Genomic DNA, 57,671 nt, shown 5'->3' with positions numbered 1-57,671 from the left:
CATCACCGTGCGCCAGGCCTTGGGCGACCTGCAGAAGGAAGGGCTGATCTTCAGGATCCACGGCAAGGGCACCTTCGTCGCCAAGCCGAAAACCTTCCAGAACGTCAGCACCCTGCAAGGCCTGGCCGAGTCCATGACCGATCGCGGCTACGAGGTCATCAACCGCCTGCGCAGCTTCAAGTTCATCGCCGCCGACAAGCTCGTCGCCGAGCGTTTGCAGGTCGCCGAAGGCGAAGTCGTGGCGCAGATCAAACGGGTGCGCCTGATCAATCGCGAGCCGATTTCCCTGGACGTCACCTACCTGCCCAAGGCCATTGGCGAGCGTCTGGAAAAAGCCGACCTGGTCACCCGCGACATTTTCCTGATCCTGGAAAACGACTGCGGCCTGACCCTGGGGCACGCCGACCTGGCCATCGATGCGGTACTGGCCGACAGCGACCTGACCCTGGCACTGAACGTCGAACCGGGTTCGCCGATCATGCGCATCGAACGCCTGACCCACGATGCCGAGGGTCGGCCGCTGGACTTCGAACACCTTTACTACCGTGGCGATGCCTTCCAGTACCGCCTGCGGATCGATCGTCAAAAAGGGGATCAGGCATGACGCGCAGCACGTTGGAGCAGGAATACGACATCGTCGTGATCGGCGGCGGCACTGCCGGCCCGATGGCGGCGATCAAGGCCAAGGAACGCAACCGCGACCTGCGGGTGTTGTTGATCGACAAGGCCAACGTCAAGCGCAGCGGCGCGATCAGCATGGGCATGGACGGCCTGAACAACGCGATCATTCCCGGCCACTCGACACCGGAGCAGTACACCAAGGAAATCACCATCGCCAACGACGGCATCGTCAATCAGGCGGCGGTGTATGCCTACGCCACCCACAGCTTCGAAACCATCGAGCAACTGGACCGCTGGGGCGTGAAATTCGAGAAGGACGAAACCGGCGACTACGCGGTGAAGAAGGTCCACCACATGGGTGCTTATGTGTTGCCGATGCCGGAAGGACACGACATCAAGAAAGTCCTGTACCGCCAGCTCAAGCGCGCGCGAGTGACCATTACCAACCGGCTGGTCTGCACCCGATTGCTGACGGATCAAGAGGGGGCGGTCAACGGCGTGATGGGCTTTGATTGCCGCACCGCTGACTTCCATGTGATCAAGGCCAAGGCGGTGATCCTCGCCTGCGGTGCCGCCGGACGCCTGGGCTTGCCGTCCTCGGGCTACCTGATGGGCACCTACGAAAATCCGACCAATGCCGGCGACGGCTACTCGATGGCCTACCACGCCGGGGCCGAGCTGGCGAACCTGGAGTGTTTCCAGATCAACCCGCTGATCAAGGATTACAACGGCCCGGCCTGCGCCTACGTCACCGGTCCCTTGGGCGGCTACACCGCCAACAACAAGGGCGAGCGCTTCATCGAGTGCGACTACTGGAGCGGACAGATGATGTGGGAGTTCCACCAGGAACTGGAAAGCGGCAACGGTCCGGTGTTCCTCAAGCTCGATCACCTGGCCGAGGAAACCATCCAGAATATCGAACAGATCCTGCACAGCAACGAGCGTCCGAGTCGCGGCCAGTTCCATGCCAATCGCGGCACGGACTACCGCACGCAGATGGTCGAGATGCACATCTCGGAAATCGGCTTTTGCAGCGGGCATTCGGCGTCGGGGGTGTGGGTCAACGAGAAGGCCGAGACCTCGGTCAAGGGCTTGTACTCGGCCGGCGACATGGCCGCGGTGCCGCACAACTACATGCTCGGCGCGTTCACCTACGGCTGGTTCGCCGGCCACAACGCGGCGGATTTTGTCGCCGGGCGTGAGTTTTCAGCGCTGGATGCCCGGCAGATCGAAACGGAAAAACAACGGGTCTATGCACCGCTGGATCGCGAACACGGCCTGCCGCCAGCCCAGGTCGAGTACAAGCTGCGGCGCTTCGTCAACGACTACCTGCAACCGCCGAAAGTGACGAAGAAGATGCAGATCGGCCTGCAACGCTTCAGCGACATCCAGCGTGACCTCGACCAGATCAAGGCCCACAACGCCCACGAGCTGATGCGTGCCATGGAAGTCAGCATGATCCGTGACTGCGCCGAAATGGCCGCCCGCGCTTCACTGTTCCGCGCCGAGAGCCGCTGGGGGCTGTACCACTATCGCGTCGATCACCCGCAGCGCAACGACAACGACTGGTTCTGCCATTGCCACCTGAAGAAGGACGAAAACGGTTTGATGAGCAGTTTCAGGAAAGCCGTCGAGCCTTACATCATCCCGCTGGATGCCGACGAAATGCAGGCCTACGACCGGCTGCGGGTCGGTGCCGATGCGGCTTGATGCCGACAACAAAAGAGAGAGCGAACATGGCTTACCAACCCCAGGAAATTTTCTTCCGCTCCAACGCACCGGTCACGGTCGACGAGGACCTTTGCATCGCCCACAAGGGCTGTACCGTGTGCGTCGACGTTTGCCCGATGGACCTGCTGGCGATCAATCCGGCCACGCAAAAGGCCTACATGGCGTTCGACGAATGCTGGTACTGCATGCCCTGTGAAAAAGACTGCCCGACCGGGGCGGTGAAAGTGGAGATTCCTTATTTATTGCGTTGATTGACAGGGCGCCTTCGCGGGCAAGCCCGCTCCCACAGTGATTTGTGCTGTACCTCAGATTGTGAAAACAACCACGAAACCTGTGGGAGCTGGCTTGCCAGCGATGAGGCCAGTAAAGACGAGACAAACGCCATCCGGCCACCACCGGACGCCTGCTTCAAAACACCCCTCGTTTCCCACCACGCCCTGATCGTGGCGGAGACGAACAGCCAATAAATGATTCGAGGGGAAACACTCATGATGTTGCGTGCAGCTTTGGCCGGTCTGGTACTGGCTTCATTCACCCTGTCGGCGTCAGCCGAAACCATCCGCATTGCCATTGGCACCCAGGACACCACCATCAACTGCGCCGCCGGCGGCCTGTTGATTCGTGAGTTGGGCCTGCTGGACAAATACCTGCCCCACGAGGGCCGGTACAAAGACGCCCAATACGACGTGCAGTGGAAAAACTTCACCAGCGGCGCGCCCCTGACCAACGAGATGGTGGCCGGCAAACTCGATTTCGGTGCCATGGCCGATTTCCCCGGTGCGTTCAACGGCGTGGCGTTCGAAACGGCGGGCAAGCACAGCCTGTTTATCAGCGTGCTGTCGGGCAGCACCAAGGGCAGCGGCAACGGCATCGTGGTGCCGAGTGCATCGAGCGTGCAGTCGCTGGCCGAGCTCAAGGGCAAGAGCATTTCCGTGCCGTTCGCCTCCACGGCCCACGGCATGTTGCTGCGCGCTGTCGCGGCCCAGGGCTGGGATCCGCTCAAGGACGTGAACATCATCGCCCAGCCGCCGGAAGTCGCCGGCTCTGCATTGCAGGCCGGCAAGATCGATGCTCACGCGGACTTCGTACCCTTTGCCGAACTGTTCCCGAGCCGTGGTTTCGCCCGCAAGATTTATGACGGCTCCCAGGCCAACGCGCCAACCTTCCACGGTGCGCTGGTCGATCAGACCTATGCCAGGCAGTACCCGGAAATCGTCGTCGCTTACCTGCGGGCGAGTATCGAAGCCAACCAGTTGCTGGCGGCTGAACCGGAGAAATACAGCGAGCTGATCGCCAAGGTCACCGGGGTCGATGCTGAGGTCAATTACCTGTTCCATGGCCCCCTCGGCGTGCAGACCCGCGACCTGAGCTGGAAGCCGGAATACCGTCAGGCCGTGGGCACCGCCATCGATACCCTGAGTTTGTTGAAGAAGGCCGATCGCGGTCTCGACCTGAATACCTTCATCGACGACCAATACATCCGCGCCGCGTTCAAGGCGTCGAACCTGGACTACACGGCGCAGTTGGCCAACTACGCGCAGACGCCGCTCAAGGCGGTGGATGCATCGAGCGGCAAAGCCATCACCGACTTCAGCCACGTGGCCGAGATCTGGGTACGCGGCGAGCCGAAAGTCCGCCAGTACGCCTCGGCGGAACTGGCGTTCACGGCGTTGGCCGCCCTGAAGCAGGAAGGCAAGAACATCCGCGCGGTGTACACCCAGGCCAGCGACAGCGGAATCAAGTTGCTGGCGGATCAGGCGTGGTTTGCCAGTGATGCGAAAGGCCGGCTCAGCGCGTTCCTGCTCAAGGGCCAGGCCCAGCAATTTGCCACGGCCCAGGGCGGCAAGGTGCTCGACTTCACCGATGCCACGACCCAGGCCGTGGCCGTTCGCTAACCCCAACACACCAAGGCCCACCCTGTAGGAGCGAGCACGCTCGCGAAGAACCGGAGAGCGACTCGGGGCATCAGGTTGCCAGCGTTATCGTTGACGACCATCGCGAGCAAGCTCGCTCCTACAGGGATACCGGTTGAGAGGACGAATCGTGTACCGATCATATTCACGCTGGCTCTCCCGAGCCGCTTCATTGCTGCTCTGCCTGCTGTTCTGGCAACTCGCCGCCAGCCACCACTGGAACCTCGGCCTGGTGACTTTCGCCAATGTACCGACCCCGCTTGCCGTGATCGAAGCGGCGCTGGGCCTCGGCGACTCGGGCAAACTCGCACAACACTTGGGCAGCAGCCTTGGCCGGGTATTCGCCGGTTACCTCGCGGCGTTGATCATTGGCGTGGCCCTGGGCCTGGCCATCGGTCGCTCGAAATGGGCCGAAGACCTGTTGCTGCCGCCCCTGGAAGTCCTGCGCCCGATCCCGGCGGTGGCGTGGATTCCCCTGGCGATCCTGATGTTTCCTTCGTCGGAACTGTCGATGGTGTTCATCACCTTCACTGGCGCGCTGTTCCCGATCCTGCTCAACACCGTGCACGGCGTCGAAGGCGTCGACCCACGGCTGATCGCCTCGGCGAAAAGCCTCGGGGCAGGGCGCCGGGCGATCCTGCTGGAGGTCGTTCTTCCGGGGGCCGGGCCAAGCATCATTACCGGTCTGGCCATCGGTATGGGCACCTCGTGGTTCTGCCTGGTGACAGCGGAAATGATCTCCGGCCAATTCGGCATCGGCTATTACACCTGGGAGTCCTACACCCTCCAGAACTACGCCGACATCGTCGTCGGCATGTTGCTGATCGGTGTACTCGGCATGGGCAGCAGCCTGCTGATCAAGCGTCTGGGCGGGCTGTTCACACCTTGGCATCGACCACGAGGAAAAGCCTGATGAGCGTTTTTCAACACCTGGAAGGGCGTATCGATATTCGCGGGCTGTCGATCAGCCTGGGCGAGGGAGACGCGGCTTTCGAAGCGGTGCAGGGGCTCGATTGCCAGATCGAACCGGGACAGTTCGTGTGCATTCTCGGGCCGTCCGGATGCGGCAAGTCGACTTTGCTCGGGGCACTGGCGGGGCACCTGCAACCGCGCACCGGCACTTTGAACGTGGATGGCGCGCCAGTGTCGGGGCCATCGCCACAACGCGGCATGGTGTTCCAGCAGCACACCTTGTTCCCGTGGCGCACGGTGCGTGAAAACGTGGCGTTCGGCTTGAAAATGCGTGGCGTCGGCAAGGTCGAACGGCACAAGGCGGCGGATGAAATCCTCGCCCTGGTGGGGCTCGAAGGGTTTGCCGGGCGCTGGCCCGACCAGCTCTCCGGCGGCATGCAGCAACGGGTGGAAATTGCCCGGGTGCTGGTCAACCGTCCGCGCCTGTTGCTGATGGATGAACCCTTCGGTGCCCTCGATGCCCTGACCCGGTTGAACATGCAGGAACTGCTGCTGGACATCTGGACGCGCATCCGCACCACCGTGGTGTTTGTCACCCATGACATCGACGAAGCACTGTTCCTCGCCGACCGCTTGCTGGTCATGAGTTCGCGCCCCGGGCGGATCATCGAAGACCTGCGCCTGGACTTCCCGAGGCCGCGCAGCACGGAGCTGGTGACCCGTCCTGAATTCTCGCACCTGAAGCGTCATTGCCTCGAACTCCTGCGCCACGAAGACGGCCGGCAACTGCCGCGCCTGAATCCGCTCGGCCTTCCCCCTGAAAACAAACTGCCGCGATTTGCCCTATGACCTCACTCTTCGATGTAACCGATAACGACGACATTCTTGCCCTGCAACCACGCCTGACCGATGACGACCCCGGTGTACGCCGGATCGCGCTGATCGAGTTGGCCGATCTTGAGGAACCGGACGGCCTGCTGTGGTTGATCGATCGACTGGCCGAAGACCCGATTGCCGACGTGCGTGCCGAAGCCGCGCGGTTGCTGGAAGCCTGGGAGGACGAGCCCGTGGTCGAAGCGTTGTGCCGGGCGCTGACGGACCCATCCCCGGCGGTGCAGGCGGCCGCTGCGCAAAGCCTCAGCCTGCTCAAGAGCGAGGCGGCCGGTCGGGTCATTCTGCCGTGGACCGGGCACGCCGACATCGGTGTACGCATTGCCGCGTTCAGGGCCTTGCGCGAGTTGCGTTGCCCCGAAGCCGCCGACGCGGCTGCACGGGCATTGCACGATGAAAGTGCCGGGGTGCGCCGCGAGGCAGTGGGCGTGCTCGGCTGGCTCAAGCAACTCGAGGCCTTGCCAGCGCTTGCGCGGTTGGCCAGCGATGACCCGGACACCGATGTACGGCGTGCCGCCACCGGGGCATTGGGCCTGGCGTCTGACGCGCAGGTGCTGCCAGCCCTGCGCCAGGCCTTGCGGGACGCTGCCTGGCAAGTCCGCGAAGAAGCCGCCACCACCCTGGGCAAGGTCGGCCACCTCGACGCCGGCCCGGCCCTGATCGACGCCTTGGGCGACGATTACTGGCAAGTGCGCCTGCGCGCCACCCGCAGCCTCGGTCGCTTGCGTTTTGTACCTGCGCTCGACGCGCTGATCGACACCCTCGGCCACCGCATCAGCAACCTGCGCAAGGAAGTCGCGTTGGCCCTGGGTGAACTGAACGACCCGCGGGCCGTTGCGGCATTACAGGCCGCACAGGACGACGGCGACCCGGAAGTGCGCAAGGCCGTGCGCATAGCCTTGAGTCAATTGCAATGAATCCGCTGGCGGTGGGTAATTCACGGAGCAGACAACAACTGCGCCTGAACTGGCCCGATGGCCGCGAACAATGGCTGGACCACGCCGAACTGCGCCGGCAGTGCCCGTGTTCGCAGTGCCGGGCGTTTCGGTTGAGGGGGATGGCGCCGATGGTGGATGCGCGGGTGCAGGTGATCGAATTGCACTCGCAGGGGTATGGCCTGCAGCTGGTGTTCAGTGATGGGCATGAGCGAGGGATTTATCCGTGGGCTTATCTCTCCAGCCTGACCGGCCCCCTGTAGGAGCGAGCTCGCTCCGGGCGGCGATCCGACGATGGACGTGAACGATAAAACGATGCAATTGGCGGAACCGGTGCGCCTGGACGTTTTTCGCGAGCAAGCTCGCTCCTACACGGTCCTTGCCAGGAAAACGCCAAAAGAGTACAAATGTACTCCATGACGACTCTGACTCCCCGCCGTACCGCCATCCTGACCTTCATCCGCGATCGCATCGCCGAGCACGGTCAGCCTCCGAGCCTTGCTGAAATCAGCGAGGCGTTCGGTTTTGCCTCCCGTAGCGTGGCGCGCAAGCATGTGCTGGCGTTGACCGAAGCCGGTTTCATCGAGGTCAATCCGCACCAGGCCCGGGGCATTCGCCTGCTCGGGCAGCCGCCGCGTCCCGAGTTGCTGGACATCCCGGTGCTGGGCCGGGTGGCGGCCGGTGCGCCGATCGGGGCCGATGCGGAGGTCCATAGCCGCTTGCTGCTCGATCCGTCGCTCTTCTCGCGGGTGCCGGACTACATGTTGCGGGTCCGGGGTGACTCGATGATCGAGGACGGCATTCTCGACGGCGACCTGGTGGGCGTGCACCGCAACCCCGAGGCGCTCAACGGCCAGATCGTCGTGGCGCGGCTCGACGGCGAAGTCACCATCAAGCGCTTCGAGCGGGTTGGCGATGTGGTTCGCCTGCTGCCACGCAACCCGGCCTACCAGCCGATCATTGTCGAAGCCGACCGGGACCTGGCCATCGAAGGCGTGTTCTGTGGCCTGGTGAGGCAAGGCTGATGGGTGCCGTCGTTGCGCTGGATACGCTGTTCAATGCTGGCCAGGTCTGGAAGGGCCGGCCTGCGCCAGCGGCTGCCAGCCCGCAACCCACCGGGCATGCCGCGCTGGATGCCGCATTGCCCAGCGGAGGCTGGCCGGAGGCGGCGCTGACGGAAATCCTCCTGGCCGGGCAGGGCGTGGGCGAGTTGCAGCTGGTGTGGCCGACGCTGGCGCGGCTGTCGGCGGCGGGCGAGCGCATCGTGCTGGTGGCGCCGCCTTATGTGCCGTATCCCCAGGCGTGGCAGAGCGCCGGGGTCGATCTGCGTCAGTTGTCGATCATCCAGGCCGGCGAGCGCGATGCGCTGTGGGCTGCGGAACAGTGCCTGCGTTCGGGCAGTTGCGGTGCGGTGCTGTGCTGGCCGCACAAGGCCGATGACCGCGCCTTGCGTCGCTTGCAGGTGGCGGCGGAAACCGGCCAGACCCTGGCCTTCGCCTATCGTCCCCTCAGTGAAGCGATCAACCCATCGCCGGCGGCCTTGCGCATCGCCATCGATGCCCGACCGGCACAACTGCGTGTGCTCAAGTGCCGCGGCGGCCTGGCCCGTTCGGCACTGATTGCCTTCGCCGTGGGGCATTGAGGTTGCCATGCGCTGGGTCTGCATTGTTTTCCCGCAATTGGCGCTGGATGCGGTACTGCGTCAGCGTGCCGATCCCGATGAACCCCTGGCGTTGCTGACCGGCCCGGCCCAGCGCCGGGTGCTGCAGGCGGTCAACGAGGCGGCGCGGGCGCTGGGTTTGCGTCCCGGCCAGTCCATGAGCGCGGCACAGGCCTTGAGCAAAGGCTTTGTCACGGCCGAATACGACGCCGCTGAGATCGAACACTGGCAGCAGTTTCTTGCCGCCTGGGCCTATCGCTTCAGTTCCCAGGTCAGCGTGCATTACCCCCGGGCCGTGGTGTTCGAGATCGAATCCAGCCTCGGCCTGTTCGGCGCGTGGCCGCAATTCGAAGCGCTTTTGCGCCGTGAACTCGGTGAGCTGGGGTTTCGGCACCGCATCGTGGCCGCGCCCAACCCGGTGGCGGCGCGGGTGCTGGCCAACGTCCATGACGGCCTGGTGGTGCCGGACGATCAAGCCTTGCCGCATCATCTGGGGCAAATGCCCGTCGACCGCATCGGCCTCGAGGCATCGGTCGCCACGGCCTTGTCGCGCATGGGCCTGCGCACCTTGAGCCAGGTGCAGGCGTTGCCCAGGCACAGCCTGGCCCGGCGTTTCGAGGTCCAGGTGCTCAAGCATCTGGATGCCCTGTCGGGTTTGCGGCGGCTGGCGCTGGCGTTTTACCTGCCGCCGGACCGCTTCGATGTGCGTATCGAGCTCAATTTCGATGTGCAGTCCCATCAAGCCTTGCTGTTTCCGTTGCGCCGGCTGACTGGCGACCTGTCGGCGCTCCTCTGCGGTCGCGACAGCGGTGTACAGCGTTTCGACCTGCATCTGGAACATGCCGGGTTGCCGGACACGGTCATCAAGGTCGGCCTGCTCAGCGCCGAGCGCGATCCGGCGATGCTCTTCGAGCTGGCCCGGGGGCGGCTGGAGCAAGTCCAGGTCGAGGCGCCGGTGCGCGGCTTTCGCTTGCGCGCCGAGGATTTGCCGGCCTTCGTGCCCCAGCATCGGGAACTGTTCGACGATCGCCCGCAGCAGTCCTTGCCTTGGGAGCAACTGCGCGAACGCCTGCGTGCACGGTTGGGGGATGACGCGGTACATGGCTTGGGTTTCCAGGCCGATCACCGCCCCGAGTGCGCATGGCGGGCCAGTGCCGACAGCCAGCCTTGCACGGTGCCGGCCGCCGTGAAACGGCCGGGCTGGCTGCTGACTGAACCCTTGGCCGTGCATCAGGGCTCGGCGCGCATCCTCATGGGGCCGGAGCGTATCGAGTCCGGCTGGTGGGACGGCGACGACGTGCGCCGTGACTATTACCTGATCGAAACCCGTGCCGGCCAGCAGGGCTGGGCCTACCGGGTGGTCGGTGAGGATGGCCCGTTGTGGCTGCAGGGCTGGTTCGCATGAGCATCGAATATGCCGAATTGCACTGCCTGTCTAACTTCAGCTTCCAGCGCGGGGCGTCCAGTGCCCTCGAGCTGTTCCAGCGCGCGAAAAAGCAGGGTTATCAAGCCCTGGCGATCACCGACGAATGCACCCTGGCGGGCATCGTTCGCGCCTGGCAAGCGGCGAAGTCCGTGGAGTTGCCGCTGATCATCGGCAGTGAAATACGCATCGAGAACGGTCCGAAACTGGTGCTGCTGGTGGAGAACCTCGAGGGCTACCAGGCGCTGTGCCGATTGATCACCCGCGCCCGGCGGCGCACGCAGAAAGGCCAGTATCAGCTGCTGCGCGAAGACTTCAGCGAAACGTTGCCGGGGCTGCTGGCATTGTGGGTGCCGGACGCGGTGGATGACTTCGAGCAGGGGCGCTGGCTCAAGCAGGTTTTCGCCGAACGCCTGTGGCTGGCGGTGCAACTGCATCGCGGTCAGGACGATACCCGGCGCCTGGGCGATCTGCTGAGCCTGTCCAGGGAGCTGCGGATTCCCCCCGTGGCCAGTGGCGATGTGCACATGCACGCTCGCGGCCGACGCGCCTTGCAGGACACCATGATGGCGATCCGTCATCACCTGCCGGTGGCCGATGCCGGGTTGCGCCTGCATCCCAACGGCGAACGCCATCTGCGCAGTCTCGACGTGTTGCAGGCGCTTTATCCGCCAGACCTGCTGGCAGAAACGCTGGCCATTGCCCGGCGCTGCACCTTCGACCTCGGCCAATTGCGTTATCAATATCCCCGCGAGCTGGTGCCGCAAGGGCACAGCGCGCAGTCCTGGCTGCGGGAGTTGACCGAGCGCGGCATTCGCGAACGATGGCCCGACGGTGCAAGCGACAAGGTTCGCGGGCTGATCGACAAGGAACTCGGGCTGATCGCCGAGCTGGGTTACGAAAGCTATTTCCTGACCGTTCAGGACATCGTCGCCTTCGCCCGGCGCGAGAAGATTCTCTGCCAGGGCCGGGGCTCGGCGGCCAACTCGGCGGTGTGTTTCGCCCTGGGCATCACCGAGATCGACCCCGAGCGCATGAACATGCTGTTTGAGCGTTTTCTCTCCAGGGAGCGCAACGAACCGCCGGATATCGATGTGGACTTCGAGCACGAACGCCGCGAAGAAGTCTTGCAGTACGTGTTCCAGCGCTATGGTCGAACCCGCGCGGCACTGACGGCCGTGGTCAGCACTTACCATGCAGCCGGTGCGGTGCGCGATGTGGCCAAGGCGTTGGGGCTGCCGCCAGACCAGATCAATGCCCTGGCCGATTGCTGTGGTCACTGGAGTGACGAAACACCGCCCGTGGAGCGCCTGCGTGAGGGCGGTTTCGACCCCGAAAGCCCGGTGCTGCGTCGGGTATTGAGTTTGACGCAGCAACTGATCGGGTTTCCCCGGCACCTGTCCCAGCACCCCGGAGGCTTCGTCATTTCCGAGCAGCCGCTGGACCACCTCGTGCCAGTGGAAAACGCCGCGATGGCCGAGCGCACGATCATTCAGTGGGACAAGGACGATCTGGACGCGGTCGGTCTGTTGAAGGTCGATATCCTCGCGCTGGGCATGCTCAGTGCGATACGCCGTTGCTTTGATCTGTTGCGCCGTCATCGCAATCTGGATTTGAGCCTGGCGACGGTCCCCTCTGAAGACTCGCAAACCTACGACATGATCGGTCGTGCCGACACCATCGGCGTGTTCCAGATCGAATCCCGGGCGCAAATGTCGATGCTGCCCAGGCTCAAGCCCCGCAAGTTCTATGACCTGGTGATCGAGGTGGCCATCGTGCGTCCGGGGCCTATTCAGGGCGGCATGGTGCATCCCTATCTGCGGCGACGAAACAAGGAAGAGCTCGAGAGCTATCCCTCCGAAGAGTTGCGCGAGGTGTTGAAACGCACACTGGGCGTACCGCTGTTTCAGGAGCAAGTGATGCAGATCGCCATCGTCGCCGCCGACTACAGCCCCGGCGAGGCCGATCAGCTGCGCCGCTCCATGGCCGCCTGGAAGCGCCATGGCGGGCTGGAACCGCACAAGGACCGGCTGGCCGCCGGCATGAAGAAAAAGGGCTACACGGCGGAATTCGCCGCGCAGATCTTCGAGCAGATCAAGGGCTTTGGCAGCTACGGTTTTCCCGAGTCCCACGCCGCCAGTTTCGCCTTGCTGACTTACGCCAGTTGCTGGCTGAAATGCCATGAGCCGGCAGCCTTCGCCTGCGCGCTGATCAACAGTTGGCCGATGGGCTTCTACAGCCCGGACCAGATTCTGCAGGACGTTCGCCGTCATCATTTGCAGGTTCGCCCGGTGGACGTGCGCGCCAGTGACTGGGATTGCAGCCTGGAACCGGTCAGCGGTGCGCAACCGGCGATTCGCCTGGGCATGCGCATGATCAAGGGCTTTCGTGAGGACGATGCGCGGCGCATCGAGGCGGCCCGCTCGAAAGGTGCGTTTGCCGACATCGCCGACCTCGGTGAACGGGCGCGACTCGATGCCCGAGCCCAGGAGCAACTGGCCGATGCCGGTGCGTTGCGTGGCCTGGCCGGCGACCGGCACCGGGCACGCTGGGAAGTGGCCGGGGTAGAAAAGCAGCTGGGTTTGTTTGCCGGCCTGCCGAGCCGGGAGGAGGACGCGGTGTCGCTGCCAAAACCCACGGTGGGCGAGGACCTGCAAGCCGATTACGCCAGTGTCGGCACCACCCTCGGGCCGCATCCGCTGGCCCTGTTGCGCAGTGAGTTGAAGGCGCGGCGCTGCCGCAGTTCGCAGGAGTTGCTGGACGTCGAGCACGGTCGGCCGGTCAGCGTCGCCGGGCTGGTCACCGGCCGACAACGCCCGGCCACTGCCAGCGGCGTGACGTTCGTCACCCTTGAGGACGAGTTCGGCAACGTCAACGTGGTGGTCTGGCGTGACCTGGCCGAGCGACAGCGCCGGGTGCTGGTCGGCTCGCAACTGCTCAAGGTCGATGGCCGCTGGGAGAAGGAGGGCGAGGTGCGGCACCTGATTGCCGGGCGCTTGAGTGACCTGAGCCCGCTACTGGATGGCATCACTGTGCGTAGCCGGGATTTTCACTGACAACCCCCCCTGTAGGAGCGAGCTTGCTCGCGATGAACCTGAGAGCGCCGCGGGGTGTCAGGTTACCAGCGGTATCGTTGACGACCATCGCGAGCAGGCTCGCTCCTACAGGTTTATGTGTAAATTGCTACTTGCCCAGCGGCCAAAACCGCTCCCCACCGCCCGGCGCTTCCGTCCATGCCTGCAATGAACGTGTCGGCAAATCGAAATAATCCCGCGTGCGCGCATAGCCATGCCCGCCCATGCGTCCGATCGCATCCAGACCCAGTTGATCGATGTACAGGGTTTCCGGGTCGATCAGTTCGTCGCGCACATGGGCCATCAGCACTTCACCGAAAATGATTTCCCGGGATTGGCCGATGGACAGCGCCATCATCCGCCGGCACTCCAGCGCCACCGGGGCCTCACCGATGCGCGGGCATTTGACCGTGGTGCCGGGGATGGCGGTGAGGCCGGCGGCGGTCAGTTCATCGAAGCCGGGGGCGAAGGGCACGGCGCAGACGTTCATGGCTTCCACCAGTGCATCGCTGACGATGTTCACGGTGAATTCCTGGTTGAGCTGAATATTGCGGGTGGTGTCCTTGGGGCTCTGATCGCCGTAGTTTTCCACGCCCAGGGCCAGGATCGGCGGATCGGCCGACAGCGCATTGAAGAAGCTGAACGGTGCCGCGTTGACCCGGCCTTCGCCGTCGACGGTGGTGACCAGGGCAATCGGCCGTGGCACGACGCTGCCGATCAGGATCTTGTATTTGTCCCGTGGGCTCAGTTGGCTGAAGTCGAAGCTTTGCATGGGCAGAATTCTCTAAAGAAGGGGATCGATCGCGCTCAGTGGCGCCTGTGCGCTGTAGTCGTCGGCGAACGGGATGGCTGGCTGGAACAGGCTTTTCCAGTCCGGTTGGCCAAAGGCCCGGTCGCTGTGGCTGCGCATCAGTGTTTCGAATTGCCGTTGGGCCTGACGTTGCAGGGCGGGGTAATCGACGCCCTTGACCTGGCCGTCCTGCATCACGCAGCGGCCATCGATGTAGCTGGCGATGCAGTCGTCACCACGACCGGCCAGCAGAAGATTTTTCAGCGGATCGAATAGCGGTCCCAGGTGCATTCCACGCAGGTTGAACACGGTGATATCGGCCTTGCACCCCGGCGCCAGGCGCCCGAGATCGTCGCGCCCCAAAGCCGTGGCGCCGCCGAGTGTCGCGGCGTTGTACAGGTCCAGCGCGCGGGTCAGGTCGTTACCGCCTTCCATCAGGCGGGCGATGTTCAAGCCCTGGCGCATGTTGTCGAGCAAGTCCGCCGGCCAGGTGTCAGTGCCCAGGGCGAAGTTGATGCCCTTGGCCCGATAGCGTCCGAACGAGTTCAGCGCCTCGCCATCGCGGGCGAACACCACCGGGCAATGCACCAGACTGGCGCCGCCGTCCACCACTCGCTGCAAGTCGTCGTCACCGCGGGTGTAGATGCCGTGGGGCAGCAGGCTGCGTGGGTTCAGAAGCCCAAGCTGCTGCAACCAGCCCAGTGGCGAAGCGCCGCGCAGTTGTTCGACCATCGCCACTTCGCCCAGGCCCTGGCAGCAATGCAAACGCATCGGTGCCTTCAACTCGCGGCTCAACGCAGCGGTGCGTTGCAACAGCGCCGGGGTGCAAGTCTGGATGCGGTCCGGCAGCAGCGCGCCGCGAATCAGGCCGCCATTCGCGCCGTCGAAATCGCGGAAAAACCGTTCGGCGGCATCGAGGCCGGCCATGCCCCAGGCTTCGTCCCAGCGGTGGGCCAGCGTACCGTCGGCCTGCCAGTAACTCATGCCGCTCATGTAGCAAGGACCGAGGTAAGTGCGCAGCCCCAGCTCGGCCGCCACATCGGCTACTGCCGCAAACTCGTCGTAGGTCTCGGCCCACTCGCGGTAATACATCGAGGTGATCGGCATGGCCGTGGTGATGCCGTTGCGGATCAGTTGCGTGAAGGCGTAGCGGTATTTGAAGACTTCTTCTTCGGGACTGTAGCTTTCCCGCGATCCACGCGCCAGATACTGCGCCGACCACATCCGGCCCATGTCGCGCTCGTCGCCGTTGTCCAGGGTCAGTACCGTGGAATCGAGATCGCCGAGGGCATCCAGATCGATGAAGCCGGGGCCGATCAGCGCGTTGCCATAATCAATCCACTGATCGACCGGGCCCGGATAACCGCGCCCGACAAACTCGATGCGCGAGCCGGCGAACACCACTTCGCCGTCGCGCCACAGCACATGCCGGGTGCCGTCGAAGCCGACCACGCAACTGGCGCGCAAGCCGATGCGCTTCACAGACGGCTTTCCAGCAAGCGGCCACCCGCCGCAATCAACTGACCCGCGCGATAGACCTGACGCAGCGGCCGTGAAACCACCGCTTCACCCAGTGTTTGCACCGGCATCAGCAGGAAGTCTGCCGGCTGGCCGATCGCCAGGCGATTGGCTTCGCGACCCAGTGCCTGGGCGCCATTGGCGGTTGCCGCCGCGAAGACCGCCGCCAGCTCTTCGTCCTTGCCCAGGTCGAAGCGGAACGCCAGCAGCATCGCCCGTTCCAGCATGTCGCCGTTGCCCATGGGCGACCAGGCATCGCGAATGCCGTCGGAGCCCAGGCACAAGTTCACGCCGGTTTCGCGCAGGGCCAGGAACGGCGGCACCGCGCAATCGGCCGGGGCCGAACTCATCAGCGAAATGCCCAGTGCCGCCAGACGCTCGGCCACCGGTTTGACCTGGCTCCATGGCAACATCCCCAGGCAGTACGCATGGCTGATCATCACCCGGCCCTGGCGAGCGAAGCGCTCGGTGTAGTCGGCGATCAGCGCGATCTGCCACAGGCCCAGTTCACCCTTGTCGTGCAGGTGAATATCGATACCACGGTCGAATTCGCTGGCCAGGCTGAACACGAAATCCAGTTGTGCAACCGGATCGTTATCGATGCCGCACGGGTCCAGCCCGCCGACGTTCTCCACGCCCAGGGCCATGGCTTCGCGCATCAGTTCGGCGGTGCCGGGGCGACTGATCAGGCCGGTTTGCGGGAACACCACCAGTTGCAGGTCGATCAGGTCACGGTAGGTTTCACGCAGCTGTTGCATGGCCTCGACATGCCGCAGGCCAAACTCCGGGTCGATGTCGACGTGGCAACGCATGGTCAGCGAGCCACGGGCGATGCAGTTTTCCAGCAGGGCGCCGGCCCGTTGCGCAATCGGTGTGGTGACTTCGCGCAGGATGCGCCGTTCGTTGGCAATGTAGTCCTTGAGGGTCGGGCCGGCGCTGTTGGGACGCCATGGCTGGCCCCAGAGGGTTTTGTCCAGGTGCACGTGGCTTTCCACCAGTGCGGGTGTGAGCAACTGGTTCTGGCCGTCAATGTCGGTGGCCAGCAGTTCGGTGGTCGATGCAGGGCGACGCTGGGTGAACCGCCCGTTCTCGATCAGCAGGTCTTCGGCGGTTGAGCCGTAGGGGCGCACGTTGCGTAGCCAGCGGGGTTGGGTCATTGCATACCTCATGTTTTGTGTTGTCAGGGCGGGCCTCTTCGCGAGCAAGCCCGCTCCCACAGGGGAATGCATTTCAAATGTGGGAGCGGGCTTGCTCGCGAAGGCCGCGACTCGGTTTGGGATCAGCCCTTGAGCTTGGCCCAGATGCGGTCCTGCAGCTCACGTGCCTTGTTGCTGCATTCCTTTTCCGGGCGCAGGCGCGAGGCGAATTCGTCGGGCATGTTGATGGCGTCCATGACGCGCCATTTGGCGTCGATCAGCTTGTCGCTCTGGATGCCGTTGTCGTAGGCGATGGCGTTGGACACGGCGGCGGCGTTTTCCGGTTTCATCATCCAGTCGATGAAGATCTTCGCGTTGCCAGGGTGCGGCGCGCTTTTCGGTACGGCGAAGTTGTCCTGGAACATGGCCAGGCCTTCTTTCGGATACACGTACTTGATGGTGCTCTTCTGCAGGGTGGCCCGCGCTGTAGAACCGTTCCAGTTCTGCATCATGATCACTTCACCGCTGGCCATGCGGTCGACGGTGTTGTCCGAGCTGTACATCTTCAGGAACGGCTTCTGTTTTTGCAGCAGTTCGAGGATGCGCTTGGCGTCCTGCGGGTTTTCGCTGCATTCATCGACATTCAGGTAGTGGCTGGCGGCGTTGATCACGCTGCTGGAGGTGTCGAGGGCGGCGAGTTGGCCTTGCAGCTCCTTGCGTGGCTCGAAGAACTCTTTCCACGAGTCGTCGAGTTTGCCGCCGGGCACCCGTGCGCTGTCATAGGAGAACCCGGTGGTGCCCCACAGGTACGGCGCCGAGAACTTGCGACCGGGGTCGAAGCTCGGGTCGCGGAACGCCGGTTTGACGTACTGGAAGTTCGGCAGGGTCGAGGCGTCGATTTCCAGCAGCAGGTTCTGGTTGATCAGGGTGCGCATGATCGATTGCGACGGCACGATCACGTCATAGGCCGCGCCGCCGGCCTGCAGCTTGGCCAGCAGGGTCTCGTTGCTGTCGTAGCCGTCCATGGTGACCTTGATGCCGGTCTCCTTTTCGAACTTGGCCAGCAGGTCGACCGGGTAGTAGTCGGTCCAGTTGTAGAAGAACAGTTCCTTGGGCTCGGCGGCCTGGGCGCTGAGCGCCGTGAACGCGGTGAAGCAACTCAAGGCCAGACCGGCAACGGCGAAACTCATGCTTTTCACTTTCTTGCTCATAAAAGAAGTCTCCAGGCTTATTGTTGTTTACCGCGCTGTCCCAGCCAGAAGGCCAGCACCACCAGCACGATGGATATCACCAGCATCAGGGTCGAGATCGCGTTGATCTCCGGCGTCACGCCGGCCTTGATGGCTGAGAAGATGTACACCGGCAAGGTTGTCGACCCCGGCCCGGCGACGAAGAAGGTCATGATGAAATCGTCGAGGCTGACCACGAATGCCAGCACCGAACCTGAGAGCACCGCCGGCCACAGCAGCGGCAAGGTCACCCGGCGAAACACCTGCCAGGGGTTGGCGTACAGGTCGTTCGCCGCTTCCAGCAGGCTCTTGTCCAGGTCATTGAGCCGCGCGCGGATCGGCAGGTAGGCAAAGGGAATGCAGAAGCCGATGTGGGCGATGATCACCGTCAGCAAACCGAGCTTGATCCCCAGTGCCATGAACAGCAGCAGGGTGGCCACGGCGGTGACTATCTCCGGCAGGATCAGCGGCAGGTTGATCCCGCCTTCGACCATTTTCTGTCCGTAGAACGGCCGGTAAGTCGCCAGCGCCGCGAGCAAGGCAATTGCCGTGGCGCACACCGTGGCGATGCCGGCGACGATGATCGAGTTCAGCGCGGCAGTCTGGATCGACGGGTTGGCCAGGATGCGCCCGTACCAGTCCAGCGAGAACTCGGTCCACACTGTCGCCGAGCGGTTGGCGTTGAAGCTGTAGGCGATCAACACGAAAATCGGCAGGTACAGATAGGCCAACATCAACAAGCTGACTTCACGGGTCAGCGGCAGCTTCTTCAGGTGCAGGGCGATCATGCTTGGGCTCCCGGGCGGTGGGCCTTGGCGGCATTGCGGCTATAGAGGGCGTAGAGCACCAGGGACAGCAACATGATCCCCAGCAACAGGAACGACAGCGAGCTGCCCAGCGGCCAGTTGCGCGCGGTGCCGAACTGCTGCTGGATCAGGTTGCCGATCATCAGCGTCTTGCCGCCGCCGAGGATCGCCGGGGTAATGAAGGCGCCCAGGCTTGGCACGAACACCAGCAACGCACCGGCAATCACCCCCGGCATCGACAGCGGCAGAATGATCCGGCGCAATGCGTGCCAGCGATTGGCACCCAGGTCATAGGCGGCCTCCACCAGACGCCAGTCGAGTTTTTCCAGGGTCGAATAGATCGGCAGGATCATGAACGGCAGGAAGCTGTAGACCAGCCCGACGCTGACCGCGAAGTCGTTGTAGAGCAGGGTGATGCCGCCGGCCTGGGGCAACAGCGCGTTGAGGCTCTGGGCGACCCAGCCCTGTTCGCGCAGGATGATCAGCCACGCGTAGTTGCGGATCAGCAGGTTGGTCCAGAACGGGATGGTGATCAGCAACACCATCAGGTTGCGTCGCCGCGGCGTGAGGCTCGACATCCACAGCGCCACCGGGAAGCCGAACAGGAAACACAGGACCGTGGTGCCACCGGCCTGGAATACCGAACGGATCAGTGCCTGGGCGTAGACCCAATTGAGCTCAAGCTCACCGTCGAAACCTTCCTGGAAAAACAGCTGCACATAACTTTGCAATTGCCAGTTGGCCTGCCAGTCGACGCCGCCATAGACGTTGCGTGGCAACAGGCTGATGTAGCCCATGATGCCCAGTGGAATGGCGATCAGGGCCAGCAGGGTCAGGACTACCGGGCTGAGCAACAGCGCGCGGTTGAGGGCCGGGGAAGTGCTGCTGACGCTCATCTCAGGCCTCCATCAACAGGCAGGCGTGGGGCGGCAGGTTGACCGCGACGCGATCGCCCACCACCCGCCCGTGGCTCAGGCCTTCGTTGTTCTCGCGCAGCATGACCTTGATGTCGTTGTTCAGGCGGCATTGGTAGAGCGTGGCCGTGCCGACATACAGCACGGCTTCGATCACGCCGCGCAGGTGGTGGGGCTGGGTCGGCTCGACCAGTTGCGAACGCTCGGGGCGGAATGCCAGTTGCACCTTGCTGCCATCGAAGCCCTGGGCCGGGCAGGGAATCTCCACCGGCATGCCGTTGGGTACGAAGAGCTTTTCGTTCTGCTGGCCGCGCTTGAGGTGGCCGGGGAGAAAGTTGATATCACCGATGAATTGCGCGACGAACTGGTGCTGCGGACGCTCGTAGATGTCATTGGGCGTGCCGATTTGCAGGATCTTGCCGGCGGACATCACGGCGATGCGATCGGACAGGGTCAGGGCTTCTTCCTGATCGTGGGTGACGAAAATGAAGGTGATCCCGGCTTCCTTCTGCACGCGCTTGAGTTCGACCTGCATTTCCTTGCGCAGCTTGAGGTCCAGGGCCGACAGCGGTTCATCCAGCAACAGCACCTTCGGTTTCGGCGCCAGGGCCCGGGCCAGAGCCACCCGTTGCTGCTGGCCGCCGGACAGTTCGGCGGGTTTGCGCCTGGCCAGGTGCTGCATTTGCACCAGCGCGAGCATCTCGTCGACCCGTTGCGGGATCAGTTTGCGATCAAGACCCTGCATCTCGAGGCCGAAGGCGATATTCTGCGCAACACTCATGTGCGGAAACAGTGCGTAGCTCTGGAACACCGTGTTGACCCGACGCTTGAACGGCGGCAAATCGTTGACCGGCTCACCCGCGAGACGAATCTCGCCGTCGCTGACGTGTTCGAAGCCGGCAATGGTGCGCAACAGGGTGGTCTTGCCACAGCCGGAAGGGCCGAGCAGGGTGAAGAATTCGTTGTCGGCAATGTCCACGGATACATTGTCGAGGGCGGGTGCAAGCCCCGGATCGTCGGAATAGCGTTTGGAGACGTTTCGCACTTCAATTGCAACTGGATGACCCATAATGGTGCATTCCTCTAATTATTGTATGCAAAATCTGGATGCAATTTAGAAATACCCGGATTAACCTGCCCGTGCAAGCCCCTTTTTCAATGGCTGTTCATCCGCCAGGGTTGTTTGCACAGGGCTGAAGGAGTTGATGAATGGCGGAAAAGAAACTGGAAACCACGGTCGACCGCGTCTACCAAGGGGTTTACGAGGCGATCAGCAAGCGCTCGCTGCGTCCGGGAATGAAACTGGGCGAAGCCTCGTTGGCCGAGTTGTTCAATGTCAGCCGCACGTCTGTCCGGGCTGCGCTCAAGCAATTGGAAGCCGATGGACTGGTCACCACCGAGCCCAATAAAGGTGCATCGGTGTCGTTGCCCAGTGACGAGGAGATCCGTTCGCTGTTCGAAACCCGGCGTCTGGTCGAGATCGGTATCGTCATTGAACTGTGCCGCCGCCGCGATACGGCGGTGACCCGGGATCTGCGCGATCACTTGCTGCTGGAGGATGAAGCGCATCAAAGCGGTGATCACGAGCGCCTGATTCACCTGCTCGGCGAGTTCCACATCAAGCTGGCCCGCAGCCTCAATAACCCGGTGCTGCTCGACTGGTTCCAGAAGCTGATTTCCCGGGCGTCGCTGTATGCCGCCGCACTGGACGACGACAGCCATGAAGCCTGCCGCGACGATGAACACCTGCGACTGATCGAGTACATCGAAGCGGGCAACCAGAGCGCGGCCATCGAGCTGACCTGCATGCATCTGAATGGCATCGAGAAGGCCATTCTCGACGTCGCGGCTACGTTGAAAACCAGCTACAACCCGCTCAAGCATTTGATTGAGGTCTAGACCCCACTGAAGATCAAAACTGTGGGAGCGGGCTTGCTCGCGAAAGCGGTGTGTCATTCAACCTGTTCGTCTGCTGATACACCGCCTTCGCGAGCAGGCTCGCTCCCACAGTGGACCTCCAGTGGCCCGTGAGAATCAGCTATACCTCTATGAAACGAATAGCGTCCAGAATGCTCGAAACAAACGGGTGAAATTTACCGGGATTGAGCCAGCCGATGCAGTTTCTAGCGGATAGCCACGGGTGTGCCGGATGGAACGGCGAGATGGCCGGGCGCATTCGTGCGTTCGACTGGAGCCCGACTGAACTTGGCCCACTCGATTCATGGTCGAAAAGCCTGAGCGGTGCAGTGCAGTTGATGCTTGCCTCGCCGTTGCCGATGGTGATGCTCTGGGGACAGTCGGGGTACATGATCTACAACGACGCCTATTCCAAGTTTGCCGGTGGACGTCATCCTTACCTGCTGGGCTCTACGGTCGAACTGGGCTGGCCCGAAGTCGCTGAATTCAATCGCCATGTGGTGGATACCTGCCTGGCGGGCGGCACCTTGTCCTATCGCAATAAAGTCCTGGTACTGCTGCGCGACGGTATTCCCGAGGATGTCTGGCTCGACCTCTATTACAGCCCGGTGGCCGACGATGACGGTCGTCCGGCCGGGGTCATGGCCATGGTGGTGGAAACCACCGAATGGGTGATATCCGAACGTCGGCGACAGGCGGCTGAAGACGCCTATCGCGCCGACAATGAACGGGTACGGCTGGCGCTGAATGCCGGTGCCTTGCTCGGCTCCTTTGTCTGGGACATCAAGACCAACGTGTTGTCGGGTGATGAGCGCTTCGCCCGCGCGTTTTCCTATCCACCGGGGCAAGACTTGCAAAACCTGCCCCAGGACATCGCTGAAAGCCGGATCCACCCGGACGATCGCAGCTGGGTTCAGGAGCGCATCACACTGTCGGTCGAGACCGGTGAACCCTACAACGTCGAGTACCGGATCCAGCGCCCCGACGGCAGTTACCTCTGGGTACTCGCCAGCGGCTGTTGCGAGTTCGACGAGCAAGGCGAGGCGTTTCGCTTCCCCGGTGTGCTGATCGATATTCACGAACGCAAGACCGCCGAAGAATCCCTGCTCAAGTTCACCCGCAACCTGGAGCAACGGGTGGCCGATGAGGTCGAGGCGCGTCTGGCGGCGGAAGAGCAATTGCGCCAGTCACAGAAACTCGAGGCCATCGGCGGCCTCACCGGTGGCGTGGCTCATGACTTCAACAACCTGTTGCAAGTGATCGCCGGCAACCTGCACCTGCTGGCGCGCCATGAGCCGGGTAACGCCAATGTACAGCGCCGGGTCGCGGCGTCGATTGCCGCTGTCGAGCGCGGTGCCAAGCTGTCGTCGCAATTGCTCGCATTCGCCCGCCGCCAGCCGTTGTCGCCTGCGGTCTTCACGCTGCGGCAGATTTTCGATGGCCTGGCGGAGCTGTTGCTGCGTGCCTTGGGTGAATCCCTGCAGGTGCACATGACGGCACCGGAAGACTCCTGGAATGTGTTTGTCGATCGCAATCAACTGGAAAACGCCATTCTCAATCTGGCGATCAATGCCCGTGACGCCCTGCAAGGCGAGGGCCGGATTGACCTTTGCGCGGAAAACATCAGCCTCGATCGCAAGTTTTGCGCCGCAAAGGGCATTGCCGCCGGTGACTATGTGCGGGTGTCCGTGGCGGATACCGGCGTCGGCATGCCGCCGCAGGTGCTGGCCCAGGCGTTCGAACCGTTTTTCACCACCAAGGCCGACGGTCAGGGCACCGGGCTGGGATTGAGCATGGTGTTCGGTTTCGTCAAGCAGAGTGGCGGTCATATCGAGATCGCCAGCGACGTCGGGCAGGGTACCCGGGTGCAGTTGTACTTCCCGCGCACCTTGCGCGCGGCACCCAGCGAAGCGTTGAGCCCCGATGTACCGCAGCGCGGCGGGCACGAGCGGATCCTGGTGGTCGAAGACAATGAGGCGGTGCGGGTGTCGGTGGTGGAGTTGTTGCGCGAAGAGGGCTACCAGATCCTCACGGCCACCAATGGTGACGTCGCCATGCAAATGTTGCTGGAAGGGCTGGCGGTGGACCTGATATTCACCGACGTGGTCATGCCCGGCCTGATCAAGAGTTCGGACCTGGCCGCCTGGGCGAAAGTGCAGGAGCCTCCGGTGGCCGTGCTGTTCACCTCGGGGCATACCCGCGACATCATCTCGCGCAATCACCAGCTCAGCCCTGACACCCACCTGCTGAGCAAACCCTACAATCCTGAGGCGCTCAGGAAAATGGTGCGCACGGTGCTTAACGGCTGACCAGAACAGGTGACTCTCCATACGGGTTTTCAAAAGACGACCGAGTGATCGTCTACCGCTGGAGGCGTCGGCGCAGGCGAATGTTTATCGACTTTGCGTCAGGACGACGAACGGACACCGCTGGTCTGACAGGTGGTCGACAGAACGGGCTAACCGAGGCCATTCTGATAGTTGGTGAACGCAATCAATCGCGCTTGCTACCGATTAACAAACGGAGGTGTTCCATGCCGGTGCCCCATGACCTTTATCAGGATCTGAAACGCTCAAAGGAAGAGATCCAGCAGAAACGCACCAAGGATCCGTTACTGGATTCACTGCTTAACAAGTATTCCCTGGCGGATGCCGATGTGGTGAAGGCGGAGGAGGCCAAATCCAGCGATGACATGGTGACGAAGCTCAAGGCGAAGCGCCTGGAGGTCAAGGACAAGATCGTCAGGCAACTTGACTCATCGTCCTGATCCAGCCTGGAACGGCAACCAGAAACCCCGCCCGAATACCCTGGTCAACGGAACACCGTCCCCTGTAGGAGCGAGCTCGCTCGCGATGGTCGTCAACGATAACGCTGGTTGGCAGGTGCCCCGCGGCGTTCTCGGGTTTATCGCGAGCGAGCTCGCTCCTGCAAGTGGGAGGGTGAATCAGAGGCGGCGCTTGCTCATTGCAATGCCTTGTTCAACGGCAACCGCGCCATGTTCTGCGCTTTCAGCGAACCGAAATACAGCCAGTCCCCATACTCGCGCACCGTGGTGATGGGGGAGTAGTTGTCGCTGCTGCCGTCCTGCAGGTTGGCGATCACTTTGCCCTCCAGGTCCAGGCCCAGGGCAAACCCGCGTTTTTCCACGGGTTTGGGCAGGACGGTCATGGCCCGCACGATCATCTTGCGCACGAACGGATGCGCTGCCGTGCCGTCGAGCAAGGCATTTCGCGGGGCATACAGCGCCACCCAGAACCGGTCGTGACCATTGAACGACAGGTTGTCCGGCAGCCCCGGCAGGTTGTCGATGAACAGGTCATGGGTGCCGGCCTTGGGGCCGCTGAGCCAGTAACGGCTGATGCGGTAGGCGCCGGTTTCATTGACCAGTACGTAGGCATCGTCCGGCCCCAGGGTCACGCCGTTGGCAAACTCCAGCTTGTCCAGCACAACCGATGTCTTGCCGGTCTGGAAGTCATAACGCAGCAGGCGGCCGTCGCCACCGTGTTCGAGCACGGCTTCACCATCGTGGCCATAGCCGAATCGGCTCGAAGCATCGCTGAAATAGGCGTAGTGACCCGGTTTGTCGATCGCCACATCATCGGTAAAACCGAAGGGAACGCCACCGGCCTCAGTGGTCAGGGCTACCAGGCGACCCTGGGCATCGAGTGACAACAAGCCTTTGACGGCGTCGGCGATCACCAGCAGGCCATTGGGATGCCGGGCCAGGCCCAACGGCCGGCCACCGGTGTCGGTCAGGACTTTGGTGGTCTTGCCGTCCAGGCTGGTGCGGATCAGGCGACCGTCGTGCAGGCCGGTAATGAGCATGTCATTTTCCAGCAACAGGGCTTCCGGGCCATCGATGTCGGCGGCACCGACGCGCTCCATGCCCTTGAGTCGCTGGTTGTCGGCGTAGATGCCACTGGAGAGGGACGGCGCGGGTTGTGGCCTCCAGGCCACCGGTCGCACCTTGGTTGGCATCAGCAGCAGGAAAGCGCCGATGACGACAATGACCAGCAACAGGCATTTGAAGAATCTGCTCACGCGCTGACCCCTGTCGCCGCCAGGTATTTCTGCGCCATGTCGCGCAATGCCAGCATCGATGCGGCCGACTCCCGATCGATGCGGCGCTTGAGCAACAAGCGGTTGGCAATCCGCATCGCCAGACCGCTGAATTGATATTCCAGGGTCCGGACGAAACGCGTGTCCTGGCCTGTGGCATCGCATTCATAGGTCACCACCAGCGACAGGCCATGATCACCTTGGGCCCGGGCGCTCCAGCGCCGTCCAGGCAGATACTCCGCCACCTCCCAGCTCAAGTGCCCGTCGCGGCCGCCGGCGCGAATGTCCTCTTCGAAACGTGTGCCGGCATGCAACGGGCCTTTTGGTCCATCGATATGCAGCGACGAGGGATGCCATTGCGGCCAAAGGGTCACGGTGCTCGCGTAGGCCAGTACGTCTGCCGGGTGTCCGGCAATGACAATCTGATGCTGCATGCGGGTCATGGGCGTTCTCGTCGGGTTGTGCGGCGCAGGTTCCGGCTCCCAATAGAGGGTGCCGAACAGGTAGTCCATCAGCGGGAAAACGATGTTGAAATTGCGCTCCTGCATCAGTTCGCGGCGGTGATGCAGTTCGTGCAGCCGGCGCATCTGGCGGATCCACGGCAGCCGGGTGAGCGGGTTGTGCGGCGGCAGGTGCTCACAGGCATGAAACACTTCATAAGCCAGGTAACCGAGGACAAGAAAACCGCCGACCAATCCGGCGACGTTGGTGTCGATGTGCTTGAGCAGCCACCACAGAGGCAGGGCAACGGCGAGGGTGTGCAGCACGATCAGCCATGCCGGAAACAGAATCACCCGCCAGTCGCGGGCGCTGTCATAGGTCATGTGGCCGGGGGTGAAAAAACTGTGGTGGTCGCCAGCGTGGCGGGCATAAAACAGCCGGGCCAAGCTCTTTTTATGATGCCCCAGGTGGCGATGCACCATGTACACGCCGAAGTTGAAAAACAGCAGTGTGAGGGGCACCGCCAGCCATTGTGCCGATGTGACCTGATGGACGTTGCTCCAGAAAATGCTGATCGCCAGTACCCCGAACGCCAGGACAAAAGCGCCGTGCAACCAGGGGTTGTAGAGCGGATGAATGTCGGCGCGGTAGCGGCTGCGGAATCCGTCGGTGGTCTGCCTCACTGCAATCACCTGTCGTTATTGTTATCTCCTGAAGATTAGTCGATTCCGACGGTCTGGCGGGCCGAACCTTGAGGACACAACGGCCATGATCCGGTGCAAACCGTTGTCAGGTCAGCGGGTCCCAGCGCTGTGACCAGTCTTCGTCGGAATCGATGACCCCGCGCAGCAGGTCGAAGGCGTGTTGCAGGGTTGGCGAGTCACGGTCGCGGGAATAGACCAGGTAGGTCGGATAACTGAATTCCGGGGCCTTGGGCACCAGTTCCAGCACACCGCTTTCCAGGTAGCGCTGTACCACGCGGGTGCGGAAATAGCCGCTACCGCCGTTTTCGAGAATGTACTGCAAACCCAGCGGACCAAGGTTGAAGGTCAGCGCGGCCTTGGCTTTTTCCGGCAGGGCAGCGTCATGCTGGCGGCGAAAGCCCGGGCCCCAATCGATGTACACGTAAGGCTCGGGCCGTTCGACCGAGCGCACGAGGATGAGTTTTTCTTCAAGGATCTGCTCGACCTGCAATCGCGGCCAATACTCGGGCTGATATACCAGTGCGGCATCCAGTACGCCCAATTCCAGTTGGCGCAGCAGGTTTTCGCCATCACGGATTTCCATGCGCAAGGCGTGGCTGGGGATCTTTTCGCGTATTTCACCGGCCCAACCCAGCATCAGCGGATTGCACAGGCTGACCTCGCCACCGATGTGCAGCACATCGCGATAACCCTCGGGCAACGGCAAATCACGCCGCGCGGCTTCCCAGGTTTGCACCAGTTGATTGGCGTACACCACGAAGGCTTCACCGTTGGGCGTCAGGCGGGCTCCGGCGCGGTTGCGCACGAACAGGGTGCTGCCCAGTTGGCTTTCGAGTTTTTGCACCCGTGCAGTGATCGCGGTCTGGGTGACATGGAGCTTTTCGGCAGCCGCGGCCAGGCTGCCATGGCGGACGATTTCGAGGAAGGTGCGGGCGAGGTCGATGTCCATGGGTTGGCCGGTGCTGTCAGTGTGGACATTGTAAGAGCACCACCGAACCTGTGGCGAGGGGGCTTGCCCCCGTTCGGCTGCGAAGCAGTCGTCAATCCGAAGCCCGCTATGTTTGAGCGGGTCTAAAGGGCCGCTTCGCGCCCCAACGGGGGCAAGCCCCCTCGCCACAGGGCAGGTAAAAATGACAAATCCCGCCACGAGGGGCGGGATTCATCTGCGGCCTTGCACGTTCCCGAAGATCGGGAACCGGGTGCTTAGGACGGGAACAGCTCGGACAGTTTCATGGCCAGCATCATGTCGCCTTCAGCGCGCAGTTTGCCGCCCATGAACGCTTGCATGCCGTCAGTCGAACCGTCGACGATGCCTGCCAGGGTTTCGCCGTCCATCACCAGGGTCACCTGGGCGTCCGGGTTCTCGCCTTCCTGCAGCTCGCAGGTCTGGTCCTTGACGATCAGCGAGAAGTTCTTGGAGTCGTCGATGCGGAAACCGAAGACCAGGTCCAGGCCGGCAGCGGCGGCTGGGTTGAACTTGGCTTTCATTGCTTGTACGGCATCAGCTACGGAGGTCATGGTTCGATCCTTTCTTGGGTATGGAGCTGGTTGATTACAGCCAGGGTCACAATAGTCCGGACTCAGCGAAACGTGATGAGTTCCGGGGCCTTCAACAGTTGCAGGTGCGCATGATTGTTGAAGGAAGCCAGGGCCACCTCGCGACCACGAAACTTGAGTTGGTTGAGCGAGGTGTTGACGATTTGCCAGTTCAATTCAAAGGCCTGCCGGGCAGGCATTTGCGTTATCAGGTGGAGCAGGGCGGTGATGGTGCCGCCGGACGTGAACACGGCGATTTTCTGGGTGTTGTCGGCCTGGTCGAGGATGCGATGCAAACCGGCCTGTACCCGCTCGACAAACCCCAGCCAGCTTTCCAGGCCAGGTGTGTCGTAGGTGCCGGCGAGCCAGCGTTCGATGATCAGGGCGAAGATACGCTGGAACTCACCACGGTTTTGCGCGGCGTTGCGCAAGATGTGCAGCGCTTCGGGTTCGTCCGGCAGCATGGCCGGCAACAGCGCGCGGATCACCGCATCGGCGTCGAATTCGTTGAAGGCGGCGTCGGTTTCCAGGAGCGGCACCGGCAGGCCCACCGCGGCGAACTGTTCCAGCGCGCTGTTGGCCGTGTGCTGCTGGCGGCGCAAGTCCCCCGCCAGGCAGCGGTCGAAGCTGATCCCGAGTTCGGCCAGGTGCCGACCAAGGATTTCAGCCTGACGAATGCCGGTCGGCGACAGGACGTCGTAGTCGTCTGCACCAAAGGAGGCCTGGCCATGTCGAATCAGATAGATGCTGCCCACGTCCGCGTCATCCCGGTACGTTGAAGGTTTGGCGAGGTTATGAGGATGGCGGTGAGCTGTCAATGAAAAAACATACGCTTGTTTGAAATGCCCGTTACAGGCCTGTTGCCAGAAATTGCGCGACTGGTCGCAAGGCCGGCGCATGGGTATGCTGGAAGTATCCCGCGCGCGTTCGAGCCGCGCATCGCTTGAGGAGTCCCTGTGGAGTTTTTTTCCGAGTACGCCATTTTCCTGGCCAAGACCGTGACCCTGGTGATCGCCATTCTGGTGGTCCTGGCCAGTTTTGCGGCCTTGCGCAGCAAAGGGCGGCGCAAGTCGTCCGGCCAATTGCAGGTCAGCAAGCTCAATGATTTCTACAAAGGGCTGCGCGAGCGCCTGGAGCAAACCTTGCTCGACAAGGACCAGCTCAAGGCCCTGCGCAAGACCCAGGCTAAAACCGACAAGAAACAGAAGAAAAAAACCGAGGTCAAACCCCGGGTGTTCGTGCTGGATTTCAACGGCGATATCAAGGCTTCGGCCACCGAAAGCCTGCGCCACGAAATCACCGCCTTGCTGACCCTCGCCACACCGAAGGACGAAGTGGTGCTGCGCCTGGAAAGCGGCGGCGGCATGGTTCACAGCTACGGCCTGGCGTCCTCGCAACTGGCGCGTATCCGCGAAGCCGGCGTGCCCTTGACCGTGTGCATCGACAAGGTCGCGGCCAGCGGCGGCTACATGATGGCGTGCATTGGCCAGAAGATCATCAGTGCACCGTTCGCGATCCTCGGCTCGATTGGCGTGGTGGCGCAGTTGCCCAACGTCAATCGCTTGCTGAAAAAGCACGACATCGATTTCGAAGTGCTGACCGCCGGTGAGTACAAGCGCACCCTGACCGTGTTTGGCGAAAACACCGAGAAGGGGCGGGAGAAGTTCCAGCAGGACCTGGACATCACCCATCAACTGTTCAAGAACTTCGTGTCGCGCTATCGCCCGCAACTGGCGATCGATGAAGTGGCCACCGGCGAAATCTGGCTCGGCGTTGCAGCACTGGAAAAACACCTGGTCGACGAACTCAAGACCAGTGATGAATACCTCGCCGAACGCGCCAGGCAGTCCGAGCTTTATCACCTGCACTATGCCGAGCGTAAAAGCCTGCAAGAGCGCATTGGCATGGCCGCCAGTGGTTCGGTCGACCGCCTGTTGCTGAACTGGTGGAGCCGTTTGACCCAGCAACGCTTCTGGTAACTCTGCGTTCAATCGGCTAATCGCTAATGACCGCTTTTGTATTTTGAACGGTCAAAAGGCCTTGAACGATGCCATGCAGGCAATGTTCAAGGCCACGTTTAATCGAGACTAATACCACACGGGGGCAAGTGTTGATTCGTTGCTCAGCGCTGCCATGTTATTTTCGGAGTTCGGGCACGGCTGTTGTTGATGCTCCAATCCAGGATCCTTCCCTCAGCGCCATAAGTGGCCGACGCCTTGATTAGCGAATCGATGTCGGTGAAACGAATTTCATCCATTGCACCGATCAGTCCTTTTTTCAGGTAAACACTATCGCCATCAACCGATATTGGAAATGCCGATGGTCCTGGCGCATGACCCCTGAAATGAAACTGGAATCTATAGTCGCGGTCGAGCATGAACATCCCGGGTTCATTGAGTTGCTCTTGTAATGTAGTCGGGAGGTCAGAATGTGAAGACCATGGCAGCTCTATGCTGTCCATTTCACCTGGAATCTGTTTAAAGCCATTTGACTCCAGGGCTTCAAGCAGGTTATCGAGGCTCTTGAAGCGAACATTGTCAATTGTTGGCCATTCCTCATGTTGAATATGGATAAGGGGGTTGTCAGTCTTGATGGGGATGTAGCCAATATCGCCATTGGCATCGCAGTATAAAATGGCAAGATAACTAAAGTTTTTTTCTTTCCAAAGTGTTTTGGATGCGGAGTAACGGGCTTCGTCTGAAATATACATCGTGCAAAATCCTTTTGCGGTTAGTTGGGGTCTTCAAACTCTATCGCGTAAAATAAAAAACATTGTGCGGAATGTATTTCCGCGATTTTCAAGTTATAAAGTTATTACTGTGATACTGGTTGTCCGGTCGGTCTATTAGCTTGAGTTGTGTCGCGCTTTTTTGCCGGCGAATGCTTGTCCTGTGTCCTCTACGGCACGGCGAAATCTCTGTAGGCAACAGGCGACAGTTCCTGCTTTCGGCAACGCGGCGGCTGGTTATGTTGGTGTTCCAAAAAATAACTGCCATGGAATGCACATGAATGACCCTCTGCGCGACCACGAAGCACCGCCGCATCCAGCCCTGCACTTGCGTGATGAATTGAAAACGGCGGTAGCGACCGCACTGCCGCAGACGCCGGAGCAATTCGGTGCACAATTGATCCGGGAAAAGTGGGGACAGGATATCGATCCAGACTCGGCCCTGCTGGTAACGCTTGACTACGACACCGACGCAAGTGCCGGGCGGGGCGCGATCCATCAGGGGCGGGTAAACAACTCACGCACCCTGGTGCAGGCAATGCTGTCGAATTATCAAACCGTGGCTGACGGCCGTTTCGGCGAAACGGCGTTTGGTTTGTATACGCCTCCGGACATCGGGCCCGAGATTCATGTCGTTGGTCCGGTCGATGACGCGGCGGCCAAAGCCGTGGATTACTATCACGACTATGAGGGGATCTATCGGAGCACAACACCCCAGACTTACGGTCCCTCGACACAAATCGCCCTCAGGCCGGCCGACTTCAAGAAGTGGGTTTGGGAACTGGACCTGCAGTCCCGCTATCAGGCCTGTCTTGAGCAAGCCTGGCCGTCAGCCGAGCGGATCGTGCGGGCCGAGCCTTACGCGTTGAGGACATCGGTCAAGGCGGCTTTTGTCATGAGCGCTTGCCTGCAACATCAGGAAGGCAGCCTGAGCCAGGCCGGCCTCGCATTGGCGATGCAGGCGGCAGGACTGCCGGCGGAGCAGACCTGGGAAGCACTGGTAATCACCCAACTGCAAGCGCCGACCCGCGTTGGTACGCAGATCGAAGCGGGACGCCTGACGATCTACCGCTACACCTCGTCCGACATCTGGTTTTTTCGCCAGCGCAGCAGCGCCCGGGCACTGCTGTATATCCCGGCCAACTCCTCGCCCTTGCATGAGTTCGCCGACATCCGCCACATGCGCGACTGGGTCGTGGCCCAAGGCAGGATTGGCGACACGCAACAGGCCCTGGCCAGCCATTTTGCCGAAGAAGACCGTGACGACGGCACTTTCCATGCGGGTGTACTGACTGCGCTGGAGGGCCTGGCGGCTTATCCGAATGAGTACAGACTGAAAAAGACCGCCGGGTTCTTCAATGACGACGGCTTTTGGGATCCGCAGGACTATATCGATTTCGAGCGCTCTTCTGCGGCCACGGACCCTTTTGCGCAACTGGTATTGACCATGAGGCAAGCGTCGATGGCCAGCGTCAAAACCATCCGCGACGATGCCCAGGTCAATCGTGACAACCTCAGTGCGGTGGTTGAGCCGCTTGTGCGCTGGATCAACCGGTTCGGCCCGTTGGCCTTGTTTGTTCCCGGTGGCGAGGGTTTGCTGGTGTTGGCCGCAATCATCGATGCCGGCTACGGCCTCGATCAGGCCGTCAACGGTAAAACCCCGGAGCAGCGTTCCGAAGGCATCACCCGTACGGTATTCGGTTTGCTCAACGCGTTGCCGCTTGCCGGAGCGGGAGCTGCACTCAAGGGCGAAGGCTCAAGTGCCAAGGCACTGGGTGAAACGCTGGACGAATCCGGCGAACCGATCCGTGAACCGGGCGCTCATCCTTTGCCAGAGGTGACGATCAAGCCTGAACCCGCTCCAGCGACCCCGGTCACCCGTCTGGAGTTGATGCGCAGTGTCTGTACGCCATTGGCTGCATTCAGCGATGAGGTGTTGGGCCAGATTGCCCGGATCAGCAGCGTCGACGACGATCTGTTGCGTTCGATGCAAGCCGGACACCCCCTGACGCCTTTGCTGGCCGATACCATCAGCCGCTTTCAACTCGAGCAGACCCTTGAGACGGTTGCCGACCCGGTCATTCGGGCGCAAATGTTCGACAGCCGCTATCAGGCGCTCCAGCAATCGGATAGCGAGTGGGTCCGGTTGTTTCTGCGGGAGTATCCGGGACTGCCAAAAAGCGTTGTGGAACAGATTCTCGATCGCTCGGGAGTCGAGATCGCCCGGCCTGTGGAAGCAGCCGAGGCACTGCGGATGATCAAGCGCCTGGACGGCAAGGCCCGCGAATATCAGAGCCATGCAAGACTCAATCGCGCTTTTGAAGGCCTTTACCTGAAGACGGTTCACCAGCCTGATTCCGACATCCTGGCCTTGCACTCCATCAGGCAATTGCCCGGTTGGCCCGAGCACCTGCGTATCGAAGTGCTCAAAGGGACGATCAGTGGCCGTGTGCTGGATCGCTGTGGCCCGCTCGATTCGCCGGACTGTCGCCGGTTGGTCAGGGTGGAGGGTCGCTATCGGCATTCGGCGATGACAGATTCAGTTGAAGGCGAGGACATGTTTGCAGCGTTGTTTGGCGTGCTGTCTGCCGACGAACGTGCTGCGATGTCGTTGCATTCATCCAGCGAGCTGAGGCGGCGCATCGGTGAATGGGCATTGCCCCGTTCCGAACTCATGCTTGGACTCAACCGAATGGACTCGGGCCTGCCCTTCGAGGCGTCGGGTTTGCGCGGCGGTGGCTATCCGCACACACCGCAGGGGGCGGATTTGACTCACGAGGTAAAGCGGCTATTGGTCAAGGATCTCTACCCCGACTTCACTGATGCCCAGGCCGATGAACTGCTCGATCGCGCGGGGGGTGGTGCCGAGGCGTTGCTGGAAAGTCTGAGGCTGCAGCTGCAACAGTTACGTAGCGACCTGAGCTCCTGGATCGATCAGGCCGTGCTCGATGTCGATGATATGGATCTGGATTTTCTGGCTGTGGGCGACGAGGATGCTGCCGGCATGAATCCGCAGCAAGTGGAGGCGCACAACGTTGGCTTGTTGCAGCGCGTGATCGAGTATGAGCGCGAATCCCGCGACGAGCTTGCCGACAAACTGATCGCCATCTGGCAAAAGTGTCCGCCTCACGTCAATAACGTGTATTCCAACGAGGTTTTTGCTGGCTACAGGCTCGATCTGGGTTTCGAGGATTTCCATCGGTTGCCGGTGATGAACATTCATTTCGATGAGGTCATCGAACTGTCGCTGCAGGGCTTTCATCTGGTCGAGCGCGAGAGCCTGAATGCGTTTCTCGAGAGCTTCCCGAACCTGCGGTCCCTGGACCTTGAACGTGTCGATTTGCGTCACCTCAATGCAGAGGAGGTGCTGGAGGGTGTATTGCCTCCAGCCATTCGGCGAATGACTCGGCTCACTTCGCTCAACCTGAGGTCCACGTTCCTCGAACTCAAGGAAAATACGGCCTCGCAGTTTCTCGACCTGGTCAACCTGCAAATGCTGGATCTGAGTGACAACCCGCTGGTCACTCCACCATTGGTACTGGGGCTGAACGAGTTGCGGGTGTTGAACCTGAGAAACACCCGGATCAGCCATTGCCCTATCGGCATTGCCGACGAGCCGTACCTGACCTCACTGGATTTACGCGACAACCAGATCAGCCGTGTCCCAGAGGCCGTCCTGAATCAGGCGATCTCTCGGGGCCAGGTCAAGTTGTGGGGTAATCCATTGACGGATGAAGACACGCTGGTGCGTTTGGTCGAGCATCGGGAACGCACCGGCATCAATCTCTGGCTCGGCGAGCCCGGTGCTCAATACGGCAGTGCGATACCGTGGCTGAAGGAGGGTGATGAGCTGTTGCGTGCAGCCCGGAACCAGATCTGGCAACGACTGGCGCTCAAATCTTCGGGAGCCGTGTTCCTGCGAGTCATGGACGGGTTGAGTCTGACGGCGCAGTTCCGGGTCGGATACTGGCTGTTGCAAGCGCGGGTGTGGCGGTTACTGTGCGAGGCGGACGCATCTGAGGAGTTATGGGGCTGGCTGCGTCAGACGGTAGAAACAACGCTGGCGGATGCGCAAGATCCATTCAGGCTGTTTGGCGCTCTGGAGGATAAAGTTCAACTTTATCGCGACTGGGTAGGCTTGGGGCGGCCGATTCGGATGGGGGACCATCCGGTACCGTAACGGGAAAGGAAACACCCTGAACCCCGGCGCGGGGTTCAGGGTATGACGATCAGCGGCGACGGAACAGCGGCAGCGGTTCGTCAGTGGCGGCCTGATAGGTCACCGAGAAGTCCTTGAGACCTTCCAGCGCTTCATACGGGTCTTTATCGGGGCGTACGGCAAACGCGTCGAATCCACAGCGATGCATGTAGAACAACTGGTCGCGCAGCACGTCGCCAATGGCCCGCAATTCGCCCTTGAAACCATAACGGTCACGCAGCAGGCGGGCATTGGAGTAGTTGCGGCCATCGGTGAAGGCCGGGAAGTTCAAGGCGATGACCTGGAACTGCGCCACGTCTTCGCCGATTTCCTCGGCTTCTTCATCGGCGTCCAGCCAGATGCCCAGGCCACCGTCGCGGGCCAGGAGCATACGGCTGTGTTCGCGCCACAGCTGCAACGGGACGATGTAGTCGTCGCAGTTGGTGATCTCGTCGATACTGAAATCCTTGGGCAGCAGGTGCCAGGTTTCGTCGACGACCTCGTTGTTCTTAATGATTCGCTGCATAGACGCGTTCCTTGAAGAGGTCGATGCCAATACGCTGGTAGGTGTCGATGAAACGCTCGTCTTCGGTACGTTGTTCGATGTACACGTCGATCAGCTTCTCGATCACGTCAGGCATGGCTTCCTGGGCGAAGGACGGGCCGAGGATCTTGCCCAGGCTGGCGTCGCGACTGGCGCTGCCGCCGAGGGAAACCTGGTAGAACTCTTCGCCTTTCTTGTCCACCCCGAGAATGCCGATGTGGCCGACGTGGTGGTGACCGCAGGCGTTCATGCAACCGGAGATGTTCAGGTCAAGTTCGCCGATGTCGAACAGGTAGTCCAGGTCGTCGAAACGGCGCTGGATCGATTCGGCGATCGGGATCGACTTGGCGTTGGCCAGGGAGCAGAAGTCACCGCCCGGGCAGCAGATGATGTCGGTCAGCAAGCCGATGTTCGGCGTGGCGAAACCTTGCTCGCGCAGCTCGCTCCACATGGCGAACAGCTTTTCCTGTTCGACGTCGGCCAGAATGATGTTCTGTTCGTGGGAGGTGCGCAGTTGGCCGAAGCTGTAGCGGTCGGCCAGGTCGGCCACGGCGTCGAGCTGCTTGTCGGTGATGTCGCCCGGGGCAACGCCGGTTGGCTTCAGGGACAAGGTCACGGCTACATAGCCCGGCTTCTTGTGGGCCAGGGTGTTGCGCACGCGCCAACGGGCGAAGCCCGGGTGCTGCTGGTCGAGCTCGGCCAGGGCGGCGGTCTGGTTGTCCAGCGCCTTGTAGTCCGGGTCGACGAAGTGTTTGGCGACGCGCTGCACTTCGGCTTCGGTCAGCGTGGTCTGGCCACCGCGAAGGTGCTCCATTTCCGCATCGACTTTCTGCGCGAAGACTTCAGGCGTCAGCGCTTTGACCAGGATCTTGATCCGTGCCTTGTACTTGTTGTCGCGACGGCCGTAGCGGTTGTAGACCCGCAGGATGGCGTCGAGGTAGCTCAACAGGTCTTGCCATGGCAGGAATTCATTGATGAATGCACCCACCACCGGCGTACGGCCCAGGCCGCCGCCGACCAGCACACGGAAGCCCAGTTCGCCAGCGGCGTTGTGCACCGGCTCAAGGCCGATGTCATGGACTTCGATGGCGGCGCGGTCGGAGGTCGAACCGTTGACGGCGATCTTGAATTTGCGCGGCAGGTAGGCAAATTCCGGGTGGAACGTGGTCCACTGGCGAACGATCTCGCACCATGGGCGCGGGTCGATCAGTTCGTCGGCGGCGACGCCGGCAAACTGGTCGGTGGTGACGTTGCGCAGGCAGTTGCCGCTGGTCTGGATCGCGTGCATCTGCACGGTGGCCAGTTCCGCGAGAATGTCCGGAATGTCTTCCACGGCCGGCCAGTTGAACTGCACGTTCTGCCGGGTACTGATGTGGGCGTAGCCCTTGTCGTAGTCGCGGGCAATCCTGGCCATCATTCGCACTTGCCGCGAAGTCAGTTGGCCGTAAGGCACGGCGACTCGCAACATCGGTGCGAAACGCTGGATATAAAGGCCATTTTGCAGGCGCAGGGGGCGGAATTCTTCTTCGCTCAGCTCGCCTGCCAGATAGCGTCGGGTCTGATCACGGAACTGCTTGACGCGGTCCTCGATGATCCGCTGATCGTATTCGTCGTATACGTACATATAAGTCCTGTTCTCAGGCTTGGGTCGCTCGGATACAGCTGCGTTTTTGTGCTTGCCGGAGTCCGATGGAGCCTCTGCAATTCTGCGCGCACGGCCGCGCACTCCCTTCGGAGCCGGGGCAAGATAACAGTTTGCAGTTATGCGTAAAAGTGATGTTTGAGCATATGTAAAGAACCAAATCGCCTAATGAGAATCGTTGTTGCAAAGACCCTGTTTGTGGTGCGGGCAATCGTCGTCTTTACTCTGCTCGAGTCTTTGTGCAATCACCGATAAAACCGACAAGAGGCGATGCAATGAGCAACCCAACCAAAGCACGGAAAAGCGATAGCACCGTTGATGCCTGGGCAATTTTGTTCCTGATCATCCTGGTCGTGGGGACGGCGGTTTTCTGGGTCAGCCATCAGTAAACGACCCCGTCCGGGCCCGATTCCGACGATTGTCCTACAAAAAACGGATTAATCGCCGTTTTACGGACGTTCGCTGGCTATAATGCGCGGCGAATTTCCGGGGGCTCGGACGACCAATGTTGAAGTTTCTGTGTGGCGTATTACTGGCGCTGGGCATGGGCGTGGGAGCTTGTGCCCAGGCCGCGTCAGTGTTGTTCCTGAACCCGGGAACCCCCACGGAAGCTTTTTGGGCGAGTTACTCGCAGTTCATGCAGGCCGCGGCGACCGACCTGGGGATGGATTTACGCATCCAGTATTCCGACCGGGTCTCCGAAAACACCATCCACCAGGCGCGTGAAGCCCTTCAGGGCTACCATCGTCCCGATTACCTGGTCTTCGTCAACGAGCAGTACATCGCCCCCGAAATCCTGCGGCTGGCCAAAGGCAGTGGTGTGAAGCTGTTCATGGTCAACAACGCCCTGACCCCGGATCAGATGAAGCTTGTCGGCGCACGACCTGACAAGTATCCCGATTTGCTCGGCAGCCTGGTGCCCAATGACGAGGAGGGCGGCTACCTGATGCTCAAGGAACTGATCCGGCAGCACGGCCCGGTAGCTCCCGGCCAGACCATCGATCTGCTGGCTTTTTCCGGCTTGAAGATCACCCCGTCCGCGCAGTTCCGCGAAAAAGGCATGCGGCGCGCCCTGGCCGAGCACCCCGAGGTGCGTTTGCGGCAGTTGGTATACGGCGGCTGGACCCGGCAACGCGCCTATGAGCAGGCCAGGTTGTTGTTCAAACGCTACCCGCAGACGTCGCTGGTCTGGGCTGCGAACGACGAAATGGTGTTCGGTGTGATGCAGGCCTATGTCGAAGCGGGAGGTGTGCCAGGCAAAGGCGTGTTGTTCGGCGCGATCAACAATTCACCCGCTGCGCTGCAGGCGCTGCTGGACGGTCGCCTGAGTGTGTTGCTGGGCGGGCACTTCACCCTCGGTGGCTGGGCGCTGGTGCAATTGCATGATTACGATGACGGCGTGGACATCAGCCAGTACGGCGGTCGCGACCGACAGATTCCGTTGCTGCAACTGATCGATCGGACACAGGCCCGGCGACTGCTGGCGATGGGCACCGCGCAGGGCTTCGGCGTGGACTTCCACAAACTGTCGGCCAAGGGACGTCCCGCGTCCTGGCGTTACCCGTTCACCCTGCAAACCCTGATGCACTGAATCGCCTCAAACCCCGGCCAGAAACAGCACCAGCTTGACGATACCGAACAGCGTCAAGGCAAACACCACCGTGAAGCCAATCCCCAGGATCACGAAATGACTCGGCTTGCCGTGAGTGAAATCACGGGCCCGGTTTTTCCCGCTCTGCACCCCGAACGCCGCTGCCATGACGCTGTGCAGCATTTGCCAGAAGGTTGGCGGTTTGTTGTCGGCCGGATCGTCCATAAATCCCTCACGTGAACGTAGCTCCTCAGAGCATAGACAATCCGGCGTTTGGTGCAGGGTTTGAGCAGCCTGCTGTCGAAGCATCGGGTAACCAATCCACGCGATTGCAATAACTATCTACCGCAGCAGGGGCTACCCGCAATGCTGTCATGTCGCTCCATTTGTCAGGAGAGACACCATGTCCAGCCATTCCCCGACTTCGCCCACCGAGGCGAATACTCACACCCGGACCTTGAACAGTAAGCATCCTGTTCCAGGAAAAAGCAGTGTTCATCACCGACTTCTTGAGCTGATGGCTCCGGACTGGTTGGTTGACGCCACGCCGCAAAGGCGAGCTTCGATGAAAAAGACTGATGCGCGCCTGCCGGACTGGTATCAACAGGCCTCCGCGTATCAACAGCAGGTCCTGGCAGAGAGCTTCACTGCGAGCTTCACCGCGCAGACCCGATTGGACAAGGCGATGTCATTGCTGCAGGACATCGATACCTTCGCCGCACCGATACTCGCCAAAGCCCTGAAGGATCAGTTCGGTGTTGAAGTAGACGTCAGCAAAACAATGGTGTGTCTGCGGCGCCCCCTGGAAATCGGCGCCCTCGAAATCGAAGCCTCGACGTTCGAGGTCATGAAGCTGACATTGCTGCAGGCTGCGCTGCATAACTTCGAAGAGTCCGAGTGCGAGGAGGGTGCATTCCATCGCAGCTCCGGATTTGTCGTGGAAACATCGACGCCCGCTACGTTCGAGGTTGTCAGCGTCAACATGACGATCAGGCAGTTTTTGTCTCTTTGTCGCACGCTGGATATCGGCGCGCAGTATCAAGCCCATATGAACGGCTTTTTCCACCCTGCGCAGGTGCGCAAGGAAACGACACTTCGTGAGCGATTCATTGCCAGCCAAAAAACGGCGATGCGAGCGGCCGCTGAACTGGCCTTGTTGAAACGGGATATCGAACCGCAGGACTACGCGATGATCCTGGCGGTGATTGACGGCGAGGTTCATCCGTGGCTTGGCGGCAGGCAGGTCTGGTTTTGTGACCTGAGTTTGATGAAACGGCGGATGACTGGCTGCGTCGTGTTCGGCATCTGTGAAAAATATCGTTATACCAATGATTTCATTGTCTACGTTCCCCACGATCCGGAGCATCCGCTCAAGCGTTACACGTCTTCGCAGATGAGAGAAGAATTCAAGCGGCAGTTCACGGCCCGGGGGGCATCATCGGCAGATGGCGCCACACCGACGGCGCACCAGCTTTTTTTCAGCCAGTTCGTGGCCTACGCCGACCGGCCTTATTACTTCAGTCAGTTCACCCGAAAATCGGCGGATTCGCCGTCTGACCCGTTTCGCTCCATCTGGGTGACAGTCACCCAGTACATTCCGCCTCTTTCGACGTTTACCCGTATCAAAGAGCTGCCTCCAGAGCGCCAGGGCAAGCGGGAACCGGTGGAAGATCCCTATCTCGACCCTCACAGCGTCGTTCGCCAAGGGGCTGCCGGCATCTGGGCCCCCAACACCGACCTCTGGACATATCTCTATGAGCAAAACCGCGCGAAGGTCATCGCCGATGCGCGCAGCCATGCGGTTCCCACAGCGGATGTCGATGCAAAAGTACGCGCCGAGAAGCTCAATCACCTGCTGGAAATCGGCATGTTGGGGTTGAACCTGGTGTCGATGTTCGTACTGGTTCTCGGCGAGGTCATGCTCACAGTGATGGCCGGGCAACTGCTGTACGAGTCCTTCGAAGGGGTCATCGAGTGGAGTGAGGGCGATCGCAACGCGGCGAAGGCGCATCTGATCGATGTGGCGGAAAACCTGGCGCTGATCGGCGTGATGGCGGGTGTGGGCAAAGGTGTCGGCAAACTGACAGCAGTGAAGCCCGAACCCATGATCGAGGGCATGGAGCAGATCGAGCGGGCCAATGGCGATACACGATTGTGGAAACCAGACCTTCGTGGTTATGAGAGTGATGTCGCGCTGGGGCGTGACGCTGTGCCTGACGCGTTGGGACAGTACCGGGCCGATGGCAAGACTTACGTGCGGCAGAACGGCAAGCACTACGAGACAACCTACGATGAGTCGCTGAAAAAATGGCGCATCAACCATCCGACGGATGAGCAGGCCTGGCAACCGATTCTTGAACACAACGGACATGGCGCCTGGCGCCATACGCTTGAGCGTCCGCTTGGGTGGGACCGACTGACCCTGTTGCGTCGCATGGGCCATGTCACCGATGGGGTCAGCGACGAGCAACTGCTCAAGGTTGCCGACGTCAGCGGCGTCAACGACAACGCCTTGCGCAAAATGCACATGGATCATCTGCCTCCGCCCCCTGAGTTGCTTGATGCCTTGCGGCTGTTCAAAACTGATCCTGGGGTTCCTGCGGGTATCGAGCAGGCAGGTCACCGACCATCGATCAGTCGGTTACAGCGCGCTTGTCCTGGCCTCAGTGAGACTGCTGCCAATAGAGTTCTGCTCGATGCCAGCGCAGAGGAACTCGCGCGCCTGAACGCCACCCGACGAATTCCGTTGAGAATGCTGGAGGAGGGGCGTTGGTATGCACGGCAAGGGCGTACAAACCAGGCTTTCGCCGGTTTGCATATGGAAAGTATGGCGTCGGCTGACAGCAGGTGGCTCGCACTGCGGGCACTGGAAAAACTGCCGGGCTGGTCCGGCGAGGTGCGCCTGGAAATTCGCGACGGCCACGTCAAAGGTCCGCTGATCGATGGTATTGGCAGCGAGACTGCCGCGACACGCAGGTCTGTGGTCAAGCGGGGGCCGGCCTTTCAAGCATTTGATGAACGGGGAACAGCGCTCAATAGTGTGCCTGGACCCGGCGTGCGCTTTTTCGACGCGCTCATGCACGCCTTGCCGAAGGAGTCCCGCCAGGCATTGGGCGTTCCACATGCATGGCAGAGCGTCGAACTGCAGAAGGCGATAATCGATTCTGCCGGCAAGCATCGAGCGGATCTGGTGCAAATGCTGCAAAAGCGTTTCGGCAGCCAAAGAAGGTTAAAACCACCCGTACGTGTGACAGAACGCACCGTGGGGTACTACGCCAGCGGGCGCGGGCAAGGTGTCAATCCTTCGCTGCTGACTCGCGTACAGGATCTTTATCCGGGACTGACCGATCAGCAAGCCAACGGTTTTATCCTGAGGCAGTTGCGGGCGGGAAAAACCGATGCACAGATTTATGACCTGTTGCAGGCGCGTATGCGGGAGTGGGATGAACTTCGCACCACGCTTGATGAATGGGTTGGTGGGTCCGCAGCGGATCCTGTTTTGCAGTCCATGCTGGGGGGCAAGACCTCTGTCGCGAACAACATCAAGCAATGCTGGCGCAACTCACCATTGGCCGAAGAGTTCCCCCATTCAAGCTCACTGGATTTGGTCTGTGATGATCCGCTTCCCTCGCTGAACGCGGATTTTTCACACGTGCGTGAGCTGAGCGTTCGGGGCCGGTGCATCACTGACGCCAATGCCGATGCACTGCTGGCGGATTTTCCCGGGCTGAACAAGCTGCGGATAAATGCGACAAACCGTGAGTTCACCAAGGTGCCGCAAGCATTGAGCGGGATGCTTGATCTCAGCGTCTTGAGCCTGTACTCATCGGCGCCCGCTATAGCGGAAATGACATCAGGATTGAGTTCCCTGACGAAGCTCGAGGAGCTGAGTATTGATTTTTCGGGGTTTACGCCGATGAGCCTGGATGTCAGCCAGATGCGCAATCTGCGCAAACTGGAGGTCGTTGTCCCTTCGATGAACCAATGGCCGGCCGGAGTTCTTGAGCTGCCCCACCTTGAACGCCTGAACCTCAAAGGCACAAACATCAGCAGGTTGCCCGACGGCATTTTCGAGGGGCATGAAAAGCTATGGTCCGGGTTGTCGCTGGACTGGTCGCTGTTCCCGCGCGAAAACTTCAAGCCGGCGTACGAGTACGTCAGGAATCACCCGGAACATCTGGTTGATCAGGAGGAAATGGTCAGCGACTACTGCAAGGGCGAGCTTATTCGTCTGGGCGTGTGGGGGAGGCACGACTTTTCCGGGGCGGTGTTCAACCGTTTCCTTGAGCAATGGCGGGGGGCCGAGTCAAGGTTCAAGGCGATTGAAGCCATCAGCGAAGAATTCAATGCACTGGAGCAGCAATTGAACGACTGGAGCAGCCGTGCGCAACCGGATATGAATGAGTTTGTGGGGCGCTCGTGGACGGCGGCAAATATCAAGGCTTGCTGGCAAAGCGGTGTGCTCAGGCGCTACGGCTTGAATGTCGATGCCTCGGTGCTTGAGTTGTCAAACCCTGACGTCAGTGAGCTTCCGGAGTTGCCCGCGGGTGCTTTCCCCCATGTGCAGACTTTGAATTTGAGGGCGGCGCGCGTACCCGCTGAACAGTTTCGAGGTTTTGTCAGGGGATTCTCCGAACTTGAAAGTCTCGACCTGCGTGGCAATGGTTTGACCGATGTACCGATTGAAGCAGCGGATCTTGCGAAGTTGACCCGCCTGGATCTTTCCGATAACCGGATAGTCGTCAGCCCGGCAGTTCAGCAAACGTTTGCGGGCATGGAGGCTCTGCAATCCCTGGACTTGAGCAATAACCCGCTGAGCTCACTGGACGTGAGTGCAATGACTTCGCTCAAGGCCCTGAATCTGCGAGCGACGCAGCTGCATGAGTGGCCCGTTGGGGCACAGGATCTGCCGCAGCTGATCTATATGGATTTGCGTGACAGCAAAATTTCCTCACTGCCGGCAATATTGCCGGATGAGGTGCTGCTCAAAACCGACTTGACCGGCACGCCGTTGAACCCGCAAGCCGTGACGGCTCTGCAAGGCGCCCGGCAGCGGATTGAATCCGCCAATGGGCTGGCGACCGGTTCACTGGAAAGATTCGCCCTGGAACAAGTGCCGTCGACCTTCCCGCCGAAGGAGAGCAGCTATTCGATCAGTCGTCGTTTGTTGCCTTTGCCGCCAGTCCCAGCGGGCGAGGGCAACGTGCATTTCGCCAGGCGCCTGCAACGGTTGAAACCGACTCTCGCCGATGATGAGGCCTTGCGAGTGGTCGAACAAATGCGCGAGAACGGGGTAACCGACGTGCAAATCAGCGAGCGGTTTGCCGGATGGGACCTGACGTTCGAGGCACTGACGCGCCGATTGAATGGATGGCTATTTACGCGGGAGTCACGCGGTGATGGCTGGATAGTTTCATCCGAAAGCCGTCGGTTGGCCTCCTTGCGAATCATGGAGTGCTGGCGCGAAGGGCTGGCCGGCACTGGCGCTGTGACAGGCTCAAAGCTGGATCTCAATGGTCTGCAACTGGGTGATCTGCCTGAGCTGCCAGCAGAATTTGCCCATGTGGATACCTTGAACCTGACCGGTGTAAGGCTTACCGCACAAGGCTCCAATGGTTTCTTCAGAGCCTTTGCAAAAGTGAAGACGCTGGAGCTTAACGGCAATGAGCTGGAACACTTGCCTGAACCGATCCAGTCCATGAGTCAGCTTGAGCGGCTGGAACTCTCCACCAACCGGTTGAGCGACACCGAGCACCTTTATAGCTCATTGAGCCGCCTGGAGCGTTTGCAATGGCTGGACCTGGGTTACAACGATCTGGAGACTTTCGATGTCAGTCATTTTGAGCAACTCGAAACACTCGATCTGCGCCGCAACGATCTGACAGCCTTCCCGGAGGGTGTACTGCAAGCCCGCCATCTCAGAACCTTGAACCTGAGCCGTAACGACATTACATCGATACCGCCAGAGGCCCTGGATAACAGTCACGAAGCGTTGATGGCCGGTACCGACCTGAGTGACAACCACAACCTGTCGCCTGAGAGTCTTGAACGCCTGCGCGATTACCGCGAAGCCGGCCGGCGCGACACTGTGCTGGGGATCTCGCGTTCCGAGCTTGACGAGATGATGGTTCAACCCAGCGAAAGCGAGAGCGCCGAATCTGATGAAGACCTCTCCGATGTGAGTGTTGATTCCGCACAAAAAGCACCGTGGCTGGCCGATGCTCCTCCCGAGGAGTCGAGCAGGAAATCGCAAATCTGGAACCGTCTCGTCTTGGAGCCGGACAATGCTGCGTTCTTCCATTTGCTTTCGCGCCTGCAGGATACGCAGGAGTTCAGGGTGGCCAAGGCGGATCTGACCCGGCGGGTGTGGAGTGTGCTGGAGGCTGCCGCCAGCAACAGCGAGTTGCGCGAAGTCCTGTTTGCCAGCTCCAGTACCCATGGCACTTGTGTCGATGGTCGAATCCTGACGTTCAGTGGCCTGGAGAGCAAAGTGTTCACCCACAATGCCTTGCTGGATATTCCGGTCGGGCGGCTGGCCTTGAAGGGGCCGGCTTTGTTGCGGTTGTCCAGGCAATTGTTCCGCCTGGACAAAGTTGACGACCTCGCCACGAAAGCGGCGGCGGCTTCGGGGGAGGATCAGGCAGAGGTGCGCCTGGGCTATCGAATCGGTTTGACGGGAGGCTGGAGTGACGGTCTGGAGTTGCCCGGTCAGCCCAGGCACATGACGTATGCCTCGGGTGTAACCCCCCATCAACTGGCCGATGCGCGTATACAAGTCAGCAATGCCGAACAGAGCGATGGTTTTTTCGAAGACCTCATCCAGCGCGATTACTGGGTGGACTACCTCAAGGAAAAATACCCGCAAGCGTTCAGGCAGCTCGACGAGGCGGATGTTTCCGGGGAGGTGGATGACGCCGACGAAGCGGCATTGATGAATCAGTTATTCGAGCTTGCAGCTGCACGCAACGGCAAGATGATCGAGCTGTCTCGCAAGGAAGTCGAGGAAATCGGCCAGTCTGCCAGCGGGGCGGGGCAGCCGGGCACATCGAGGGATCTGCCGCGGTCCTGAAGCATCAAGGTTGGTAACCCACGGCGCCGGTCTTCCCGGTGCCGGGGTTTGTTTCCTGTCAGGTGCTCAGTTGTCGTAACCCAGGTTCGGCGCCAGCCAGCGTTCGGTCACGCTCAACTCCTGGCCTTTGCGTGAGGTGTAGCTCTGCACCTGGTCCTTGTCGACCTTGCCCACGGCAAAGTATTGCGCCTGCGGGTGGGCGAAGTACCAGCCGCTGACCGCTGCCGCCGGGAACATGGCGTAGTGCTCGGTGAGGAACACGCCACTGCGGCCGGCGCGCATTTCCTGGGCTTCTGGATCAAGCAGGGCAAACAACTGGGCCTTCTCGGTGTGGTCCGGGCAGGCCGGGTAGCCCGGTGCCGGACGGATACCGGTGTATTGCTCCTTGATCAGCGCTTCGTTATCCAGCGCTTCATCCCTGGCATAGCCCCAGTATTCCTTACGCACTTGCTGGTGCAGCCACTCCGCGCAGGCCTCGGCCAGGCGGTCGGCCAGTGCCTTGACCATGATCGAGTTGTAATCGTCGCCAGCGTCCTGGTAAGCCTTGGCCACTTCTTCGGCACCGATGCCGGCGGTGGTGATGAAACCACCCACGTAGTCGGTCACTTCACTGTCTTTGGGCGCGACGAAGTCGGCCAGGGAGAAGTTCGGCTTGCCGTCGGTCTTGATGATCTGCTGGCGCAGGTGATGCAACTTGGCCATTGGCTTGCCGTCATCGCCATAGAGCTCGATGTCGTCGTCATGCACCTGGTTGGCCGGCCAGAAGCCGAACACCGCGCGTGCGCTGATCAGCTTCTCGTCGATCAATTTACGCAGCATTTCCCTTGCATCGTTGTACAGCGAGGTAGCGGCTTCGCCGACCACTTCGTCCTGGAGGATGCGCGGGAACTTGCCGGCCAGGTCCCAGGAGATGAAGAACGGTGTCCAGTCGATGTATTCGGCCAGAACGTCGAGGTCGATGTTGTCCAGCACCCGCGAGCCGGTGAACGTCGGTTTGACCGGCGTGTAGGAGGCCCAGTCGAATTGCGGCTTCTTGGCGATGGCCGCGCCATAGCTCAGGCGTTCGGTGCGGGCGCTGCGGTTGGACGTGCGCTCGCGAACCTCGATGTAGTCCTGGCGGGTTTTCTCGACGAAACCGGCCTTGAGCTCCTTGGACAGCAACTGCGTCGCCACGCCCACGGCGCGGGAGGCGTCGGTGACGTAGATCACCGCATCGTTGCTGTACTTCGGTTCGATCTTCACCGCCGTGTGCGCCTTGGAGGTGGTGGCGCCACCGATCATCAACGGCAGGTGGAAGTCCTGACGCTGCATCTCACGGGCGACGTGGACCATCTCATCCAGCGACGGCGTGATCAGGCCGGACAGGCCGATGATGTCGCACTTCTGCTCCCTGGCCACCTGGAGGATTTTCTCCGCCGGGACCATCACGCCGAGGTCGACGATGTCATAGCCGTTGCAGCCCAGCACCACGCCAACGATGTTTTTGCCGATGTCGTGCACGTCGCCTTTCACGGTCGCCATCAGGATCTTGCCCTTGGCCTCCGGCTTGTCGCCCTTTTCCAGTTCGATGAACGGGATCAGGTGGGCCACGGCCTGCTTCATCACGCGGGCGGATTTCACCACCTGTGGCAGAAACATTTTGCCGGCGCCGAACAGGTCGCCGACGATGTTCATGCCGGCCATCAACGGGCCTTCGATCACTTCGATCGGGCGGTTGAAGGACAGGCGCGATTCTTCGGTGTCCTCGACGATATGGGTGGTGATGCCCTTGACCAGCGCATGTTCCAGACGCTTGTTGACGTCCCAGTTGCGCCACTCTTCAGTCTCGGCTTCCTTGACGCTGCCGTCGCCCTTGTACTTGTCGGCAATGGCGAGGAGGGCGTCGGTGCCTTCCGGGGTGCGGTTGAGGATCACGTCTTCGACGGCGTCGCGCAGTTCCACCGGGATCTGGTCGTAGATCTCCAGCTGGCCGGCGTTGACGATGCCCATGGTCAGCCCGGCACGGATCGCGTACAGCAGGAACACCGAGTGGATTGCCTCGCGCACCGGGTTGTTGCCGCGGAACGAGAACGACACGTTGGATACGCCACCGGAAGTCAGCGCATACGGCAGTTCGTCACGGATGTAGGCACAGGCGTTGATGAAATCGACGGCGTAGTTGTTGTGCTCCTCGATACCGGTGGCCACGGCGAAGATGTTCGGGTCGAAGATGATGTCCTCCGGCGGGAAGTCCACTTCGTTGACCAGGATGTCGTAGGAGCGTTTGCAGATTTCTTTCTTGCGCGCTTCGGTGTCGGCCTGGCCGGCTTCGTCGAAGGCCATCACTACCACCGCGGCGCCGTAGCGCTTGCACAGTTTGGCGTGGTGAATGAACTGCTCGACGCCTTCTTTCATGCTGATCGAGTTGACGATGCCCTTGCCCTGGATGCACTTGAGGCCGGCTTCGATCACTTCCCACTTGGAGGAGTCGATCATGATCGGTACGCGGGAGATGTCCGGTTCGCCGGCAATCAGATTGAGGAAGGTCACCATGGCCTTCTTCGAATCGAGCATCCCTTCGTCCATGTTGATGTCGATCACCTGGGCGCCGGCCTCGACCTGCTGCAGGGCCACTTCCAGGGCTTCGGTGTAGTTGTCTTCGCGGATCAGGCGGGCGAACTTGGCGGAACCGGTGATGTTGGTGCGTTCGCCGACGTTGACGAACAGCGAGCTGCGATCGATGGTGAAGGGTTCCAGGCCCGAGAGGCGGCAAGCCTTGGGAATGTCCGGAATCTCGCGCGGCGCATAACCGGCCACGGCCTTGGCGATGGCTTCGATGTGGCCCGGCGTGGTGCCACAGCAGCCGCCGACGATGTTGAGGAAGCCGCTTTGGGCGAACTCTTCGATGACCTTGGCGGTTTCCGACGGCAATTCGTCGTACTCGCCGAATTCGTTCGGCAGGCCGGCGTTCGGGTGCGCGGAAACGTGGGTGCCTGCCTTGTTCGACAGCTCTTCGAGGTACGGGCGCAATTCACGGGCGCCGAGGGCGCAGTTCAGGCCGACGGAAATCGGCTTGGCGTGGGCCACGGAGTTCCAGAACGCTTCGGTGGTCTGGCCGGACAGGGTGCGGCCCGAGGCGTCGGTAATGGTGCCGGAAATCATGATTGGCAGTTCGACGCCCAATTCCTCGAACACGCCTTGTACGGCGAAGATCGCGGCCTTGGCGTTCAGGGTGTCGAAAATGGTTTCGATCAGGATCAAGTCAGCGCCGCCTTCGATCAGGCCCCTGGTGGATTCGGTGTAGTTTTCCACCAGCTCATCGAAGGTCACGTTGCGGTAGCCGGGGTTATTCACGTCCGGGGACAACGAGCAGGTGCGGCTGGTCGGACCGAGCACGCCGGCAACGAAGCGCGGCTTGTCCGGGTTCTCGCGGGTTTTCGCATCGGCGACCTTGCGCGCCAGGCGAGCGCCTTCTACGTTCAACTCGTAGGCCAGTTCTTCCATGCCGTAATCGGCCATGGAAATCCGGGTGGCGTTGAAGGTGTTGGTTTCCAGAATGTCGGCGCCGGCGTCCAGGTAGGCTTTTTCAATGCCGCCAATCACGTCCGGGCGAGTCAGCACCAGCAAGTCGTTGTTGCCTTTGACATCGCTCGGCCAGTCAGCGAAGCGTTTGCCACGGTAATCCTGCTCTTCAAGCTTGTAGCTCTGGATCATCGTGCCCATACCGCCATCGAGAATCAGGATGCGCTCTTTGAGGGCGTGCTTGAGAGCTTGAAGGCGAACGCTGCGATCGGACATTTGGACTACTCGGTAAGACCATGACGAAGGGCCGGGATGATAGCAAACCTGTGCGCTTTTAGAGCATGATCCGGTTTTGCATGAATATCGTTCATGTTGGAAGGGATGACAGACCGGTAGAATCGCGGCGTTTTTTCAGGATTCGGGACCAGGGACATGTCGTATCGCTTCGTCATCGGCACATTGCTGCTGTTTTTAAGCTGGGGCGCCGTGGCGCAAAGCCCGGCGATCTCCTCTGCCATTTCCTACAGCCGTGACATTCAACCGATCTTCACTGAAAAGTGCGTGGCCTGCCACGCCTGCAACGACGCCGCCTGTCAGCTCAACTTGGGCAGCGGCGAGGGCGCCGCGCGTGGCGCGACGAAAGTCCCGGTCTACGACGGTGATCGCAGTAAAGCGGTGGCACCGACGCGGATTTTTTATGATGCCTCCGGCAAGCAGGCCTGGCAGCAAAAGGGCTTCTATTCGGTGCTTGACGCCCAAGGCAGCCAGGCTGCATTGATGGCGCGGATGCTGGAACTGGGCCACAAGACCCCATTGCAACCCAACGCGAAGCTGCCGGAAGACATCGTCCTGGGCCTGAACCGGGAAAACATGTGTGCCATGCCCGCAGAGTTCGGCGCTTATGCCGCTGCGCACCCGAAGGAAGGCATGCCGCTGGCCGTGACCGGCCTGACCGACCAGCAGTACCAGACGCTGCAACGCTGGCTGGCGGCAGGCGCGCCGATTGATCAGCAGGCGCTGGCGCCCAGCGCCAAGGAAGCCTTGCAGGTGGTGCAATGGGAAAACCTGCTCAATTCTCCGGGCGCCCGGGAAAGCCTGGTGGGACGGTGGCTGTACGAGCACTGGTTCCTCGCCCATCTCTACTTCAAGGATGGCGAGCCCGGGCATTTCTTCCAGTGGGTGCGTTCGCGCACCCCGACCGGCCAGCCGATCGACCTGATCAACACCCGTCGCCCGAACGACGATCCGGGCACGCAGTTTTACTACCGCCTGTGGCCGGTGCAGGGCGTGATCGTGCACAAGACCCACATCACCTATCCGCTGAGTAATGCGAAGCTGGCGCGGGTCAAGAGCCTGTTCTACAGCGGCAACTGGCAGGTCGATGCATTGCCGGGCTATGGGCCGCAGAGCCGGGCCAACCCGTTTGCCACCTTCGAAGCGATTCCGGCCCAGGCGCGCTATCAGTTCATGCTCGATAACGCCGAGTACTTTGTGCGCACGTTTATCCGTGGGCCGGTGTGCCGTGGCCAGATCGCCACCGACGTGATCCGCGATAATTTCTGGGCGCTGTTCCAGGCCCCCGAGCACGACCTGTATGTCACCGATCCGAACTATCGCGGGCAGGCTACGCCGCTGCTGGCCATGCCGGGGCAGAACGACGATGTCGGCAGCGTCCTCAGCCTGTGGCACGACTACCGCGACAAGCGTAATGAATACGAAGCCTTGCGCCGGGACAGCTACGCCGACCAGCCGGCACCGAGCTGGTCGACCCTGTGGGCCGGCAACGACAATGCGTTGCTGAGTATCTTCCGCCATTTTGACAGTGCTTCGGTGACCAAGGGCCTGATCGGCGAGGTGCCGCAAACGATGTGGCTGTTCGACTATCCGTTGCTGGAGCGCACCTACTATCAACTGGCGGTGAATTTCGATGTATTCGGCAACGTGTCCCACCAGGCCCAGACGCGCCTGTATTTCGACCTGATCCGCAACGGCGCCGAGCAGAATTTCCTGCGCCTGATGCCTGCCGATTCCCGGGATGGCTACCTCGACGACTGGTATCAGAACAGTGGCAAATTCAAGATGTGGCTGGACTACGAGACCATCGACAATGACAAGCCAACGGCACTGAAGCTTGACCCGCAGGATCCCAAGCGCGATTTCGCCCAACAACTGCTGGCCCGTTATGGCGATCTCAATGCCCGGCCCGACCCGATCAACCGTTGCGATGGCGCCTACTGCTCGCGACCGAACATCGATCCGGACCTGCAAAGTGCCGAGCAGGCGTTGAGCCGCCTGACTTCACGCCCGGCGGCGGGGCTCAAAGTCATCGATCAACTGCCGGAGGCGACCCTGCTGCGCATCGAAACCCGCAGCGGCAAACGCGAGGTCTACAGCCTGCTGCGCAACCGTGCCCACAGTAACGTCGCGTTCCTGCTCGGCGAATCGCTGCGCTATCAGCCGGGTCTCGACACCCTGACGGTTTTCCCGGGCGTGCTCAGCAGCTACCCGAACTTCATGTTCAACATCCCGGCCGGGCAAGTGCCGGCGTTTGTGGATGCGATGGAGAACGCCAGGGATACCAGCAGCTTCGAGAAAATCGTCGAACGGTGGGGCATTCGCCGCAGTCATCCGCAATTCTGGGTTTATTTCCATGACCTGAGCCGCTACATCCACGACACCGATCCGGTGGAAGAGGGCGTGCTGGACATGAACCGCTACGAGAATCTCTGAAACACCACTTGATCCCCTGTGGGAGCGGGCTTGCTCGCGAAAGCGTTGTATCAGTCACCATAGCGGTTGCCTGACACGACGTCTTCGCGAGCAAGCCCGCTCCCACAAGGGGAATTGTCGGAATCTTTCCCGACAAAAATACTAGGACTTTGTCCGGCGCGTTGATTGGCGTAAACTGCGCCCAAGCCTGCGAGGAGTTTCCATGACCGCTATTACCATCACTGACGCCGCCCACGATTATCTGGCTGATCTGCTCTCCAAGCAGAACACCCCGGGCATCGGCATCCGCGTCTTCATCACCCAGCCTGGCACCCAGTACGCCGAAACCTGCATTGCCTACTGCAAGCCGGGCGAAGAAAAACCCGAAGACACCGCGCTGGGGCTCAAAAGCTTCACCGCGTACATCGACCACTTCAGCGAAGCTTTCCTGGACGATGCCGTTGTCGACTACGCCACCGACCGCATGGGCGGCCAGCTGACCATCAAGGCACCAAACGCCAAGGTACCGATGGTCAACGCCGACAGCCCGGTCAACGAGCGTATCAACTACTACCTGCAAACCGAGATCAACCCGGGGCTGGCCAGCCACGGTGGTCAGGTCAGCCTGATCGACGTGGTCGAAGACGGCATCGCCGTCCTGCAGTTCGGCGGTGGTTGCCAGGGCTGCGGCCAGGCCGACGTGACGCTGAAGGAAGGCATCGAGCGCACCTTGCTCGAGCGTATTCCCGAGCTCAAGGGCGTTCGCGACGTGACCGACCACACGCAGAAAGAAAACGCCTACTACTAAGGTGTTCGCTGCGAATTGAAAAAACGGCGCCCCGTGAGCGCCGTTTTTTTGGGGTCGAATTCAGTGGCCCCTTCGCTGGCAAGCCCGCTCCCACAAGATTTTGTGTAGGCCGCAATACTGTGACCGACTCGAAACCTGTGGGAGCGGGCTTGCCCGCGAAGGGGACCTATGGCCTGTAGAGATGCGCATGCCCCGCGCGATACAGCGATGACTCGCTGAAGTGGTCGCTGCCCAGCACCCGACCCACCAGAATCAACGCCGTACGGCGAAAGCCCTTGGCTTCAACCTTCCCGGCAATGTCCTCAAGCGTTCCCGTCACCCAATCCTGATCCGGCCAGCTCGCGCGGTGCACCACCGCAATCGGGCAATCGGCGCCGTAATGCGGCAGCAGTTCCTCAACGATCTTCGGCAGGTGACTGACACCCAAATGAATCGCCATGGTCGCGCCGTGCTGCGCCAGGCTGGAAAACTCCTCTCCGGGTGGCATGGCGGTTTTGTCGGCGTAGCGCGTCAGGATCACGCTCTGTGAAATGTCCGGCAGTGTCAGTTCAGCACCCAAAAGCGCTGCACAAGCAGCTGTGGCCGTCACGCCCGGTACGATTTCGAACGCAATGCCCAGCTCACGCAGATAGCGAATCTGCTCGCCAATGGCGCCATACAGGCTTGGATCGCCGGAGTGCACCCGGGCGACGTCCTGACCTTTGCCGTGGGCGGTCCTGATCAGGTCGATGATCTGTTCCAGGTGCAGTTCGGCGCTGTTGACCACCTGTTCGGCACAATGACCTTCCAGCACGGCGGCAGGTACCAGGGAGCCGGCATAAATGATCACCGGGCAGCTGCGAATCAGGCGCTGGCCCTTGACGGTAATCAGTTCGGGGTCGCCGGGACCTGCGCCAATAAAGTAGACGGTCATCGTCGCTTCCTGTGGGAAAAAAAGGGGCTGAACAGGGCTTCAGATGAAGAATGTTCATGATCGATGGCGGGGATTATCGGGGATTTCAGGCGGCGCCGGCCAATGCCAGTGTTGCCTGGGCATATTTTTGTCGTGGAATCAGCAGTTTTGCCGGGGCCTGGGCCAGTTGTTCCGCCAGGGCCAGTGCGGCGCTTTCCGCCACGCCGTAGCAACCGGTGCGTTCAAACGCTATTTGCGATTGATGACTGAGTTGCGCCTCATAAACCGCCAGTTGTTCACTGCTGAAGTACATCAATTCCAGGCCAAGCTGCGTCGCCAACTCGATCAGTGCCGGTTCGTTGCGTTTCAGGTCGATGCTGGCCAGGGCCTTGATTTCATGCAACGGGATTTGATGCGCCGCCAACGCCTGGTCGAGCAGCGCGCGCAACGTGCTGACGGGGCAGCCCCGCTGGCAGCCCAGGCCGACCACCAGGGTCGGCGCTGTGCCGGCATTCGTCATGCGTGGTATTGACCATCGCTTTTGCGACGGAACAACCAGGCGCTGATCAGGCCAAGGGCCAGCCAGAACGCCACGTTGGTCAGTTGCGAAGCGATTTTGAACTGGGCTTCCAGTGCCTCGGGAGCGAGCATCGAATGCACTTCCGGTTGCGGTGCGCCAAGCACATGGGGAACGGCGATGATCGCCGCGCCGAGGACTTTCATCAGCCAGTGACAGCTGAAGACGATCAGGGCGATACCGACGGCGGTGGAGGCGGCAGTACCGACCCACCACAGTTGCCGTTGTGCCAGGTCGGCGGCGGCAGTGCCGGGCAGTTCAGGTGGCAGGCCGAGGGTTGGCGCGAGCACGAACGTCGCATAACCGGCCAGGCCCCAGAGCAGGCCCTGGGAGGTTCTGGTCGGCGCGCGCAAGGTGTACAGGCCGGCCAGCATCAGGGCGAAACCGACAGCCACCACCAGATTGCCGCCGGTGGTCGACAGCACGCGCTGCCAGCCGTCTTCCGGCTCCCAGGCTTCGCTGTCGTGAGTGTGGGCAGCCATCGCACCGTCGGCGTGTTCATGCATTTCAACCGCGGCCGGTTCGGCTTTTTCGTAGGTTTCGGCCTGCAGAATCAGGGGCGCGACCCAGAAGCTTTGCAGCAAGGTCAGCAACAGGGCGGCCAGCAGCCCGGTGAAACCTGCGGTTTGCGCAATACGCTTGATCATATTGGCAGGTCTCAATGGCACGGGAACGCGGAGCTGTGACGGGTATCGTGGGCGGCGTTGTGTACCGCTTCGATGTGCGAGAAACCGGCGAAATACACCAGGCACGCGCCCAGGATCGACGCGCAGACGGCGGCGGCCAGACGTTGAGCCAGGGTAGAAGTGGTGCTGGTAGTGGTGTGGCCGGTGCTGCTGATGATCGACATGGCGTTTCCCTCTGGTCTGTCAGCGGGGAATGAGAGCGCATGCAAAAACCTGCACGGGCAGGCCGCGCAGCGTTTCAAACAGCGCCCGCCCACCGCGGGTTTGTTGTTTCAGTGATCGTTCTGGTCACTTTGTGTTGCGGGCCGGTCTCCGGGCTCACGAGGGGCACAGGCATCGCCTGATCCTGCAAGCATCACCTTCCCATGCCGTGATGGCACAGTGGATCTGATGCTTCGCTCGCTTACCGTTGCGGGGGCAGCACCGGACTGACATGGCTTTGAAGTAAAGCACATGATTCACCGGTTTCCCGTTTCACCCTGTGAAGGGCACCCGTAACAAGGCGTGTAGGAGAGCATGGGCAGGGGTTGGACGTCAATTGGCGGGGGTCGCACTTGAATATCGAGTCGCGCGCCTTCGCGAGCAAGCCCGCTCCCACACTTGACCCTTTTCCCCTGAAAGAACCCGATCAAATGTGGGAGCGGGCTTGCTCGCGAAGGGCACGCCGCAGAAGTCACGTGAACATTGACCCGCCCCAATACCATGCGTAGCCTTGCGCTTTCGAGGTTCTTCGGCGTTTGTCGAAGCTAAGAAGGGAACGCGGTCGATGCCGCGGCTGCCCCCGCAACTGTGAACGGTGATGTTCGTTGCCACGCCACTGCTGGCTCAATCCATGAGACCGGCGGGAAGGCGCAGCGAATGCCAGGCTCAAGGCCGGCACACCGTCAGCCAGGAGACCTGCCTCGACACAGATTCTCACTTTCAACCGGGCGGGGTGATCCGGTGGCGAACTCTTCAGGCATGCGCGTGCGCGCTGCCGGTCGTCGTCCCGTATGCCCGCCACCTTAGCCATAGGGCATCCGATGAAAACACTGGCCAAACTCCCTGTCACCATCGTTACCGGCTTTCTCGGCTCGGGTAAAACCACGCTGCTGCGGCACATGCTCGACAACGCCCAGGGGCGCCGCATCGCGGTGATCGTCAACGAATTCGGTGAATTGGGCATTGATGGCGAAATCCTCAAGCAGTGCTCGATCGGTTGCACCGAAGAGGAAGCCAACGGCCGTGTCTATGAGCTGGCCAATGGCTGCCTGTGCTGCACCGTCCAGGAAGAATTCTTCCCGGTGATGCGTGAACTGGTGGCCCGTCGCGGCGATCTCGACCACATCCTCATCGAAACCTCCGGCCTGGCCCTGCCAAAGCCTTTGGTGCAAGCCTTCCAGTGGCCGGAAATCCGCAGCGCCTGCACCGTTGACGCAGTGATCACCATGGTCGACAGCCCGGCCGTGGCCGCTGGCACCTTCGCCGCGTTCCCGGACCAGGTCGATGCCCAGCGCAAGCTCGACCCGAACCTGGACCACGAATCGCCGCTGCACGAACTGTTCGCCGACCAACTGGCCAGCGCCGACCTGGTGATCCTCAACAAGACCGACCTGATCGCCCCGGCAGACCTGGCCCGCGTGCGCCTGGAAGTCGCCGAAGAATTGCCGCCAGCGGTGAAAATCGTCGAAGCCAGCAGCGGCCGCCTGCCATTGGACGTGCTGATCGGCCTGGGTGCCGGCTCCGAAGAACACATCGACAGCCGCCACAGCCACCACGACCATCACCACGATGGCGACGACGATCATGATGACCACGATCACGACGCCTTCGATTCGATCTCCATCGAACTGCCGCAAGCCGACGAAAGCCTGCTGATGGATGCGCTGACCCAACTGGTGGTCCAGCACGGCATCCTGCGCGTCAAAGGTTTCGCCGCCGTGCCGAACAAACCGATGCGCCTGCTGATCCAGGGCGTGGGCACGCGTTTCGACAAGCACTTCGACCGCCAGTGGGGCGCAGAAGAAGTGCGCAACACCCGCCTGGTGCTGATCGGCCAGGAACTGGACGCCGCCGTGCTCGAAGCGCAACTGCGCGCCGCGCTCAGCGTGTAAGCCATGCACCTGCTCAGGACCCAGCCCGGCGGTTTCGTGTCGGACGACAACATCGCCGACCTTGGACAAACCCCCGCCGAGCTGGTGGTTCTGTGCAGCGGCGATTCCAGCCTGGCGCTGCTCGCCGAAGCGGCGCAACAGCTGCCTGACGATTACCCGAGCGTGCGCCTGGCCAACCCGATGCAGGTGCAGAACCATGCTTCTGTCGATTTGTACGTCGACGAAGTCCTGCGTCACGCCAAGGTGATCCTGATTTCACTGCACGGTGGCATCGCCTATTGGCGTTACGGCATCGAGCGTCTGGTCGAGCTGTCGCAGCGTGGCGTGCAGGTCATTCTGGTACCGGGCGATGATCGCCCGGACCCGGAACTCAGCGATCTGAGCACCGTCGGCGCCGAGGATCGCGACCGGCTCTGGCAGTTC

44 protein-coding genes, 1 pseudogene and 2 riboswitches (2 of these 47 running past the window's edge) are annotated in these 57,671 nt (G+C 61.2%); of the genes and pseudogenes, 23 read left to right on the top strand and 22 right to left on the bottom strand.

Annotated features, from left to right (window positions below):
* From ACLD1X_RS21625 to ACLD1X_RS21570, 12 genes are all read left to right on the top strand, one after another.
* Window positions 1-604 carry the 3' portion of a GntR family transcriptional regulator gene (locus ACLD1X_RS21625; protein WP_429371113.1) on the top strand. Its footprint begins 149 nt before the window's first position, so only the last 604 of its 753 coding nucleotides appear in the window; its start codon lies beyond the left edge, outside the window; it ends in the stop codon at window positions 602-604.
* Window positions 601-2,331 carry a fumarate reductase/succinate dehydrogenase flavoprotein subunit gene (locus ACLD1X_RS21620; RefSeq protein ID WP_429371111.1) on the top strand — a complete coding sequence of 577 codons (1,731 nt, stop codon included), beginning with the start codon at window positions 601-603 and terminating at the stop codon, window positions 2,329-2,331. Before ACLD1X_RS21625 ends, ACLD1X_RS21620 begins: the two co-directional genes overlap by 4 nt.
* 26 nt (window positions 2,332-2,357) lie before the next feature.
* Complete coding sequence (locus ACLD1X_RS21615; RefSeq protein WP_007946457.1) at window positions 2,358-2,603, top strand: 4Fe-4S dicluster domain-containing protein; 246 nt, start codon at window positions 2,358-2,360, stop codon at window positions 2,601-2,603.
* A 237-nt stretch (window positions 2,604-2,840) separates the two neighbouring features.
* Window positions 2,841-4,247, top strand: a complete 1,407-nt coding sequence (locus tag ACLD1X_RS21610; protein ID WP_429371109.1) for an ABC transporter substrate-binding protein — start codon at window positions 2,841-2,843, stop codon at window positions 4,245-4,247.
* A 148-nt stretch (window positions 4,248-4,395) separates the two neighbouring features.
* Window positions 4,396-5,178, top strand: coding sequence for an ABC transporter permease (locus ACLD1X_RS21605; protein WP_429371107.1), 783 nt, complete (start codon window positions 4,396-4,398; stop codon window positions 5,176-5,178).
* Complete coding sequence (locus tag ACLD1X_RS21600) at window positions 5,178-6,026, top strand: ABC transporter ATP-binding protein (protein WP_429371105.1); 849 nt, start codon at window positions 5,178-5,180, stop codon at window positions 6,024-6,026. Before ACLD1X_RS21605 ends, ACLD1X_RS21600 begins: the two co-directional genes overlap by 1 nt.
* Window positions 6,023-6,985, top strand: coding sequence for a HEAT repeat domain-containing protein (locus ACLD1X_RS21595; RefSeq protein WP_429371103.1), 963 nt, complete (start codon window positions 6,023-6,025; stop codon window positions 6,983-6,985). Before ACLD1X_RS21600 ends, ACLD1X_RS21595 begins: the two co-directional genes overlap by 4 nt.
* The gene (locus tag ACLD1X_RS21590) at window positions 6,982-7,266 is read left to right on the top strand and encodes a DUF971 domain-containing protein (protein WP_429371101.1); all 285 of its coding nucleotides are present in this window, start codon (window positions 6,982-6,984) and stop codon (window positions 7,264-7,266) included. The genes ACLD1X_RS21595 and ACLD1X_RS21590 overlap by 4 nt, the downstream gene beginning before the upstream one ends.
* A gap of 144 nt (window positions 7,267-7,410) precedes the next feature.
* Complete coding sequence (gene lexA / locus ACLD1X_RS21585) at window positions 7,411-8,028, top strand: transcriptional repressor LexA (protein WP_429371099.1); 618 nt, start codon at window positions 7,411-7,413, stop codon at window positions 8,026-8,028.
* Window positions 8,028-8,645: a translesion DNA synthesis-associated protein ImuA gene (imuA, locus tag ACLD1X_RS21580; protein WP_429371097.1), complete on the top strand. Its 618-nt coding sequence runs from the start codon at window positions 8,028-8,030 to the stop codon at window positions 8,643-8,645. The genes lexA and imuA overlap by 1 nt, the downstream gene beginning before the upstream one ends.
* 7 nt (window positions 8,646-8,652) lie before the next feature.
* A complete protein-coding gene (locus ACLD1X_RS21575; RefSeq protein ID WP_429371095.1) occupies window positions 8,653-10,068 on the top strand; it encodes a Y-family DNA polymerase in 1,416 nt (471 codons plus the stop codon).
* Entirely contained in the window at window positions 10,044-13,142 is a 3,099-nt protein-coding gene (locus ACLD1X_RS21570) for an error-prone DNA polymerase (RefSeq protein ID WP_429371093.1), read from the top strand. Before ACLD1X_RS21575 ends, ACLD1X_RS21570 begins: the two co-directional genes overlap by 25 nt.
* 10 nt (window positions 13,143-13,152) lie before the next feature.
* Here ACLD1X_RS21570 and ACLD1X_RS21565 read toward each other — a convergent pair.
* The 8 genes and pseudogenes from ACLD1X_RS21565 to ACLD1X_RS21530 form a co-directional block, all read right to left on the bottom strand.
* A pseudogene (locus ACLD1X_RS21565) lies at window positions 13,153-13,230 on the bottom strand (outer membrane lipoprotein carrier protein LolA); the annotation flags it as partial.
* Window positions 13,231-13,269: 39 nt separating this feature from the next.
* Window positions 13,270-13,932, bottom strand: coding sequence for a flavin reductase family protein (locus ACLD1X_RS21560; RefSeq protein ID WP_429371091.1), 663 nt, complete (start codon window positions 13,930-13,932; stop codon window positions 13,270-13,272).
* 12 nt (window positions 13,933-13,944) lie between these two features.
* Window positions 13,945-15,432, bottom strand: a complete 1,488-nt coding sequence (locus ACLD1X_RS21555; RefSeq protein WP_429371089.1) for an amidohydrolase family protein — start codon at window positions 15,430-15,432, stop codon at window positions 13,945-13,947.
* The gene (locus tag ACLD1X_RS21550; RefSeq protein ID WP_429371087.1) at window positions 15,429-16,625 is read right to left on the bottom strand and encodes an amidohydrolase family protein; all 1,197 of its coding nucleotides are present in this window, start codon (window positions 16,623-16,625) and stop codon (window positions 15,429-15,431) included. Before ACLD1X_RS21550 ends, ACLD1X_RS21555 begins: the two co-directional genes overlap by 4 nt.
* 122 nt (window positions 16,626-16,747) lie before the next feature.
* Window positions 16,748-17,815 (bottom strand): extracellular solute-binding protein, encoded by a 1,068-nt coding sequence (locus ACLD1X_RS21545; RefSeq protein WP_429371085.1) that lies wholly within the window; start codon window positions 17,813-17,815, stop codon window positions 16,748-16,750.
* Window positions 17,816-17,832: 17 nt separating this feature from the next.
* Window positions 17,833-18,621, bottom strand: coding sequence for an ABC transporter permease (locus tag ACLD1X_RS21540; protein WP_429371083.1), 789 nt, complete (start codon window positions 18,619-18,621; stop codon window positions 17,833-17,835).
* Entirely contained in the window at window positions 18,618-19,535 is a 918-nt protein-coding gene (locus ACLD1X_RS21535) for an ABC transporter permease (RefSeq protein ID WP_429371081.1), read from the bottom strand. The genes ACLD1X_RS21540 and ACLD1X_RS21535 overlap by 4 nt, the downstream gene beginning before the upstream one ends.
* Window position 19,536: 1 nt before the next feature.
* Complete coding sequence (locus ACLD1X_RS21530; RefSeq protein WP_429371079.1) at window positions 19,537-20,622, bottom strand: ABC transporter ATP-binding protein; 1,086 nt, start codon at window positions 20,620-20,622, stop codon at window positions 19,537-19,539.
* A gap of 140 nt (window positions 20,623-20,762) precedes the next feature.
* On the opposite strand from ACLD1X_RS21530, the gene ACLD1X_RS21525 reads away from it, so the two are divergent.
* The 3 genes from ACLD1X_RS21525 to ACLD1X_RS21515 all read left to right on the top strand — a co-directional run bounded on the left by ACLD1X_RS21525 (window position 20,763) and on the right by ACLD1X_RS21515 (window position 24,237).
* Complete coding sequence (locus ACLD1X_RS21525; protein WP_429371077.1) at window positions 20,763-21,452, top strand: GntR family transcriptional regulator; 690 nt, start codon at window positions 20,763-20,765, stop codon at window positions 21,450-21,452.
* Window positions 21,453-21,667: 215 nt separating this feature from the next.
* A complete protein-coding gene (locus ACLD1X_RS21520; protein ID WP_429371075.1) occupies window positions 21,668-23,779 on the top strand; it encodes an ATP-binding protein in 2,112 nt (703 codons plus the stop codon).
* Between the two features lie 224 nt (window positions 23,780-24,003).
* Complete coding sequence (locus ACLD1X_RS21515) at window positions 24,004-24,237, top strand: hypothetical protein (RefSeq protein ID WP_429371073.1); 234 nt, start codon at window positions 24,004-24,006, stop codon at window positions 24,235-24,237.
* A 194-nt stretch (window positions 24,238-24,431) separates the two neighbouring features.
* Here ACLD1X_RS21515 and ACLD1X_RS21510 read toward each other — a convergent pair whose 3' ends face one another.
* The 5 genes from ACLD1X_RS21510 to ACLD1X_RS21490 form a co-directional block, all read right to left on the bottom strand.
* Window positions 24,432-25,511 (bottom strand): SMP-30/gluconolactonase/LRE family protein, encoded by a 1,080-nt coding sequence (locus tag ACLD1X_RS21510; RefSeq protein ID WP_429371071.1) that lies wholly within the window; start codon window positions 25,509-25,511, stop codon window positions 24,432-24,434.
* Window positions 25,508-26,653, bottom strand: a complete 1,146-nt coding sequence (locus ACLD1X_RS21505; RefSeq protein WP_429371069.1) for a sterol desaturase/SRPBCC family protein — start codon at window positions 26,651-26,653, stop codon at window positions 25,508-25,510. The genes ACLD1X_RS21510 and ACLD1X_RS21505 overlap by 4 nt, the downstream gene beginning before the upstream one ends.
* A 106-nt stretch (window positions 26,654-26,759) precedes the next feature.
* A complete protein-coding gene (locus ACLD1X_RS21500) occupies window positions 26,760-27,623 on the bottom strand; it encodes a LysR family transcriptional regulator (RefSeq protein WP_429371067.1) in 864 nt (287 codons plus the stop codon).
* Between the two features lie 254 nt (window positions 27,624-27,877).
* The gene (locus ACLD1X_RS21495) at window positions 27,878-28,192 is read right to left on the bottom strand and encodes an SCP2 sterol-binding domain-containing protein (RefSeq protein WP_429371065.1); all 315 of its coding nucleotides are present in this window, start codon (window positions 28,190-28,192) and stop codon (window positions 27,878-27,880) included.
* Window positions 28,193-28,254: 62 nt separating this feature from the next.
* Window positions 28,255-28,965, bottom strand: coding sequence for a histidine phosphatase family protein (locus ACLD1X_RS21490; protein WP_429371063.1), 711 nt, complete (start codon window positions 28,963-28,965; stop codon window positions 28,255-28,257).
* 201 nt (window positions 28,966-29,166) lie between these two features.
* On the opposite strand from ACLD1X_RS21490, the gene sohB reads away from it, so the two are divergent.
* The gene (gene sohB / locus ACLD1X_RS21485) at window positions 29,167-30,189 is read left to right on the top strand and encodes a protease SohB (RefSeq protein ID WP_429371061.1); all 1,023 of its coding nucleotides are present in this window, start codon (window positions 29,167-29,169) and stop codon (window positions 30,187-30,189) included.
* A gap of 143 nt (window positions 30,190-30,332) precedes the next feature.
* Here sohB and ACLD1X_RS21480 read toward each other — a convergent pair whose 3' ends face one another.
* Window positions 30,333-30,920: a hypothetical protein gene (locus ACLD1X_RS21480; protein ID WP_429371059.1), complete on the bottom strand. Its 588-nt coding sequence runs from the start codon at window positions 30,918-30,920 to the stop codon at window positions 30,333-30,335.
* 295 nt (window positions 30,921-31,215) lie between these two features.
* Between ACLD1X_RS21480 and ACLD1X_RS21475 the strand changes: the two genes are divergently transcribed.
* Window positions 31,216-35,118 carry a dermonecrotic toxin domain-containing protein gene (locus ACLD1X_RS21475; RefSeq protein WP_429371057.1) on the top strand — a complete coding sequence of 1,301 codons (3,903 nt, stop codon included), beginning with the start codon at window positions 31,216-31,218 and terminating at the stop codon, window positions 35,116-35,118.
* A gap of 49 nt (window positions 35,119-35,167) precedes the next feature.
* Here the strand turns inward: ACLD1X_RS21475 and ACLD1X_RS21470 are convergent, their stop codons facing one another.
* Together ACLD1X_RS21470 and ACLD1X_RS21465 are read right to left on the bottom strand one after the other, a co-directional pair.
* Window positions 35,168-35,662 (bottom strand): DUF934 domain-containing protein, encoded by a 495-nt coding sequence (locus ACLD1X_RS21470; RefSeq protein ID WP_111283403.1) that lies wholly within the window; start codon window positions 35,660-35,662, stop codon window positions 35,168-35,170.
* A complete protein-coding gene (locus ACLD1X_RS21465; RefSeq protein WP_429371055.1) occupies window positions 35,646-37,304 on the bottom strand; it encodes a nitrite/sulfite reductase in 1,659 nt (552 codons plus the stop codon). The genes ACLD1X_RS21470 and ACLD1X_RS21465 overlap by 17 nt, the downstream gene beginning before the upstream one ends.
* 523 nt (window positions 37,305-37,827) lie before the next feature.
* Between ACLD1X_RS21465 and ACLD1X_RS21460 the strand changes: the two genes are divergently transcribed.
* Window positions 37,828-38,913, top strand: coding sequence for an ABC transporter substrate-binding protein (locus ACLD1X_RS21460; RefSeq protein ID WP_429371053.1), 1,086 nt, complete (start codon window positions 37,828-37,830; stop codon window positions 38,911-38,913).
* Between the two features lie 6 nt (window positions 38,914-38,919).
* On the opposite strand, the gene ACLD1X_RS21455 is transcribed toward ACLD1X_RS21460, so the two are convergent.
* Complete coding sequence (locus ACLD1X_RS21455; RefSeq protein WP_429371051.1) at window positions 38,920-39,138, bottom strand: DUF2970 domain-containing protein; 219 nt, start codon at window positions 39,136-39,138, stop codon at window positions 38,920-38,922.
* Window positions 39,139-39,316: 178 nt separating this feature from the next.
* Between ACLD1X_RS21455 and ACLD1X_RS21450 the strand changes: the two genes are divergently transcribed.
* A complete protein-coding gene (locus ACLD1X_RS21450; RefSeq protein WP_429371049.1) occupies window positions 39,317-45,982 on the top strand; it encodes an NEL-type E3 ubiquitin ligase domain-containing protein in 6,666 nt (2,221 codons plus the stop codon).
* Window positions 45,983-46,048: 66 nt separating this feature from the next.
* Here ACLD1X_RS21450 and metH read toward each other — a convergent pair whose 3' ends face one another.
* Window positions 46,049-49,759 carry a methionine synthase gene (gene metH / locus ACLD1X_RS21445; RefSeq protein WP_429371047.1) on the bottom strand — a complete coding sequence of 1,237 codons (3,711 nt, stop codon included), beginning with the start codon at window positions 49,757-49,759 and terminating at the stop codon, window positions 46,049-46,051.
* A 156-nt stretch (window positions 49,760-49,915) separates the two neighbouring features.
* On the opposite strand from metH, the gene ACLD1X_RS21440 reads away from it, so the two are divergent.
* A complete protein-coding gene (locus ACLD1X_RS21440; RefSeq protein WP_429371045.1) occupies window positions 49,916-52,213 on the top strand; it encodes a fatty acid cis/trans isomerase in 2,298 nt (765 codons plus the stop codon).
* A 202-nt stretch (window positions 52,214-52,415) separates the two neighbouring features.
* A complete protein-coding gene (gene nfuA, locus ACLD1X_RS21435) occupies window positions 52,416-53,000 on the top strand; it encodes a Fe-S biogenesis protein NfuA (protein ID WP_007912592.1) in 585 nt (194 codons plus the stop codon).
* Window positions 53,001-53,166: 166 nt separating this feature from the next.
* On the opposite strand, the gene cobM is transcribed toward nfuA, so the two are convergent.
* The 4 genes from cobM to ACLD1X_RS21415 all read right to left on the bottom strand — a co-directional run bounded on the left by cobM (window position 53,167) and on the right by ACLD1X_RS21415 (window position 55,319).
* On the bottom strand, window positions 53,167-53,913 hold the full coding sequence (gene cobM / locus ACLD1X_RS21430) for a precorrin-4 C(11)-methyltransferase (RefSeq protein ID WP_429371042.1): 747 nt from the start codon (window positions 53,911-53,913) through the stop codon (window positions 53,167-53,169).
* Between the two features lie 85 nt (window positions 53,914-53,998).
* Window positions 53,999-54,412: a cobalamin biosynthesis protein gene (locus ACLD1X_RS21425; RefSeq protein WP_429371040.1), complete on the bottom strand. Its 414-nt coding sequence runs from the start codon at window positions 54,410-54,412 to the stop codon at window positions 53,999-54,001.
* Window positions 54,409-55,116, bottom strand: a complete 708-nt coding sequence (locus ACLD1X_RS21420; protein ID WP_429371038.1) for a CbtA family protein — start codon at window positions 55,114-55,116, stop codon at window positions 54,409-54,411. Before ACLD1X_RS21420 ends, ACLD1X_RS21425 begins: the two co-directional genes overlap by 4 nt.
* A gap of 11 nt (window positions 55,117-55,127) precedes the next feature.
* Window positions 55,128-55,319: a CbtB domain-containing protein gene (locus ACLD1X_RS21415; RefSeq protein WP_429371036.1), complete on the bottom strand. Its 192-nt coding sequence runs from the start codon at window positions 55,317-55,319 to the stop codon at window positions 55,128-55,130.
* A gap of 122 nt (window positions 55,320-55,441) precedes the next feature.
* A riboswitch (cobalamin riboswitch) is annotated at window positions 55,442-55,666 on the bottom strand.
* A 195-nt stretch (window positions 55,667-55,861) separates the two neighbouring features.
* Window positions 55,862-56,074, top strand: a riboswitch (cobalamin riboswitch).
* 103 nt (window positions 56,075-56,177) lie between these two features.
* Here ACLD1X_RS21415 and cobW point away from each other — a divergent pair.
* Together cobW and cobN are read left to right on the top strand one after the other, a co-directional pair.
* The gene (gene cobW / locus ACLD1X_RS21410) at window positions 56,178-57,248 is read left to right on the top strand and encodes a cobalamin biosynthesis protein CobW (protein ID WP_429371034.1); all 1,071 of its coding nucleotides are present in this window, start codon (window positions 56,178-56,180) and stop codon (window positions 57,246-57,248) included.
* A gap of 3 nt (window positions 57,249-57,251) precedes the next feature.
* On the top strand, window positions 57,252-57,671 hold the start of the coding sequence (gene cobN, locus ACLD1X_RS21405) for a cobaltochelatase subunit CobN (protein WP_429371032.1). 3,429 nt of this gene lie beyond the right edge of the window; only the first 420 of its 3,849 coding nucleotides appear in the window; the start codon lies at window positions 57,252-57,254; its stop codon lies beyond the right edge, outside the window.

The organism is Pseudomonas sp. 18173 (assembly GCF_050432945.1).
Taxonomy (GTDB): domain Bacteria; phylum Pseudomonadota; class Gammaproteobacteria; order Pseudomonadales; family Pseudomonadaceae; genus Aquipseudomonas.
Note: the sequence above shows the minus strand (reverse complement) of the source record. Positions and strands in the feature narration are given on the sequence as shown.

What these genes read in the sequence shown, in the direction of transcription:
- ACLD1X_RS21620 (WP_429371111.1), top strand. Translation starts at nt 601, where the DNA reads ATGACGCGCAGCACGTTGGAGCAGGAATACGACATCGTCGTGATCGGC.
- ACLD1X_RS21615 (WP_007946457.1), top strand. Translation starts at nt 2,358, where the DNA reads ATGGCTTACCAACCCCAGGAAATTTTCTTCCGCTCCAACGCACCGGTC.
- ACLD1X_RS21610 (WP_429371109.1), top strand. Translation starts at nt 2,841, where the DNA reads ATGATGTTGCGTGCAGCTTTGGCCGGTCTGGTACTGGCTTCATTCACC.
- ACLD1X_RS21600 (WP_429371105.1), top strand. Translation starts at nt 5,178, where the DNA reads ATGAGCGTTTTTCAACACCTGGAAGGGCGTATCGATATTCGCGGGCTG.
- ACLD1X_RS21595 (WP_429371103.1), top strand. Translation starts at nt 6,023, where the DNA reads ATGACCTCACTCTTCGATGTAACCGATAACGACGACATTCTTGCCCTG.
- ACLD1X_RS21590 (WP_429371101.1), top strand. Translation starts at nt 6,982, where the DNA reads ATGAATCCGCTGGCGGTGGGTAATTCACGGAGCAGACAACAACTGCGC.
- lexA (WP_429371099.1), top strand. Translation starts at nt 7,411, where the DNA reads ATGTACTCCATGACGACTCTGACTCCCCGCCGTACCGCCATCCTGACC.
- imuA (WP_429371097.1), top strand. Translation starts at nt 8,028, where the DNA reads ATGGGTGCCGTCGTTGCGCTGGATACGCTGTTCAATGCTGGCCAGGTC.
- ACLD1X_RS21575 (WP_429371095.1), top strand. Translation starts at nt 8,653, where the DNA reads ATGCGCTGGGTCTGCATTGTTTTCCCGCAATTGGCGCTGGATGCGGTA.
- ACLD1X_RS21560 (WP_429371091.1), bottom strand. Translation starts at nt 13,932, where the DNA reads ATGCAAAGCTTCGACTTCAGCCAACTGAGCCCACGGGACAAATACAAG.
- ACLD1X_RS21550 (WP_429371087.1), bottom strand. Translation starts at nt 16,625, where the DNA reads ATGACCCAACCCCGCTGGCTACGCAACGTGCGCCCCTACGGCTCAACC.
- ACLD1X_RS21545 (WP_429371085.1), bottom strand. Translation starts at nt 17,815, where the DNA reads ATGAGCAAGAAAGTGAAAAGCATGAGTTTCGCCGTTGCCGGTCTGGCC.
- ACLD1X_RS21540 (WP_429371083.1), bottom strand. Translation starts at nt 18,621, where the DNA reads ATGATCGCCCTGCACCTGAAGAAGCTGCCGCTGACCCGTGAAGTCAGC.
- ACLD1X_RS21535 (WP_429371081.1), bottom strand. Translation starts at nt 19,535, where the DNA reads ATGAGCGTCAGCAGCACTTCCCCGGCCCTCAACCGCGCGCTGTTGCTC.
- ACLD1X_RS21530 (WP_429371079.1), bottom strand. Translation starts at nt 20,622, where the DNA reads ATGGGTCATCCAGTTGCAATTGAAGTGCGAAACGTCTCCAAACGCTAT.
- ACLD1X_RS21525 (WP_429371077.1), top strand. Translation starts at nt 20,763, where the DNA reads ATGGCGGAAAAGAAACTGGAAACCACGGTCGACCGCGTCTACCAAGGG.
- ACLD1X_RS21520 (WP_429371075.1), top strand. Translation starts at nt 21,668, where the DNA reads ATGCAGTTTCTAGCGGATAGCCACGGGTGTGCCGGATGGAACGGCGAG.
- ACLD1X_RS21515 (WP_429371073.1), top strand. Translation starts at nt 24,004, where the DNA reads ATGCCGGTGCCCCATGACCTTTATCAGGATCTGAAACGCTCAAAGGAA.
- ACLD1X_RS21500 (WP_429371067.1), bottom strand. Translation starts at nt 27,623, where the DNA reads ATGGACATCGACCTCGCCCGCACCTTCCTCGAAATCGTCCGCCATGGC.
- ACLD1X_RS21495 (WP_429371065.1), bottom strand. Translation starts at nt 28,192, where the DNA reads ATGACCTCCGTAGCTGATGCCGTACAAGCAATGAAAGCCAAGTTCAAC.
- ACLD1X_RS21480 (WP_429371059.1), bottom strand. Translation starts at nt 30,920, where the DNA reads ATGTATATTTCAGACGAAGCCCGTTACTCCGCATCCAAAACACTTTGG.
- ACLD1X_RS21475 (WP_429371057.1), top strand. Translation starts at nt 31,216, where the DNA reads ATGAATGACCCTCTGCGCGACCACGAAGCACCGCCGCATCCAGCCCTG.
- ACLD1X_RS21470 (WP_111283403.1), bottom strand. Translation starts at nt 35,662, where the DNA reads ATGCAGCGAATCATTAAGAACAACGAGGTCGTCGACGAAACCTGGCAC.
- ACLD1X_RS21465 (WP_429371055.1), bottom strand. Translation starts at nt 37,304, where the DNA reads ATGTACGTATACGACGAATACGATCAGCGGATCATCGAGGACCGCGTC.
- ACLD1X_RS21460 (WP_429371053.1), top strand. Translation starts at nt 37,828, where the DNA reads ATGTTGAAGTTTCTGTGTGGCGTATTACTGGCGCTGGGCATGGGCGTG.
- ACLD1X_RS21455 (WP_429371051.1), bottom strand. Translation starts at nt 39,138, where the DNA reads ATGGACGATCCGGCCGACAACAAACCGCCAACCTTCTGGCAAATGCTG.
- ACLD1X_RS21450 (WP_429371049.1), top strand. Translation starts at nt 39,317, where the DNA reads ATGTCCAGCCATTCCCCGACTTCGCCCACCGAGGCGAATACTCACACC.
- metH (WP_429371047.1), bottom strand. Translation starts at nt 49,759, where the DNA reads ATGTCCGATCGCAGCGTTCGCCTTCAAGCTCTCAAGCACGCCCTCAAA.
- ACLD1X_RS21440 (WP_429371045.1), top strand. Translation starts at nt 49,916, where the DNA reads ATGTCGTATCGCTTCGTCATCGGCACATTGCTGCTGTTTTTAAGCTGG.
- nfuA (WP_007912592.1), top strand. Translation starts at nt 52,416, where the DNA reads ATGACCGCTATTACCATCACTGACGCCGCCCACGATTATCTGGCTGAT.
- cobM (WP_429371042.1), bottom strand. Translation starts at nt 53,913, where the DNA reads ATGACCGTCTACTTTATTGGCGCAGGTCCCGGCGACCCCGAACTGATT.
- ACLD1X_RS21425 (WP_429371040.1), bottom strand. Translation starts at nt 54,412, where the DNA reads ATGACGAATGCCGGCACAGCGCCGACCCTGGTGGTCGGCCTGGGCTGC.
- ACLD1X_RS21420 (WP_429371038.1), bottom strand. Translation starts at nt 55,116, where the DNA reads ATGATCAAGCGTATTGCGCAAACCGCAGGTTTCACCGGGCTGCTGGCC.
- ACLD1X_RS21415 (WP_429371036.1), bottom strand. Translation starts at nt 55,319, where the DNA reads ATGTCGATCATCAGCAGCACCGGCCACACCACTACCAGCACCACTTCT.
- cobW (WP_429371034.1), top strand. Translation starts at nt 56,178, where the DNA reads ATGAAAACACTGGCCAAACTCCCTGTCACCATCGTTACCGGCTTTCTC.